This window comes from Nonomuraea sp. NPDC052634, assembly GCF_040678535.1.
Classification (GTDB): Bacteria; Actinomycetota; Actinomycetes; order Streptosporangiales; family Streptosporangiaceae; genus Nonomuraea; species Nonomuraea fastidiosa.
Map to the genome: position 1 here is coordinate 104520 of NZ_JBFATY010000014.1, position 55253 is coordinate 159772.

At 71.1% G+C, this 55253-nt stretch carries 58 protein-coding genes (1 of these 58 only partly in view); 37 read left to right on the forward strand and 21 right to left on the reverse strand.

Annotated features, from left to right (window positions below; genetic code table 11):
* The coding region (locus AB0K67_RS36695; protein ID WP_364069340.1) for a hypothetical protein at positions 1–332 on the reverse strand (332 nt) is incomplete at its 3' end.
* A gap of 102 nt (positions 333–434) precedes the next feature.
* Between AB0K67_RS36695 and AB0K67_RS36700 the strand changes: the two genes are divergently transcribed.
* Both AB0K67_RS36700 and AB0K67_RS36705 read left to right on the forward strand, forming a co-directional pair.
* A complete protein-coding gene (locus AB0K67_RS36700) occupies positions 435–767 on the forward strand; it encodes a metalloregulator ArsR/SmtB family transcription factor (protein ID WP_364069342.1) in 333 nt (110 codons plus the stop codon).
* Positions 768–791: 24 nt separating this feature from the next.
* The gene (locus AB0K67_RS36705; RefSeq protein ID WP_364069344.1) at positions 792–1331 is read left to right on the forward strand and encodes a hypothetical protein; all 540 of its coding nucleotides are present in this window, start codon (positions 792–794) and stop codon (positions 1329–1331) included.
* 7 nt (positions 1332–1338) lie between these two features.
* Here the strand turns inward: AB0K67_RS36705 and AB0K67_RS36710 are convergent, their stop codons facing one another.
* The 5 genes from AB0K67_RS36710 to AB0K67_RS36730 are packed head-to-tail and all read right to left on the reverse strand — an operon-like array spanning position 1339 to position 5615.
* The gene (locus AB0K67_RS36710) at positions 1339–1500 is read right to left on the reverse strand and encodes a hypothetical protein (protein WP_364069346.1); all 162 of its coding nucleotides are present in this window, start codon (positions 1498–1500) and stop codon (positions 1339–1341) included.
* Entirely contained in the window at positions 1497–2201 is a 705-nt protein-coding gene (locus AB0K67_RS36715) for a sulfotransferase (protein ID WP_364069348.1), read from the reverse strand. Before AB0K67_RS36715 ends, AB0K67_RS36710 begins: the two co-directional genes overlap by 4 nt.
* Before the next feature lie 20 nt (positions 2202–2221).
* Entirely contained in the window at positions 2222–3562 is a 1341-nt protein-coding gene (gene rfbH / locus AB0K67_RS36720) for a lipopolysaccharide biosynthesis protein RfbH (protein ID WP_364069350.1), read from the reverse strand.
* A gap of 56 nt (positions 3563–3618) precedes the next feature.
* Complete coding sequence (locus tag AB0K67_RS36725; protein WP_364069352.1) at positions 3619–4566, reverse strand: NAD-dependent epimerase/dehydratase family protein; 948 nt, start codon at positions 4564–4566, stop codon at positions 3619–3621.
* Entirely contained in the window at positions 4551–5615 is a 1065-nt protein-coding gene (locus AB0K67_RS36730) for a methyltransferase (protein ID WP_364069354.1), read from the reverse strand. The genes AB0K67_RS36725 and AB0K67_RS36730 overlap by 16 nt, the downstream gene beginning before the upstream one ends.
* Positions 5616–5807: 192 nt before the next feature.
* On the opposite strand from AB0K67_RS36730, the gene AB0K67_RS36735 reads away from it, so the two are divergent.
* From AB0K67_RS36735 to AB0K67_RS36760, 6 genes are read left to right on the forward strand one after another with little or no spacing between them, the layout of a single operon-like run.
* Positions 5808–6140 carry a TcmI family type II polyketide cyclase gene (locus tag AB0K67_RS36735; protein WP_364069356.1) on the forward strand — a complete coding sequence of 111 codons (333 nt, stop codon included), beginning with the start codon at positions 5808–5810 and terminating at the stop codon, positions 6138–6140.
* 10 nt (positions 6141–6150) lie between these two features.
* Positions 6151–6402, forward strand: a complete 252-nt coding sequence (locus AB0K67_RS36740; RefSeq protein WP_364069358.1) for a phosphopantetheine-binding protein — start codon at positions 6151–6153, stop codon at positions 6400–6402.
* 5 nt (positions 6403–6407) lie between these two features.
* On the forward strand, positions 6408–6866 hold the full coding sequence (locus AB0K67_RS36745; RefSeq protein WP_364069360.1) for an SRPBCC family protein: 459 nt from the start codon (positions 6408–6410) through the stop codon (positions 6864–6866).
* Positions 6863–7609 carry an SDR family NAD(P)-dependent oxidoreductase gene (locus AB0K67_RS36750; RefSeq protein WP_364069362.1) on the forward strand — a complete coding sequence of 249 codons (747 nt, stop codon included), beginning with the start codon at positions 6863–6865 and terminating at the stop codon, positions 7607–7609. The genes AB0K67_RS36745 and AB0K67_RS36750 overlap by 4 nt, the downstream gene beginning before the upstream one ends.
* Position 7610: 1 nt before the next feature.
* Complete coding sequence (locus tag AB0K67_RS36755) at positions 7611–7919, forward strand: antibiotic biosynthesis monooxygenase family protein (RefSeq protein WP_364069364.1); 309 nt, start codon at positions 7611–7613, stop codon at positions 7917–7919.
* 14 nt (positions 7920–7933) lie between these two features.
* Complete coding sequence (locus AB0K67_RS36760) at positions 7934–8350, forward strand: SchA/CurD-like domain-containing protein (RefSeq protein WP_364069366.1); 417 nt, start codon at positions 7934–7936, stop codon at positions 8348–8350.
* 69 nt (positions 8351–8419) lie between these two features.
* On the opposite strand, the gene AB0K67_RS36765 is transcribed toward AB0K67_RS36760, so the two are convergent.
* The 4 genes from AB0K67_RS36765 to AB0K67_RS36780 are packed head-to-tail and all read right to left on the reverse strand — an operon-like array spanning position 8420 to position 12254.
* Entirely contained in the window at positions 8420–9142 is a 723-nt protein-coding gene (locus AB0K67_RS36765; protein WP_364069368.1) for an ABC transporter permease, read from the reverse strand.
* 1 nt (position 9143) lies between these two features.
* Positions 9144–10034 (reverse strand): ABC transporter ATP-binding protein, encoded by an 891-nt coding sequence (locus tag AB0K67_RS36770; protein ID WP_364069370.1) that lies wholly within the window; start codon positions 10032–10034, stop codon positions 9144–9146.
* A gap of 46 nt (positions 10035–10080) precedes the next feature.
* Complete coding sequence (locus AB0K67_RS36775; RefSeq protein WP_364069372.1) at positions 10081–11259, reverse strand: macrolide family glycosyltransferase; 1179 nt, start codon at positions 11257–11259, stop codon at positions 10081–10083.
* Positions 11184–12254, reverse strand: a complete 1071-nt coding sequence (locus tag AB0K67_RS36780) for a Gfo/Idh/MocA family oxidoreductase (RefSeq protein ID WP_364069374.1) — start codon at positions 12252–12254, stop codon at positions 11184–11186. Before AB0K67_RS36780 ends, AB0K67_RS36775 begins: the two co-directional genes overlap by 76 nt.
* Positions 12255–12380: 126 nt before the next feature.
* On the opposite strand from AB0K67_RS36780, the gene AB0K67_RS36785 reads away from it, so the two are divergent.
* Positions 12381–13751, forward strand: a complete 1371-nt coding sequence (locus tag AB0K67_RS36785) for an NDP-hexose 2,3-dehydratase family protein (protein WP_364069376.1) — start codon at positions 12381–12383, stop codon at positions 13749–13751.
* A 19-nt stretch (positions 13752–13770) separates the two neighbouring features.
* Positions 13771–14586, forward strand: a complete 816-nt coding sequence (locus tag AB0K67_RS36790; protein ID WP_364069378.1) for an NAD-dependent epimerase/dehydratase family protein — start codon at positions 13771–13773, stop codon at positions 14584–14586.
* Here the strand turns inward: AB0K67_RS36790 and AB0K67_RS36795 are convergent.
* Positions 14530–15624 (reverse strand): nucleotide disphospho-sugar-binding domain-containing protein, encoded by a 1095-nt coding sequence (locus AB0K67_RS36795; RefSeq protein ID WP_364069380.1) that lies wholly within the window; start codon positions 15622–15624, stop codon positions 14530–14532. The two genes, AB0K67_RS36790 and AB0K67_RS36795, sit on opposite strands and share 57 nt — an antisense overlap.
* Before the next feature lie 261 nt (positions 15625–15885).
* On the opposite strand from AB0K67_RS36795, the gene AB0K67_RS36800 reads away from it, so the two are divergent.
* The 3 genes from AB0K67_RS36800 (at position 15886) to AB0K67_RS36810 (ending at position 20712) form a co-directional block, all read left to right on the forward strand.
* On the forward strand, positions 15886–17682 hold the full coding sequence (locus AB0K67_RS36800; RefSeq protein WP_364069382.1) for a BTAD domain-containing putative transcriptional regulator: 1797 nt from the start codon (positions 15886–15888) through the stop codon (positions 17680–17682).
* Between the two features lie 186 nt (positions 17683–17868).
* Entirely contained in the window at positions 17869–18717 is an 849-nt protein-coding gene (locus tag AB0K67_RS36805; protein WP_364069384.1) for a hypothetical protein, read from the forward strand.
* Between the two features lie 171 nt (positions 18718–18888).
* Positions 18889–20712 carry a BTAD domain-containing putative transcriptional regulator gene (locus AB0K67_RS36810; protein WP_364069386.1) on the forward strand — a complete coding sequence of 608 codons (1824 nt, stop codon included), beginning with the start codon at positions 18889–18891 and terminating at the stop codon, positions 20710–20712.
* 6 nt (positions 20713–20718) lie between these two features.
* Here the strand turns inward: AB0K67_RS36810 and AB0K67_RS36815 are convergent, their stop codons facing one another.
* Positions 20719–21870, reverse strand: a complete 1152-nt coding sequence (locus tag AB0K67_RS36815) for a cytochrome P450 (RefSeq protein ID WP_364069388.1) — start codon at positions 21868–21870, stop codon at positions 20719–20721.
* Between the two features lie 174 nt (positions 21871–22044).
* On the opposite strand from AB0K67_RS36815, the gene rfbB reads away from it, so the two are divergent.
* The 6 genes from rfbB to accD are packed head-to-tail and all read left to right on the forward strand — an operon-like array spanning position 22045 to position 28015.
* Positions 22045–23052 (forward strand): dTDP-glucose 4,6-dehydratase, encoded by a 1008-nt coding sequence (gene rfbB / locus AB0K67_RS36820; RefSeq protein WP_364069390.1) that lies wholly within the window; start codon positions 22045–22047, stop codon positions 23050–23052.
* Positions 23049–23459, forward strand: coding sequence for a cupin domain-containing protein (locus AB0K67_RS36825; protein ID WP_364069392.1), 411 nt, complete (start codon positions 23049–23051; stop codon positions 23457–23459). The genes rfbB and AB0K67_RS36825 overlap by 4 nt, the downstream gene beginning before the upstream one ends.
* Positions 23456–24727 carry a beta-ketoacyl-[acyl-carrier-protein] synthase family protein gene (locus tag AB0K67_RS36830; protein WP_364069393.1) on the forward strand — a complete coding sequence of 424 codons (1272 nt, stop codon included), beginning with the start codon at positions 23456–23458 and terminating at the stop codon, positions 24725–24727. Before AB0K67_RS36825 ends, AB0K67_RS36830 begins: the two co-directional genes overlap by 4 nt.
* Positions 24724–25977: a ketosynthase chain-length factor gene (locus tag AB0K67_RS36835; RefSeq protein WP_364069395.1), complete on the forward strand. Its 1254-nt coding sequence runs from the start codon at positions 24724–24726 to the stop codon at positions 25975–25977. Before AB0K67_RS36830 ends, AB0K67_RS36835 begins: the two co-directional genes overlap by 4 nt.
* Positions 25974–26309 (forward strand): antibiotic biosynthesis monooxygenase family protein, encoded by a 336-nt coding sequence (locus tag AB0K67_RS36840; RefSeq protein ID WP_364069397.1) that lies wholly within the window; start codon positions 25974–25976, stop codon positions 26307–26309. The genes AB0K67_RS36835 and AB0K67_RS36840 overlap by 4 nt, the downstream gene beginning before the upstream one ends.
* Positions 26306–28015, forward strand: a complete 1710-nt coding sequence (gene accD / locus AB0K67_RS36845) for an acetyl-CoA carboxylase, carboxyltransferase subunit beta (protein WP_364069399.1) — start codon at positions 26306–26308, stop codon at positions 28013–28015. Before AB0K67_RS36840 ends, accD begins: the two co-directional genes overlap by 4 nt.
* Before the next feature lie 60 nt (positions 28016–28075).
* Here the strand turns inward: accD and AB0K67_RS36850 are convergent, their stop codons facing one another.
* From AB0K67_RS36850 to AB0K67_RS36870, 5 genes are all read right to left on the reverse strand, one after another.
* Positions 28076–28531, reverse strand: a complete 456-nt coding sequence (locus tag AB0K67_RS36850) for a DUF1772 domain-containing protein (RefSeq protein WP_364069401.1) — start codon at positions 28529–28531, stop codon at positions 28076–28078.
* Positions 28525–29913, reverse strand: a complete 1389-nt coding sequence (locus tag AB0K67_RS36855) for an acetyl-CoA carboxylase biotin carboxylase subunit (RefSeq protein ID WP_364069403.1) — start codon at positions 29911–29913, stop codon at positions 28525–28527. Before AB0K67_RS36855 ends, AB0K67_RS36850 begins: the two co-directional genes overlap by 7 nt.
* Before the next feature lie 147 nt (positions 29914–30060).
* Positions 30061–31131 (reverse strand): glucose-1-phosphate thymidylyltransferase, encoded by a 1071-nt coding sequence (locus AB0K67_RS36860; protein WP_364069405.1) that lies wholly within the window; start codon positions 31129–31131, stop codon positions 30061–30063.
* Positions 31128–32624: a peptide MFS transporter gene (locus AB0K67_RS36865; RefSeq protein WP_364069407.1), complete on the reverse strand. Its 1497-nt coding sequence runs from the start codon at positions 32622–32624 to the stop codon at positions 31128–31130. Before AB0K67_RS36865 ends, AB0K67_RS36860 begins: the two co-directional genes overlap by 4 nt.
* Entirely contained in the window at positions 32621–34195 is a 1575-nt protein-coding gene (locus AB0K67_RS36870; RefSeq protein ID WP_364069409.1) for an FAD-dependent monooxygenase, read from the reverse strand. The genes AB0K67_RS36865 and AB0K67_RS36870 overlap by 4 nt, the downstream gene beginning before the upstream one ends.
* 86 nt (positions 34196–34281) lie before the next feature.
* On the opposite strand from AB0K67_RS36870, the gene AB0K67_RS36875 reads away from it, so the two are divergent.
* The 8 genes from AB0K67_RS36875 (at position 34282) to AB0K67_RS36910 (ending at position 42874) form a co-directional block, all read left to right on the forward strand.
* On the forward strand, positions 34282–35889 hold the full coding sequence (locus AB0K67_RS36875) for an FAD-dependent monooxygenase (RefSeq protein WP_364069411.1): 1608 nt from the start codon (positions 34282–34284) through the stop codon (positions 35887–35889).
* Positions 35886–36350 (forward strand): hypothetical protein, encoded by a 465-nt coding sequence (locus AB0K67_RS36880; RefSeq protein ID WP_364069413.1) that lies wholly within the window; start codon positions 35886–35888, stop codon positions 36348–36350. The genes AB0K67_RS36875 and AB0K67_RS36880 overlap by 4 nt, the downstream gene beginning before the upstream one ends.
* A gap of 67 nt (positions 36351–36417) precedes the next feature.
* On the forward strand, positions 36418–37929 hold the full coding sequence (locus AB0K67_RS36885) for a sialidase family protein (protein ID WP_364069415.1): 1512 nt from the start codon (positions 36418–36420) through the stop codon (positions 37927–37929).
* 11 nt (positions 37930–37940) lie between these two features.
* Positions 37941–38684 (forward strand): class I SAM-dependent methyltransferase, encoded by a 744-nt coding sequence (locus AB0K67_RS36890; protein WP_364069417.1) that lies wholly within the window; start codon positions 37941–37943, stop codon positions 38682–38684.
* Positions 38685–38689: 5 nt separating this feature from the next.
* Entirely contained in the window at positions 38690–39391 is a 702-nt protein-coding gene (locus AB0K67_RS36895; protein ID WP_364069419.1) for an N-acyl homoserine lactonase family protein, read from the forward strand.
* Positions 39392–39422: 31 nt separating this feature from the next.
* Positions 39423–40460, forward strand: coding sequence for an NAD-dependent epimerase/dehydratase family protein (locus AB0K67_RS36900; RefSeq protein ID WP_364069421.1), 1038 nt, complete (start codon positions 39423–39425; stop codon positions 40458–40460).
* Between the two features lie 48 nt (positions 40461–40508).
* Positions 40509–41678, forward strand: a complete 1170-nt coding sequence (locus AB0K67_RS36905) for a nucleotide disphospho-sugar-binding domain-containing protein (protein WP_364069423.1) — start codon at positions 40509–40511, stop codon at positions 41676–41678.
* Between the two features lie 5 nt (positions 41679–41683).
* Positions 41684–42874: a nucleotide disphospho-sugar-binding domain-containing protein gene (locus AB0K67_RS36910; protein ID WP_364069425.1), complete on the forward strand. Its 1191-nt coding sequence runs from the start codon at positions 41684–41686 to the stop codon at positions 42872–42874.
* 102 nt (positions 42875–42976) lie between these two features.
* On the opposite strand, the gene AB0K67_RS36915 is transcribed toward AB0K67_RS36910, so the two are convergent.
* Positions 42977–43780 carry an SDR family NAD(P)-dependent oxidoreductase gene (locus AB0K67_RS36915; RefSeq protein WP_364069427.1) on the reverse strand — a complete coding sequence of 268 codons (804 nt, stop codon included), beginning with the start codon at positions 43778–43780 and terminating at the stop codon, positions 42977–42979.
* A gap of 140 nt (positions 43781–43920) precedes the next feature.
* Here AB0K67_RS36915 and AB0K67_RS36920 point away from each other — a divergent pair, with 140 nt between their 5' ends.
* The 3 genes from AB0K67_RS36920 to AB0K67_RS36930 are packed head-to-tail and all read left to right on the forward strand — an operon-like array spanning position 43921 to position 45607.
* A complete protein-coding gene (locus tag AB0K67_RS36920; RefSeq protein ID WP_364069429.1) occupies positions 43921–44373 on the forward strand; it encodes a DUF1772 domain-containing protein in 453 nt (150 codons plus the stop codon).
* Entirely contained in the window at positions 44370–44711 is a 342-nt protein-coding gene (locus tag AB0K67_RS36925) for an antibiotic biosynthesis monooxygenase family protein (RefSeq protein WP_364069431.1), read from the forward strand. Before AB0K67_RS36920 ends, AB0K67_RS36925 begins: the two co-directional genes overlap by 4 nt.
* Positions 44693–45607: a hypothetical protein gene (locus AB0K67_RS36930; protein ID WP_364069433.1), complete on the forward strand. Its 915-nt coding sequence runs from the start codon at positions 44693–44695 to the stop codon at positions 45605–45607. The genes AB0K67_RS36925 and AB0K67_RS36930 overlap by 19 nt, the downstream gene beginning before the upstream one ends.
* Positions 45608–45693: 86 nt before the next feature.
* Here AB0K67_RS36930 and AB0K67_RS36935 read toward each other — a convergent pair whose 3' ends face one another.
* Positions 45694–46827 (reverse strand): nucleotide disphospho-sugar-binding domain-containing protein, encoded by a 1134-nt coding sequence (locus tag AB0K67_RS36935; RefSeq protein ID WP_364069498.1) that lies wholly within the window; start codon positions 46825–46827, stop codon positions 45694–45696.
* Positions 46827–48392 (reverse strand): FAD-dependent monooxygenase, encoded by a 1566-nt coding sequence (locus AB0K67_RS36940; protein ID WP_364069435.1) that lies wholly within the window; start codon positions 48390–48392, stop codon positions 46827–46829. Before AB0K67_RS36940 ends, AB0K67_RS36935 begins: the two co-directional genes overlap by 1 nt.
* A gap of 172 nt (positions 48393–48564) precedes the next feature.
* On the opposite strand from AB0K67_RS36940, the gene AB0K67_RS36945 reads away from it, so the two are divergent.
* Genes AB0K67_RS36945 through AB0K67_RS36975 form a run of 7 tightly spaced genes read left to right on the forward strand, consistent with a single transcriptional unit; the run spans position 48565 to position 54782 of the window.
* Positions 48565–49068, forward strand: coding sequence for a biotin/lipoyl-containing protein (locus AB0K67_RS36945; RefSeq protein WP_364069437.1), 504 nt, complete (start codon positions 48565–48567; stop codon positions 49066–49068).
* 21 nt (positions 49069–49089) lie between these two features.
* On the forward strand, positions 49090–50277 hold the full coding sequence (locus tag AB0K67_RS36950; RefSeq protein WP_364069439.1) for a nucleotide disphospho-sugar-binding domain-containing protein: 1188 nt from the start codon (positions 49090–49092) through the stop codon (positions 50275–50277).
* On the forward strand, positions 50274–51101 hold the full coding sequence (locus AB0K67_RS36955) for a methyltransferase domain-containing protein (RefSeq protein WP_364069441.1): 828 nt from the start codon (positions 50274–50276) through the stop codon (positions 51099–51101). Before AB0K67_RS36950 ends, AB0K67_RS36955 begins: the two co-directional genes overlap by 4 nt.
* Positions 51098–51868: a class I SAM-dependent methyltransferase gene (locus AB0K67_RS36960; RefSeq protein WP_364069443.1), complete on the forward strand. Its 771-nt coding sequence runs from the start codon at positions 51098–51100 to the stop codon at positions 51866–51868. Before AB0K67_RS36955 ends, AB0K67_RS36960 begins: the two co-directional genes overlap by 4 nt.
* A 14-nt stretch (positions 51869–51882) precedes the next feature.
* Complete coding sequence (locus AB0K67_RS36965) at positions 51883–53064, forward strand: nucleotide disphospho-sugar-binding domain-containing protein (RefSeq protein ID WP_364069445.1); 1182 nt, start codon at positions 51883–51885, stop codon at positions 53062–53064.
* Between the two features lie 39 nt (positions 53065–53103).
* Positions 53104–54177: a sensor histidine kinase gene (locus AB0K67_RS36970; protein WP_364069447.1), complete on the forward strand. Its 1074-nt coding sequence runs from the start codon at positions 53104–53106 to the stop codon at positions 54175–54177.
* Positions 54174–54782, forward strand: coding sequence for a response regulator transcription factor (locus AB0K67_RS36975; protein WP_364069449.1), 609 nt, complete (start codon positions 54174–54176; stop codon positions 54780–54782). Before AB0K67_RS36970 ends, AB0K67_RS36975 begins: the two co-directional genes overlap by 4 nt.
* Positions 54783–54906: 124 nt before the next feature.
* On the opposite strand, the gene AB0K67_RS36980 is transcribed toward AB0K67_RS36975, so the two are convergent.
* On the reverse strand, positions 54907–55253 hold the 3' portion of the coding sequence (locus AB0K67_RS36980) for a hypothetical protein (RefSeq protein WP_364069451.1). It continues 100 nt past the right edge of the window; only the last 347 of its 447 coding nucleotides appear in the window; its start codon lies beyond the right edge, outside the window; its stop codon occupies positions 54907–54909.

The window sequence follows — 55253 nt, forward strand, 5'->3', positions numbered from 1 at the left end:
TACTCGACGATCGCGCCGCCGGGATGGCGGACCGTCAGGTTGCGGCCGGTGGGGACGTCGTTGGGGCCGTCGAGCGTCTCGCCGCCTTCCTTCGCGACGATCGCGAAGACGTCGTCGATGCTGTCGACGATGGCGGTGGCCTGCACATCACGGTACGGAGCCAGCGCCTGCGGGGCGCCCGCGACCAGGAGGCAACCACCGATGCTCGCCAGCTCGACATCTCCGTACGTGAAGCGCAGGTCCGGCTGCGTGCCGGTCAGGGCCGTGAAGGTGGGCAGTGCGGTGTCCAGATCGTCAACGTAGATGCGGGCGTAGGTAGCGCGTACCGCCATCGGTGCACCTCTTGATCATTTCGATTTTCCCGAATTGACGAAGCGAACCCTACACTGGGGCCGTTCCGAAGCGTCAAACTCGTCGCCGAGCAGGAGAGCCGGATGCGATCGCAACCTCAGCCGAAGACGGCGGACCTGGATCTGGCCGCCGTGCTCCACGCGCTCGGGGATCCGGTCCGCCTCGAGCTGGTACGCCTGATGGCGGCCGGCGGCGAGGTGCCGTGCAGCCCGCCGCACATGGACGTGCCGCGCTCCACGCTCTCCAACCACTGGCGCATCCTGCGGGAAGCGGGCCTGACGTCCACCCGCGCGGAGGGCAAGGCCCGCTTCATGAGCTTGCGCCGTGACGATCTGGAGGAGCGCTTCCCGGGCGTGCTGACCTCGATCCTCGCCTCGACCACCCCGCCGCCGGTAGACGACCGGAACGGTGCTTGAGACAGCGTTGAGGAGCGCACCCGTATGACCACCGCCGTACAGCAGCTGATCGAGGCGGCGCGTCCCGCGCCACCGGCGGAACCGTTCGACTGGGGGCGGGTCGAGCGCCGCCTCGGGGCGTCCGTGCCGCAGGACTACCGCGAGCTGCTCGACGCAGGGGGCGGCGGGCTCTGGCTCGGCTGCCTGCGACTCCACGTACCCGAGCCCGGCCCCGGTCTCAGGCACGTCGATCTCGAACGGTCACGCCTGGAGTCCGAACAGCTTCAGGATCTGTTCGAGGACGAGGTCGTGGCACCGCCCGACGATCTCGACCCGGACGCCGGGCTGCTGCCCTGGGCCTCCACGGGCGCAGGGGTCACGCTCTACTGGCAGGTCTCACGCGCGGCGGCCTCCGGTGCGTACCCGATCCGGATCTCGGACCGGAACGGCGACGTCTGGGAGAGGTACGACCTGCGCACCACCGACCTGCTCCTGAGAATCGTCAAGGGTGAGGTGCGCGGCGAGCTGCTCAACGAGTCGTGGCTGGAGTACGACACGCTCTTCAAGCCCTACGCCGACCAGTAGCGCTCGCTTACCTCTTGGGCTTCGTGGGGGTCAGGTTCTCGTAGTACGCCTTCATCGCGGGGTAGTACTCGTCGAACTCCGGCTTGGCGGAGCCGTCGCGGGAGGCCGCCGGCAGGTCAAGGTAGTACTCCCAGCCGGGACGGCGCCGCCTGGTCGATCGGCCGGTCACCGGTAGGCGGGTAGCTGCCTGATCCGCTCCTGAGCGGGGCGGTAGCTGTGCCGGATCCCGAGGACCCGGCCGATCGCCGCGGCCGAGTAGTCGGCGCCGAGGAAGGCGAACAACTCGCGCAGGCGGGGCGAAGCCTGGGAGGTGTCCCGGTAATCGATCATGAAGCAGTTGGGTTTGGCCGCCGCGTAGGCCCGGAAGTTCTCCTCAGCCCTGGCGAGCCGGAGCCGGGCCGTGCCGGGGTCGAGATCGCGCCACCAGGCACTGGCCATGACATCCCGGTGCTCCCTGGTGTTGAAGATGAGTGCAGGGTTCGGGAAGAGCCGTTCGAGGAAGCCCAGGTACCGGAAGAGGGTGGCGCGGTCGAACTCGTCGTACCGGATCTCCTTGAAGCCGTAACAGCAGACGGAGCCGGGAGCGGAGCCGGCCAGCAGCAGCCGTTCGACCAGGGACCTCGACGCCGAGAAGAAGGTGCCCTCGTCGAAGTCGCAGCCCCACCACGGGTCCCTCACCGTGCGGTTGTACGGCGCCTGCCGCTTGCACGTCAGCACGCTCTGATACGCCTGGAACAACCCGTAACACAGGTTGTCGTTCTCCCCGCGGATGAGGCACCCGTCGATGGTGTTGAGTATGCCCTGCAGAAGAGTGGAGCCGCTGCGGCCGTAGGTGACGACGAGAATCGAATCGAACTTCAACCGGTTCATGGCCCGTGGATCGCAAGTCCTCAGGATCGGAGCGCGACCGTCGCGGGAGCGCGCAGGTGCTCCTGGACGAACTCATGCAGCGACTCGATCATGTAATCCGCCATCTGCTGCGTGATGCCGGGATACACCCCGAGCCAGAAGGTCTGCGTGGTGATGATGTCGCTGTTGGTCAGCTCGCCGGAGACCCGGAACTTCTGGTCGGCGTAGGCCGGATGCCTGGTGAGGTTGCCGCCGAAGAGCTGCCGGGTGCCGATCCTGCGCGCCTCCAGGAAGTTCAGCAGGTCTCTGCGCTGCAGGCCGGACTCGGGCCGGAGGGTGAGCAGGAAACCGAACCAGCTCGGGTCGCTGTCGGGCGTCGGCACCGGCAGCATCATGAACTCGTCCAGGTCCGCCAGCCCCTCACGCAGGTAGCGCCAGTTGCGCCGGCGCGCCTCGCCGAAGGCGGGCAGCTTGGCGAGCTGGGTGAGCCCCAGGGCGGCCTGCAGGTCCGTGCTCTTCAGGTTGTAACCGACGTGAGAGAACGTGTACTTGTGGTCGTAGCCGAGCGGCAGGGTGCCGAGCTGATAGTCGAACCTCTTGAGGCAGCGGTTGTCCTCGCCCGGCTCGCACCAGCAGTCGCGTCCCCAGTCCCGGAACGACTCGACGATGCGTGCCAGCTTCGGGTTGCTGACCGCGACGCAGCCTCCCTCGCCCATGGTGATGTGGTGCGCGGGATAGAAGCTGGCCGTGGACAGCTCGCCGAAGGAGCCCGTCGGGCGGCCCCGGTACAAGGAGCCGACGGCGTCGCAGTTGTCCTCGATCAACCACATGTCGTGCTTCCTGGCGAGCTCGGCAACCTCCGCCACCTGGAACGGGTTGCCCAAGGTGTGTGCGAGGATGATCGCCCGCGTACGAGGACCGATGGCCGCTTCTATGCGATCCGGCGTGGCGTTGTAGGTTTCCAGATCCACGTCGACGAAGACCGGGACCAGCCCGTTCTGCAGGATCGGATTGACCGTCGTCGGGAAGCCCGTGGCGGCCGTGATGACCTCGTCACCGGGCCGCAGCCGCCGCTCGCCCAGCTGCGGGGAGGTGAGCGCGCTGATCGCGAGCAGGTTGGCCGACGAGCCGGAGTTCGTCAGGTGCGCCCTGCCGCAACCGACCACCTTGGCGAAGGCGCTCTCGAACTTGCGCGCCGTCCTGCCCGCCGCGATGCGCAGGTTCATCGCGGCCTCCACCAGCGCCATCCGGTCGTCCTCGTCCAGGACGGCGCCGGACGGCAGGATGGGCGTCCTCCCGGGAACGAACGGCGGGTCACCAGAGGAGTCCCTGTAGTGCCGGCGGATCTGGTCGAGGAAGGAAGCCTCGGTGTCCTGGATCATTGCGCTGCGCCTCCTGTGATTGCCGGGCGCCGTGGGAGCGCCGTCAACATTTGCCCTTATCGCCTTGAGAACAGCTGGGAGCGGCCTCGTGAGAACTCCGCCTGTGCGGCCCACCACGCCTCCTCCAGCCCCGTACGAAGCGGCGTCCGCGGCCGCCACCCCAGCGTCCTGGCCGCCCGGCGCACGTCGAGACAGCAGGCCGGCCGGTCGAACGAGCGCGGCTCGCACTGCTCGGTCATCGGGGTGAAGCCGATGACCTCCGTCAGCACGGACAGCAGGCGCCGCAGCGTCACCGGCACGCCGGAACCGATGTTGAGCACCGGAGGCAGCTCGCCGTCCGGGGAGCAGGCCACCAGGTGCACCCGGATCATCGCCTCCACCGTGTCGTCGACGTAGACGTAGTCCCTGCTGGTCTCCGGGTCGCCGAGAATGCGCAGCGGACGCCCTTCCGCGATGGCCTCCAGCCAGTGCGGGATCACGCCGAGCCCGTTCCAGCTCCGCTGGCGGGGGCCGTAGACGTTGGACAGGCGCAGCACGACCGGCCTGATCGTCTCGTGCCTGGCCAGAAGCTCCTCTTCCAGGCGGAGCTTGGCGACGCCGTAACGGCTGGTGGGCCTGACCGGCGAGTCCTCGGAATACGGAGCCGGATGGTCCGGGTCGTAGGCGGTGCCGCCCGAGCTGGTCAGGACGACCACGGGCCGCCGGCCGGTCGCCCCGACCTCGTCGAGCAGCGACAGGAACGCGGCGCGATCGGCCTCGACCAGGTCGGGATGCCGCTCCGCCACCGCCGGGGTGATGCTCGTCGCCAGGTAGAAGACGGTGTGCGCGCTGAGCAGGCCCTCGGTCGCGCGGCCGCCGCGCAGGTAGGGAGAGTGCCGTCCGAAGGAGAACGTGGGGATCGCCGCGGCACGGAGGCCCGGCACCAGCCGCGATCCGATGAAACCGGTCGCGCCGATGACCGCGACGGGGGCGCTCAGCGCCGGACCGTTCAGCAGGGTCGCCATGCCAGAACCGTCCAAGCGCCGGGGCGCGGATCGTTGTCGAGCTCGAAGCCGGACTCCCCGAGCAGCCGCCGCCACTGCTGCAGGTCCCGCACCCGGCCGCCGAACTTGAGCAGCATGTCGAGGTCCATGAAAGCGCCGTTGTCCCACTGATTCGGGGGGCCGATGAGCTGCTCGAAGACGAACAGGCGGGCCGTGGCGTCCTCGCCGATCGCCTCGCGCACGTTTCGCAGGATCACGCTCGCGCGCTCGTCGTCCCAGTTGTGCAGGACGCTCTTGAGCACGTAGGCGTCGCAGCCGGAGGGGACGCCGCTGAAGAAGTCGCCGGCCGAGAAGGTGATCCGCCGGGCGTCCTCCACTCCGGCCAGGGCCCGGCGGGCCTGCTCGATGACGTCCGGCCGGTCGACCAGCACGCCCTTGGCTCCGGGATTGCGCTTCAGCACCTCGATGAGGAACCTGCCCAGGCCGCCGCCCAGGTCCGCCACGCACCGGAAGCGGCTCAGGTCGCAGGAGTCCAGCAGGGCATGGCCGGTGGTCAGCGACAGCCGCCGCATCGCCCGGTTCATCAGCGCGCCGGCGGCGGGATCGGTCTTGCCGTACTCGTAGAACGACGCGCCGAACACCTGGGGAAAGGCGGGCCCGCCGCCCGAACGCACCACGTTGACCAGCTCGCCATAGGGGCGCCAGGTCATCTCGTGGCCCGCGTACAGCACCGCGTCGCGCAAGCTGTCCTGCGCGTCCTCGCGCAGCGGCTCCGACAGCGGCGTGAGAGCCCACTCGCCGCCGTCGAGCCGCTCGAACAGGCCCACCGCGGCGGCGGCGCGCAGCAGCCGGCCGAGCGGGTCGGGAGCGCAACCGGCGACCTCGGCCAGCCGGGAGGTCGACAGCGGGCCCTGCGCGAGGTGGTCGGCGATCCCGAGCGCGGTGACGGCGTACAGGACGTGTGATATGCGCAGACCGTTGGTCATCGTCAGCAGCCTGGCCTGCGGCGGAAGACTGGCCGCCCCGGGCGGGCCGACGACGCCCACCGGCGCGGATAGCCGCTTTCCCATGGTCTGAACCTCCTGACGCGGAATCAAGACGGCGCGAAGCCTCTCCCAGCAACTCCTACGCCGCTCCGCTCGAGAGCCGCTGAACGCGCCAGCCGATCGGGGCGCGGCCCGTATCAGCGGGTTTCGAGCTGCGCACGAGCCGTTTTCGCTGTCCTGACCCTGACCTGCCGCCCCAAACCGCGAAGGAGCACGATGCATCGAACGCTGATCGTCGCCCGGATGGACCCAGCGCGCGCCGACGACGTCGCCGCGATCTTCGCCGACTCGGACGCCACCGATCTTCCGCACATGATCGGTGTCTCGGCCCGGAGCCTGTTCACCTTCCACGACCTGTACTTCCACTTGGTCGAGGCGGATCAGGACATCGCCGGCAACCTCTACAAAGCGCGCAGCCATCCCCTCTACCAGGACATCAACCAGCGGCTCGCCAAGCACATCTCGCCCTACGACCCCGGATGGAGCGAGCCGAAAGACGCGATGGCGCGCCCGTTCTACCGCTGGACCGCAGAGAGCCGGAACGTTTAGGAGGCGGAAAATGCGCGAGTTCACCATGGACGACCTGCGCACCCTGCTGCGCAGGTGCGCGGGACAGGACGATGCCGCGGATCTCGAAGGCGACCTGACCGGCAAGACCTTCGAGGAGCTGGGCTACGACTCGCTGGTCATCCTCGAACTGTCGGTACGGCTCAGCGACGAGTACGGGGTACGCGTCGACGACGACGAGACGGAGAAGCTGCGGGGACCCGCCGACGTCATCGAACTGGTCAACACCCGGCTGGGGGTGTGACGGGCATGGCAGGGCACACCGAGAACGCCATCGTGATCGCCGCGCCCATGGAGCTGGTCTGGGACATGACCAACGACGTCAGCTCGTGGCCATCGCTGTTCAGCGAGTACGAGAGCGCGGAGATCCTGTCCGAGGACGGCCCCACCGTACGGTTCCGGCTGACCATGCACCCCGACGAGAACGGCAAGAAGTGGAGCTGGGTGTCGGAGCGCACCCCCGATCCGCGGACGCGCACGGTGCGGGCCAGGCGCGTCGAGCCCGGCCCCTTCGAGTACATGAACATCTTTTGGTCCTATCGCGAGGTGCCCGGCGGGATCGAGATGAGGTGGGAGCAGCACTTCCACCTGCGCCCCGACGCGCCGGTCGACGACAGCACGATGACCCGGCGCATCAACGCCAACTCCGCCGTGCAGCTCAAGCGGATCAAGGACCTGGTCGAGCGGGCCGCGGAGGAGAGCGCATGACCGGGCTGAGGGGTGCGAACGCGCTGGTGACCGGCGGCACCCGGGGCATAGGCCGCAGCGTGGTGCTGCACCTGGCACGGGCGGGCGCCAACGTCATCACCTGCTACCGCTCCGACGACGAGGCGGCGGGCCGCCTGGAGGGCGAGCTCAAGGAGACCGAAGGCACGCACCACGTGCTCAAGGCCGACGTCGCGGATCCGGCCCAGGTGACCAGGCTGGTCGCCGAGTGCCGGTCCAGGTACGGCTCCCTGCGTACGGTGGTCCACAACGCCGGCGTCATCAGCCACGTGCCCTTCGCCGCACTCGACGGCGAGGAATGGCACCGCGTCCTGGACACCAACCTGTCCTCGGCCTACTACCTGACGCGAGAGGTGCTCCCGCTGCTCTCCGAGGGCTCGTCCGTCATCTACATCGGATCGAAGGCGTCCCTGGTCGGCATCCCGCTCCGCGCGCACTACACCGCGGCCAAGGCGGGACTGATGGGCCTGGCCCGTTCCCTGTCCAAGGAACTGGGCGGGAAAGGCATCAGGGTGAACGTGGTCGCCCCCGGCATCATCGACACGGTGGAGCCGGGCGACGCCGCCGACGCCGCGCTCGACCAGCGGCTGGAGGAGTACCGCAAGCGCAGCCCGCTCGGCCGGCTCGGCCGTCCCGAGGACGTCGCCCACGTGGTGGCCTTCCTGGCCGGCGACGGTGCAGCCTACATCACCGGCGAGACCGTGAACGTCGACGGAGGTCTGTGACGTGGCCGGCGGGCCGCGCGTGCGGGTCATCGTCAGGCACTCGGCGGCGCCTGACGAGAAGGAGCTGGAGGAGACCTACCGCCGGGTGAGCGCCGAGCTGGCCGGGACTCCCGGCCTGCTCGGCAACGAGTTGTGGCGTTCGGCGACGGAACCGGTCACGTATACGATCATGAGCGAGTGGCGGGACATCGCCGCCTTCCACGCCTGGGCCGGCGACCCCGAGCGGCACCGGGTCACCGAGCCGCTGCGCCGCTTCCGTACGGCCGCCGACCGCAACGCCGAGATCTATGAAGTCACAGCGGAGCACTAGGCAGGGGAGAGGCCATGCCGTACGCGGCGATCACGTATCGGGTCAAAGCCGGTTACGAACGGGAGATCGGCGAGATCTTCGCACGCTTCAAGCGCCCGGACTCGCCGATACTGCGTGACGAGGAGGGACGGCCCGCCGGGCTGCTGCTGGGCACCGGGCTGTTCGTCAAGGACGACGTGGCCGTCCGCGTCATCCACTACGAGGGCGAGCTGGCGGACGTCGCCCGCCACATGTCCGACCAGGAGGGGATACGGGAGACAGAACGGGCGCTGCAGCCCTACCTCGCCACCCCGCGCGACACCTCCACGCCCGCGGGCTTCATCGAGCACTTCCACAGCGCCGCCATGCACGTCGTCCAGCAGTTCAGCCTGCCGGAGAAGGTGGCGGAGATGCTGCGCTCCGAGGTGGAGGCCGGGCGCGTGCCCCGGTGATGTCCCTGAAACCGTTTGAGCCCCGGGCCTGCCCGACAGGCCCGGGGCTCACGTTTCATCGCGCTCAGGTCATCGCGTCGCCCTGCGGTAGCGCCAGACCGCGAACGCCGCGAAGGCGAGGGTCCAGGCCAGCAGCGCGCCGAGGCCGCCCGGCGTGGGCGGCTCGCCGGCCACCACCCGCCAGCCGAGGTCGCCGGCGAAGTAGGCGGGTGACAGCTCCGCGAACGTCCTGACGGCCTCGGGGAACAGCTCGACCGGGTACCAGAGGCCGCCCAGGATGGCCAGCGCGAAGTACAGGCCCACGGTGAGCCCCTGCGCTGATTCCGGCTTCGTCACGTAGCCGATGCCCACGCCGAGGGCCGCGAACGGCAGCGAGCTCACCCAGAGCAGGCCGATGATGGCCAGCCACTGGACGGCCGGCAGCCGTACCCCGCCCAGCAACAGGCCCGAGCTCAGGACCAGCGCCACGGCCACCGGCACCGCCGCGGTGCCGGCGATCAGCTTGCTGACCAGGTAGGCCCGTGGCGTCAGCGGAGTGACGGCGAGCTGGCGGGTCCACCCGCGCTGCCGCTCCAGCGCGATCCTGCTGGAGCTGAACAGCGCCATGCCCATCGCGCCGTAGGTGGCCATGGACACCATGTAGAACGCCCTGGCCTCGCCGGGGTTGTCGCCTCCCACGTTGAGGACGTGAACGAACATCACGTACATCACGACGGGGAAAAGGATCAGGTAGATCAGGAAGCTGGGCGTCCGGACGAGGCGGATCAGCTCCAGGCGGACGAAGGCCGGCATGTCAGTTCTCCTCGTGCGTGAGCGTGACGAAGGCGTCTTCGAGGTCCACGCCGCCGACGTCGATGTCGTGCGCGTCCGGGTAGGCCGCCATGAGCGCGAAGAGCGTGGCGTCGGAGTCGGTCGTACGCAGCGTCACCCGCTCGCCGCGGAGCTCGGCCGACGTCACGCCCGGCAGGCCGCTCAGCTTGCCGTCGTCCGGGTCCGTCAGCGTGCACTCCACGAGCCTGAACGGCACCATGGAGCGGATCGTCGCGACGCTGCCGTCGGCCACGACCCGCCCGTTGGCCAGCAGCACGATCCGGTCCGCGTAGGCCTCGGCCTCGGCCAGATAGTGGGTGGCGAAGAGCACCGTGCCGCCCATCTCCGCCAGCGAGGCGACCTCCCGCCAGAAGTCCCTGCGGCTCTCGACGTCCAGGCCGACCGTCGGCTCGTCCAGGACGTACAGGTCCGGCGAGCCGGCGATGGCGAGCGCGAAGCGCACCCGCTGCTTCTGGCCTCCCGACAGCTTGCCGAGCCGGCGGCCCCTCAACGAGGTCAGCCCCGTGTCCGACAGGAGCTTGCCGACCTCCCTGCCCTGCGGGTAGAGCGCGACCACGGCGGAGATCAGCTCCCCGACGGTGACCTCCTCCACCAGGTCGGCCTCCTGAAGCATGGCTCCGACGCGGCCTTGAGCCACCGCCTGTTTCGGCGGGCCGCCTAAGACCTCCAGCGTGCCGGAGTCCGGGCTCAGCAGCCCCAGCACCATGTTGAGCAGCGTCGACTTGCCGGCCCCGTTGGGGCCGAGTATCGCCACCATCTGGCCGCGGGGAATCTCCAGGTCCAAGCCATCGACGGCGGTGACCTGCCCGTACGATTTTCTCAGTTCCTTGACGGATATGACGGTGTCTGTCATGGCGTCCACACTCGTCCTCAGGCTTCGCGATGTGTAGTGCGGAATGTCACGACCTGTCACCGGCCACTGCGGCCAGCGCGTCCGCGGCGGCCCGGTAGCCGCCGTCGACCTCCAGGGCGCGACGCATGCCGCTGACGGCACGCCGGATCGACGCGCTCCGCGCCACGTGATCGACCGCCTCGCGCAGCGCTTCAGGCGTCGTTCCCGAGGCGTCGAGCCGGGTGCCGAGGCCGAGCGCCGCCACCTGGTCGGCCGTCACCGCGTGCTCCGGGGTGAGAGGGAGCACCACCATCGGCACCTCCGCCGCGATGGACTCCACGGCGCTGTTGACCCCGCCGTGGGTGACGAAGGCATCGGCGGCCCGCAGCACGTCCAGTTGCGGAACCGAGGGCGCGGCGATGACGTTGCCCGGCAGGGTGAGCGCCGGCGTGTAGTCGCCGAGCGACAACACGACTTGCCAGACGTCGTCGGCGAACGCCTTGCACACGGTGTCCACCAGCTCAGGCGACAGGCTCATCACGGTGCCGAAGGAGATGTAGACGACGCGCCGGCCGGGAGCGATGCGTTCGAGTAACCGGCGGTCGGCCGGCGCGGCGAGGTCGATGCTGGAGCCGACGAAGACGAAGGGGGCGCCGAAGGTCTCCCCGGCGGGGTGGAACGCCCTCGGCATGATCACCAGGACCAGCTCCTCGTCCCGCGCGAACAGCTCGTGCGGCCGTGCTGTGAGCCCGAAGGTTCGGTTCAGGCGGTCGAGCGGAGGAACGATCTCGGCGAAGGCCGGGGCCAGCCGCTCGCGGATCGGGGCGTAGCGTGGGCTGTTCATGAGGGAGAAGTGCTCGTTGCTCACGTACGTCGGCACGAACTGCGCCGCGGGCCCGGGCATGATCTTGCTGAGCAGCCGGCCCCAGACGCAGGTCTGGTCGTAGAGGATGACGTCCGGCCTGGTGTCACCGAGCCGGTCGATCACCTCGGGGAGCACGCTCTCGGCGGCCTTGGCCAGCCAGACGGGGAACATCGCGAACCGGGTGAGCGGGTCGGCGTACCGCTCGGGCGGCGCGACCCGGATCGGGTGCAGGCCGGCCCCTGTCTCGCGTACCTGCCGGCCATAGCTCTCCGGAAGGTGATAGAGCACCTCGTGCCCGCGGCGGGTCAGCTCGCGGGCGACGGCGAGGGTCGGGTTGACGTGGCCGGGCATGGGGCTGGGCAGGAAGGAGAAGGTTGCCATGGGCGATCCTCCGAGGTCGCAGGGCTGATGACTCGGGCCGTGGCCGCTACCGCGCTGAGCAGGCGGGCCTGCCGTACGATGTCGGCGGCGTGCTCGCGATGGGCCTGGGGCCGCTGAGCGTCCTCGACGAACCGCCGCACCATGTTGGCGAACTGATCGTCGGCGGCGAGGACGCGCTCTTCCCGGTAATCCTGGCGTTCGAGCCTGAGGACCGGGCGTGCGGACGGCGGGGGAGTGAACGCCCACTCGAGCGTGAGCCTGCCGGTGCTTCCCCAGACGCTGTAGGCGCACCGGTACATGTGGGTGAACCCGAACGAGCAGTGCGCCGTCACGCCGCGCGCGTCGTACAGCAGCGCACCGCCGCCCAGATCCACCCCGCCGTCCCCGTCCCGCACGAGCAGGCCGCCGGCGACGACCGGGTCGGGGCCGAGAAAGAGCTGCGCCGCCCGCACCGTGTAGGTGCCGCACTCCAGCAGGGCGCCGCCCCCGAGCTCGGGCTGGTAGCGCAGGGCGGAGCCCGGCCCCGGAGGGATGGCGAAGTCGGCGGTGATCTGCCGCGGGGTGCCGATCGCTCCTTCCAGGACGAGCCGGCGCGCCGTGGCGTGCTGGGAGTGGTGCAGGAAGGTGAAGTTCTCCATCAGCAGCAGCCCGCGCCCTTCCGCGAGACCGGTGAGCCGCTCGGCCGTGGCGACGTCGGCGGTGAAGGACTTCTCGACCAGCACGTGCTTGCCGGCCAGCAGCGCCGCCTCCGCCCATCGCGCGTGCAGCGCGTTCGGCAGCGGGATGTAGACGGCGGCGATGTCGGACCGCTCGAGCAGCCGCTCGTAGCCCTGCACGGCCCGGCAGCCGAACCGGTCGGCGAAGCGTCGCGCCTTGTCCCGGCTCCTGCTCGCGACGGCGACCAGCCGCGCGCCCCCGGCCCGCATGGCCGGGATCGTGCGGCGCCAGGCGATGTCGGCGCATCCCAGCACGCCCATGCCCAGACCATCCACCACGCTCTCCTTCGTCGGGGTTGACCAGGGTGCCCGCGGCCGCTCGAGCAGAGTTCGCGCGCGGCTGGTCACGGCCGTCGTCAGCCCGTCTCAAGCACACTTCGAGCCGCGTCTCCGACAGTCGGGGCCATGGCAGACACGCTCGCGGAGCCCCATCTGGGCCTGGCTTCCTGGCTCGCGGAACGCCGGCGCTCCCACGTCTTCGAGGTCGCACGCATACCCCTGTCGGACCTGGTCGGATGGGGCTTCGACGCCCTGACCGGCAACCTGGTGCACGACAGCGGCAAGTTCTTCGCGGTCGAGGGCGTGCACGTGCGTTCCGACTATGGTCCGGTCCCCGAATGGTGGCAGCCGATCATCCGGCAACCGGAGTTCGGGATCCTGGGCATCCTCGTCAAACGGGTCCACGGAGCCGTCTACTGCCTGCTGCAGGCGAAGCCGGAGCCGGGAAACGTCAACGTGCTGCAGCTGTCGCCGACCGTGCAGGCCACGCGCAGCAACTACACCAGGGTCCACCGCGGCGACGGGACGCGCTACCTGGACTACTTCGTGCGGCCGCAGCGCGGGCGGGTCCTCATCGACGTGCTGCAGTCCGAGCAGGGCGTCTGGTTCTACCGCAAGCGGAACCGCAACATGATCGTCGAGGTTGGTGAGGACGTCGAGGCGCAGGAGGACTTCCTGTGGCTGCCCCTGGAGGAGGTCTGGCGCCTGCTGAAGCTGGACAACCTGGTCAACATGGACGCCCGTTCGGTGCTGTCCTGCCTGCCGCTGGCCCTGCCGGACTGGCTGGGGGACGGAGAGGGCGCCTGTGACGGCTTCGCCAGGACCGTGCGGGACTCCTTCATCGGCGACGGGCCTTCATGCGTGCCCACGGAGCGGCTGCTCAACTGGTTCACCGAGGTCAAGGCGGGCTACCACACTTCCGTACGCCCCATACCGCTGGCCGAGGTGAAGGGCTGGCACCGCACCGAATACGAGATCTCCCACGAGGAAGGCAAGTTCTTCAGCGTGCTCGCGGTCGACGTACGCGCCAGCGGCCGGGAGGTCTCCCACTGGACGCAGCCCCTCATCGCCCCGCGCGGAGAGGGCGTGGCCGCGTTCGTGGCCAAGCGGGTCGGCGGAGTGCTGCACGTGCTGGCGCAGGCACGCGTCGAGCCGGGCTTCGTCGACGTGGTCGAGCTGGCGCCCACGGTGCTGTGCAATCCCGCCAACTACCGCGACATGCCGCGCACGGACTGGCCGCCGTTCCTGGACTACGTGCTGGCGGCAGGGCCCGAGCGGATCCGCTACTCCGCCCTGCTCTCGGAGGAGGGCGGGCGCTTCCACTGCGCCCAGACCCGCTACCTCCTGGTCGAGGCCGGCGACGACGAGGAGCTCGACCTCCCGCCCAACTTCCAGTGGATGACCCTGCGGCAGCTCACGAGCCTGCTCCGGCACAGCCACTACCTCAACGTCCAGGCGCGGAGCCTGCTCGCCTGCCTGAACTCCGTCCTGGTCTGAACGACGGGGAGGAAACGACATGGAGATCGTGGGCCGCGGCTTCATCGCCCGTAACCTGCAGTCCATCGCGCACCGCCACCCCGACGTCGTGGCCTTCGCGGCGGGGGTGCCGAACTCGACGGTCAAGGACGACGACGAGTTCGGCCGCGAGGCCGCGCTGCTGTACGAGGTGGTGCGGCGCTGCCTGCGGCAGGGACGGCGCCTGGTGTTCTTCTCGACGGCGTCGGTGGCCATGTACGGCGGCGAGGGCAGCGCGGGCACCGAGGACGGCCCGATCTTTCCCGGCGGCGCCTACGGCCGGCACAACCTCGCCCTGGAGACGGCGCTGGCCAGATCCGGCGTGGACTACCTCGTGCTGCGGGTCAGCAACCTGATCGGCCCGCACCAGCGGGACAACGGCCTGCTCCCCGTGCTCGTCGGCGGCATCAGGGCAGGCACGGTGACGGTGTACCGCGGCGCCACCCGCGACCTCATCGACATCGCGGACATGACGCGCATTCTCGACGGTCTGCTGGATCTGCGGCTCTCGAGGGAGGTCGTCAACGTCGCCACCGGGCACGCCGTGCCGGTGGAGCGCATCGTCGCGCACATCGAGTCGCGGCTCGGCATGGTGGCGGACCGGCGGGTGGTCGACGGACCGGTGCCGCACGCCGCGGCCAGTGTGTCGATAGCCAAGCTGCGCGGATTCATGCCCGAGGTCGACCGGCTCGGGTTCGGGCCGCGCTATTACGCCCGGGTCCTGGACAAGTACCTTCCCTTGTACTCGGCTCCCCTGTACTCAGGGCCCGAGCCGCTCCAGCACGCCGACCACCTCAGCGGGCGTCGGCCGGCCTAGCATCTCCTCGCGCACCCGCCGCGCCGCCTGGGCGTAGGACGGCTCCGACAGCAGCCGCGACAGCTCCGCCCGCAGCCGGGGGACATCGGCCTCCGCCGGGTCGAGCCGGAGCCCGACCCCCGACTGCGCGATGCGCTCGGCGTGGAAGGCGTGGTCGGGAAGCTGCCCCAGCACGAGCTGGGGAACGCCCATGCGCAGGCTGGTCAGCACCGTGCCGCCGCCGCCCTGGTGCACGATGACCGAACAGGCCGGCAGCAGCATGTGCAGGGGCACCGACACGGCCACGCGCACGCCCGATGGCAGCTCCGGAAGCTGATCCTGCGTGGTGGCGACGATCACCTCCGCGCCTTCGGCGAGGGCGGCCTCCACCACCGCCCGCGCGGGGAAGCCGATCCGGCCGGCGAAGCGCGCCACCGTCCTGCCCCACGTCACGCAGACGCGCGGCGCCGGAGGGAGGGTCGTCGTCCAGCGGGGCTGGACGCCGGGGCCGTTGTAGGGCACGTACTGGATCGGCTGCCGCTCGACCGGAGCGGGCACCTGCACGCTGGGCGGGCAGGGGTCGAGCGTGAGGGTGCCGAGATCGGCCAGCTCGCGCAGCCCGAACCGGGACAGCAGGGCTTCGAACGAGCTCAGCTCCGCCAGCAGCGACGCCTGGGTGACGTCGCCGTTCGTGGTCATGTCCGCGCCCCACAGATGGCGTACGGACGGCACCCCGAGCACGGCGGCGGCCAGCGGTCCAGCGAAGGCCAGCGGATCGTGGACGACCAGGTCCGGGCGCCACGTACGGGCGTGCTCCACCAGATCGCCGGCCATCGCGGCGGCCACGCCGACGAAGGTGTCCAGCGCGTTCAGTATGCGGGCGCGCGGGGCGTGGCCGTCGCCGTCCCGCCGATCCCGCGTCCCGCGTACGACCTCGACGTCCTGGCCCGTGCCGAGCGCGGGCAGGCCGGCACCGGCCACGGCGTCGACGCACGACGGCGGCACCGCCACGCGCACCTCGTGGCCGGCGGCCCGCAATGCCCAGCCGACCGGGACCATGGGAAGGAAGTGTGTCGGCCAGACCGACGTCATGAGTACCCGCATACCCGCATCGTGCTGACCCGCCCTAGAGAAGCGTTGGGGTCCGGCTGGAGCCCTCGACGGCGACGGTGAGGTCGCCTCGATCAAGCCTCGAGAAACGGCACGCAGCCTCGAGGCGCGGCAGAAGCGATGGAGGGTGGTGACATTTCGCACTACTGGCATTCAGGTACTTGCGTGAGGGTAAAGGTCAGTCTGGTTAGATCCTGGTGAGGATAGACCATGTACTTCCGTGTCTTGGGCCCGCTGTCGGTCACCGATGGAACCAACGACGTCACTCCTCAGACCCCCAAGCTGCAGGCACTCCTCGCCCTTCTCCTGTTCCGCAGGGACACTGTCGTCCATGTGAGGGAGCTCATCGACGAGCTGTGGGGCGAACGGCCACCGGACAGCGCGGCCTCCACCCTGCACACCTACGTCTACAAGCTCCGGCGCACCGTGCTGGGGCGCGACGATCTCCTGCTGACCAGGCCGAACGGGTACGAACTCATCATCCCCTCCGCCAGCCTCGACCTGTCCCGCTTCGACCGGCTCATCGATGAGGGCAAGACGAGCCTCGCCGCCGGTGACGCGCGCTCGGCGGTCGAAGCCCTGGACGCGGCATTGACGATGTGGCGCGGCGACATGCTGGCGGGGGTGCCCATGGGAAGGTCGCTCACGGCACAGCTCACACGCTTGAAGGAGCGCAGGCTCGACGCTCTGGAGAGCAGGGTGGACGCACGCCTCAGGCTCGGCTGCCCTCAGCAGGTGATCGGCGAGCTGAGATCGCTCCTCGCCGAGAACCCGCTGAATGAGAGCCTCACCGCCAAGCTCATGAAGGCGCTGCGCCAGGCGGGCAGGACCGCGGAGGCGGTCGAGGTGTACTCCAGGCTGCGCGGCCGGCTGCTCGACGATTTCGGGCTCGAACCCTCGCGTACGCTGCGCAGCGCCTACCGCGAGATGCTGCGCGAGACCAAGCGCCCGGCGGCCACGGCACCGGGCACGCCGGGGGAGCCCGCCGCCCTTCCGCTGCCGCCCGACCCGCCGGACTTCGTGGGCAGGTCCACCGTCGCCGACAGGATCGAACAACTGCTGGCCTCGCGGAGCAGGAGCACACCCGCGACGCCCATCGTGTGGATCACCGGCCCGCCCGGCAGCGGCAAGACCATGCTGTCGATACGGATGGCGCACCGGCTGCGCCGCTCCTTCCTCGGCGGGGTGCACTTCCTGTCGCTGCGCGGATCGGAGGCGTGCCCGGCCGATCCCGTCGAGGTGTTCCGGCACCTGCTGCCCGCCCTCGGCCTGCCGCGCGCCGACATGCCCCAGCACCTGGCCGACTGCGGCAACGCATACCGCACGCTCATGGCGGACCAGGGCTGCCTGGTCGTCATCGACGACGCCGACTGCGCCGCCCGCGCGCGGGAGTTCATCCCCGGATGCACCAAGAGCGCGGTGATCGTCACCAGCCGCAGACCTATGCCCGCCCTGGCCGGCGCGCACGTGGTGGAGCTTGGACCGTTCGACCCGAGAGAAGGGATCAGGCTGCTGAGCCTGATGGTCGGGCGGCACCGGGTGGAGAACGCCCCCGGTGACGCCGCGCGCATCGTCCGGCTCTGCGAGCATCTCCCGCTGGCGATCAAGGGCGCCGCTGCCGCGCTGCGATCCGCGCCGATGTCGCTCGCCGAGTACGCCGACCACCTCGCAAGGTCGCGCCGCCGGCTGTCCGAGCTGAGCTCCAGGGACGTGGACGTGCGCATCGGCTACGACGCGGGCTACCGGCGGCTCGGCCGGCCGGAGCGCGACGTCCTCGAGCGCATGAGCAGCGAGCACCGCACCGGTTTCACCGCCCAGCAGGTGTCGCGCCTGCTCGGGTGGAGCGTCGCCGCGACCGAGGCGGTCATGATCCGGCTGCTGGAGCACCGCTTCGTCAGGGTGAGCGGCCGCGACCCGAGCGGCGAACTGCATTACGCCTTCGCGCCGCTGACCCGCGCGTACGTGCGGGAGCGCGCACTGGAGGAAAGCGGTCACGCGATGAGGTGAATAAATAGGCCCGGCCGGTTGCCTCGCCGAAAAAGAATTCATTCATCCGGCCGGTCCATTGTTAGGCGACCCGCTCCCGCTATATGTCCATGCCGACTCCGGCGTCCCCTGGGAGAAATAACAAAGATGATCTGCCTTCCCATCGGTCGAGTCACTCGCCGTCGGCGTTCGGCTGGGAGCTCTCTCATGGAGGAGGCGGAAATGTGCGAGGACAGCGGCAACGTCCACTGGCTGGGCGGTCCCGGCTCTTTGCAGCCGGCCACGGTCGGGGCGGAAATGGCGGCGATCAGCAGCCTGCACGGAGAATTCGTGGTTCCCGCGGGATTCTGCCTTCCCATGACTTTCTGCCCGCGCTGGGACGACACCGCCGGGCTGGAGGCGGTGCTGCGCGCGGCCGTCTCCCGCTTCCCGCGCGGGGACGCCGGCTCCGCTCCGAGCCTGCGGGTCCGCGCCTCCGTCGGGCTCGATCAGCGAGCACCGCGGATGCGCCTGCCGCGGGCGCCGTCCTTCCACAACGTGGGCGAGGACGCACTGGTGGAGGCCGTCATGGAGAGCGCCGCGCCGTTCCTGTCCGCCCGGCGGCGCGGGCAGGTGGAGCCGGGCTGCGTGCCGTCGCGGGTGGTGGTGGTCGTGCAGCGCTTCGAACGGCCGCGCGCCTGGATCTCCGCCTCGTTCGATCCCGAGGCCGCCGGCCGGGTCGTCGTCCTGCGCGCCGGCTGGGGGCTGCGCGAGGACGACGATGTCGCTGACCTGCTGGTGATCGACGGCGCCACACGCGCGGTCGTCGGCGGGCAGGTGGCGGACAAGCGGCGGATGACGATCGACGCGGAAGGGGGAGGCGTCCGGGAGACGGAGGTCCAGGCAGAGTTGCGTGAGACGCCCTGCCTGGACGGCCGGACGGCGCGCGAGATCGCGAGCAGGACCCTGGAACTGGTAAGCGTGCTGCCGACGCCGGTCCGTCTGGAACTGGAACTGACCAAGGGCCGGCTGCACCTGCTCGGCGTTCCCTCTCTTAACGCGGCAACCGAAAGCTGAAACATACCTGTGAATCTCAGGTCCATATCGGGTGCTATTGACAGTGGTCGGACTTCATATGAAGCTGATTCTAATAATGCGCAGTGGCGTCCAGGCGGTCATGTGGAGCAGAGCGATTGTGATCAAGAGAGTCGCAATTGGGCGAACTCGCATATAGGAAGGAATCTCGTCATGGAATTCAAGATCCTGGGGAGTCTTGAGGTCCTCAGCAACGGGCGCGATATTGCGCCGTCCGCGCCTAAATTACGCAGGGTGCTCAGCCTCCTGCTGCTGCACCCCAATCAGATCGTGCGGACGGCGGCGCTCATTGATGAGCTGTGGGGGGACGAGCCCGTCCGCAGCGCCATGACGACGATGCAGACCTACATCTACCTCCTCCGCAAGATCTTCGACGCCGAGCACCCCTCCGCGGGCAACATCCTCGTCACCAAGCCCGCCGGCTACATCGTGGTGACGCCGGAGGAGACCATCGACCTGTTCAGGTTCGAGGCTCTCGCCGAGGAAGGCCGTTCCGCGCTGGCCGCCGGCGAGCCGGAGGCGGCCAGCGCCAGGCTGGGCGAGGCCCTGTCCCTGTGGCGCGGTCCCGCTCTGGCGGACGTACAGACGGGGCGGCTCCTCGACGCGCACGTCACCCGGCTGGGCGAGGCCCGGCTGCGCGCCGTCGAGCTGCGCATCGAGGCGGACCTGTGCTGCGGCCGGCACCGAGAGCTGATCAGCGAGCTGAAAGGGCTCACCACATCCCACGCCTACCACGAGGGCTTCTACAAGCAGCTCATGCTCGCCCTCTACCGCTCCGGCCGTCAATGCGAGGCCCTCGACCTCTACCAGAGCGTCCGGCAGTGCTTCGTCAAGGACCTCGGCGTCGAGCCCTCCGCCGAACTGCGGCGCCTGCAGCGCGACATCCTCGACGCGGCCCCAAGGCTCGACCTGAATGCCCAGGTACGCGCCCACGACCGCCGCTCGGTCAGGCCACCGGCTCAGCTCCCTCCCGACATCGCCGACTTCACGGCCAGATCCGAAGAGGTCTCCATGGCCGAGGCCGCGCTGAAGGAGGAGACCGGGGACGGCAGACCCCCTATCGTGACGTTCATCGGCATGCCCGGCGCGGGCAAGACGGCCTGCGCGCTGCGGACGGCACACCGGGTGCGCACCCGGTTCCCCGACGGCCAGCTGTATGCCAACCTCCGTTCCTCCACCGGAGACGGCGCCTCGATCGACAGGGTGCTGTACGGATTCCTGCGCGCCATCGGGGTGAGCAGGGACAAGGTCCCTGCTACCAGGGAAGAGCGGGCCGCGCTGTTTCGCGCACGTACAGCCCAGCGTCGGCTTCTCATCCTGCTCGACGATGTGGCCTCGGCCGAGCAGGTGACCGCGCTGCTGCCCGGCGGCCGGCACTGCGGCATGCTGGTGACGGGCCGCACCCCGCTGGCTGGTCTGCGGGACATGTGCGAGATCAAGGTCACCGTGATGAGCGCCGAGGACGGCATCGAGCTCCTCGCCCAGATCGTGGGCCGCGCCCGGGTCGAGCGCGAGCGCCGGGCGGCCGAGCTCATCGTCCGCTCCTGTGACAACCTTCCCCTGGCCATACGCGCGGCCGGAGCACGGTTGGCGATCATCCCCGAACTGTCACTCGGCCGCTTCCACGGGCAGCTCGCCGACGAGCAGCAGCGCCTGGACCGGCTCGACTCCACCGACTTCGCGCTCCGCACCGAATACGAGGCCTCCTATCAGCGCCTCTCCGAGACCGACCGGGCCGCCGCGCGGTGGCTCAGCCTGTTCGTCGGCGAGAGCTTCAGCGCGAACGCGGTCTCGGCCCTGCTGGGGCGCAACCCGGCCTCGACGCGGGTGCTGCTGAGCCAGCTCGTCTCGCACCATTTCGTCCGGCCGGTCGGCACCGACGCGGCCGGTGAGGCCCACTACTCCTTCTTCGGGCTGCCGCGCGCCCTGCTGAGCACGTACGCGATGGGCGCGATCCTGGAGAGCCTGCGCGCCTGACGCGGGTCACCACGTGACGGGCAGGTGCTCAGGACCGCGCAGCAGCCCGGTCGTCCGCCACGTCACCTGATCATCCGGCAGCGCCGGCCGCAGCCCCGGCATGTGGCGCAGCAGCGCCGCCAGCGCGGCACGCAGCTCCGCCCGCGCGAGATGCGCGCCCAGACAACGGTGCGGACCGTGCCCGAATGCGAGATGCGGGTTCGGGGTGCGGGCAAGGTCCAGCCGGTCAGGATCGGTGAACGCCCGCGGGTCCCGGTTGGCCGCGACCGTCGAAGGCAGCACGGCCTCGCCCTCCTCGATGCGCTGCCCGCCCAGCGAGGTGGCGCGCACGGCGACCCGCATGGTCCCGCCGCTCACCGCGATGGGCACGTACCGCAGCAGCTCTTCGACCGCCGTGTCCATCAGGCCGGGCTCGCGCCGCAACGCCGCGAGCTGCCCGGGATCGGCCAGTAACGCCTGCACCGAGCCGGCGATCATGCAGGCGGGCGGCTGCAGACCGGCTACCAGGAGCGTGGAACCCAGCGCGACCAGCTCCGCGTCGTCCAGGACACCGGTCAACTCGCCGAGCAGGTCCTCGCCCGGCTCCTTTCGCTTGGCCGTCACCAGTCCCGCCAGGTATCCGAGCAGCGCGTCGTCGTCCGTCCCGTCGAGATGTGCCGTGACCCAGTCGTGAAAGCGCGCGTGGTCGCAGACCGGCACCCCCAGCAGCCGGCAGATGGCGAGGAACGGCAGGGGGCGGGCCAGCGAGGCGACCACGTCGGCCGGCGGGCCCGCGGCGACCATGTCACGGACCAGGCCGTCGGCCGCCTCATCGAGCCACGACCGCAGCCGCGCCACCGTGCCGCCGCTGAAGGCCCCGGTGACGAGCCTGCGCAGCCGCGTGTGCTCGGGAGGGTCCATCGCCGCCAGCGAAGGGGACTGCGGGCGCGAGCGCAGCCGGGGACCGGCGCCGGAGACGGCGGCGGCGCGACTGAAGGCCGGATCGGCGAGGAAGCGGCGGTTCTCCTCGTGCCGCGTGACCAGCCAGGCGAGCGCCCCGGACGGCAGGGACACGCGTGCCACCGGCGCCGCGTCCCGCAGCGCCGCGAGGTCGGGGGCGGGCCGAGGCCCCGGCGGTCCGGTGAAGGGATAGGAGGGGACGCGATCGTCCTTGCGCATGAGGACCACCTCGATAGGGAAGCGTTCGCGGTCTCCGATTGTGCGCGGCGCCGATCGAAGATCGCTGGAAGGCGGGGGCGCCCGCGAGTTCAGCCGTTTTCGACAGCGTCTTGAGGCAGGTAGGAGAGCCTTCCGGGGTACGGCAGCCGGCCGTGGGCGAGAAAGGAGCGAACGTTGCGACTGTTCGTGACCGGTGGCGCGGGATTCATCGGCTCGCACTACGTGAACGCGATACTCGACGCTCGCTACCCCGGCGCGCAGGAGATCCGGCTCACCGTGCTGGACCGGCTTTCCTACGCCGGGAACCTGGACAATCTGACCTTCGACCCGTTCCGGATGACCTTCGTCTGCGGCGACGTCTGCGACGAGGACCTGCTGATGGAGCTGCTGCCGGGACATGACGCCGTGGTGCACTTCGCCGCGGAGTCGCACGTGGACCGGTCGATCGCCGGAGGCGTGCCCTTCGTCAGGACCAACGTGCTCGGCACACAGGTCCTGCTCGAATGCGCACGGCGCAGCGGCGTGTCCAGGTTCGTCCACGTCTCCACGGACGAGGTCTACGGATCCATCGAGACCGGCTCATGGACGGAGAGCTGGCCACTGCGGCCGAACTCGCCCTACGCGGCCTCCAAAGCCGCCGCCGACCTGCTGGTGCGGTCCTACCATCGCACCCACGGGATGGACGTCGGCATCACGCGCTGCTCCAACAACTACGGCTCGCATCAGTATCCCGAGAAGCTCATCCCGCTCTTCATCACCAACCTGCTGGACGGCGAGGACGTCCCGCTCTACGGCGACGGCATGAACGTCAGGGAGTGGCTGCACGTCTCCGACCACTGCCGAGCGGTGCACCAGGTGCTCATGCGAGGCGCGCCGGGCGAGGTCTACAACGTCGGCGGCGGCACGGAGCTGAGCAACAGGGATCTCGCGCGCCTCCTGCTCGATGCCGTCGGCGCGGACTGGGAGCGGGTCCGGTGGGTGCCCGACAGGAAGGGTCACGACCGGCGCTATTCCCTCGACGCCTCGAAGATCCGCGCCGAGCTCGGGTTCGAGCCCGAGGTGCCCTTCCAGCAAGGGCTGGCCGAGACGGTGCGCTGGTACCAGGACAACCGGTGGTGGTGGGAGCCGCTCAAGAAGAGGGCAGAGCTCGCGGTCACGTCGAGGAGGACAGTCAGCCCATGAAACAGCCCAAGAAGATCTCCGTCGCCGAGGTGACGCCCAACCTGCGCAGAGGCGGTGACATCAGGGTCCTGCTCAGCCCGAAAACGGTGGGAGCCACCTCCGGTTTCTCCGGCTTCCTCACCTTGACCGCCGGCGAGTACGTCTCGGAGCACTACCACCCCTACTCCGAGGAGTTCCTGTACGTGGTGACGGGCTCGCCGGTCATGCTGCTCGACGGCGAGCCGGTGGAGCTGAACCCGGGTGACGCGTTACTGGTGCCCATCGGCGTGCGGCACCGCCTGGAGAACCGGGGCTCGGAGACCGTCGAGGTCGTCTTCCACCTCGGGCCCCTGGCGCCCCGCCCCGAACTGGGACACGTGGACACCGAGCCCCTGCCCGCCGCCCACGCCGGCGGAGGGAGCCGGTGAGCGGGCGCAGAGTGGTCCTGACCGGCATCGGGGTGGTGGCACCCGGTGGGGTGGGGACCAAGGCGTTCTGGGAGGAGATGACGGACGGGCGCACCGCGACCCGTACCATCAGCCTGTTCGACGCCGGCGGGTTCCGCTCGCGGATGGCGGCGGAGGTCGACTTCGACCAGGCGGCCGAAGGGCTGAGCCCCCAGGAGCGGCGGCGGATGGACCGGGCGGCGCAGTTCGCCGTGGTGTCCGCGCGCATGGCCCTGGCCGACAGCGGCTTGGCCGCCGGCGAGGTGGACCCCACCCGCGTGGGCGTGAGCATCGGCAGCGCGGTGGGCTGCACGATGTCGCTGGAGCAGGAGTACGTCGTGCTGAGCGACGCCGGCCGGCACTGGCTGGTGGATCCGGCCTACGCGATACCCCATCTGTACGAGCACATGGTGCCCAGCACCATCGCCGTCGAGGTGGCATGGGCGTGTGGCGCCGAGGCGCCGGTCTCCCTGATCTCGACCGGCTGCACCTCCGGGCTGGACTCGGTCGGGCACGCCTACAGGCTGATCCAGGAAGGGGCCGCCGACGTCGTGATCACCGGCGCCGCGGACGCGCCGATCTCGCCCATCACCGTCGCCTGCTTCGACGCGATCAAGGCCACGTCGGCGAACAATGAGGACCCCGAGCACGCGTCGCGGCCCTTCGACCGCGACCGCGACGGGTTCGTGCTCGGCGAGGGCGCCGCGGTGTTCGTGGCCGAGGAACTGGAGCACGCCAGGCGCAGGGGCGCACACGTGTACGCCGAGATCGCCGGCTTCGCCTCCCGCAGCAACGCCTATCACATGACCGGGCTCAAGCCCGACGGCAGGGAGATGGCCGAGGCCATCAGGGTGGCGCTGGAGGAGGCCCGCCTCGATCCCCGCGACATCGACTACGTCAACGCGCACGGATCGGGGACCAAGCAGAACGACAGGCACGAGACCGCCGCCTTCAAGCGCGCCCTCGGATTGCACGCCTACGAGGTGCCGGTCAGCTCGATCAAATCGATGGTCGGGCATTCGCTGGGCGCCATCGGCTCCATCGAGCTGGCGGCCTGCGCCCTGGCGATCGAGCACGACGTGGTGCCCCCGACGGCCAACCTGCACACGCCCGACCCGGAGTGCGACCTCGACTACGTCCCGGTGACCGCGCGCGATCACCGCACGGACGCGGTGCTCTCCGTGGGATCGGGATTCGGCGGCTTCCAGACCGCCGTGGTGCTGGTCGGCCCGGAGAGGCGGCCGGCATGAGCCCCGTGGAGTGCCCCGTGGAGGCGGCGATCACGGGGATCGGCGTGGTCGCACCCAACGGCCTCACCATCGACGACTACTGGAACTCCGTGCTGGCGGGAAAGAGCGGGCTGCGGCACATCACCCGGTTCGACGCCACGCCGTACGCCTGCCGCGTCGCCGGGGAGGTGCCCGGCTTCGTCGAGACCGACCACATGCCCGGCCGCCTGGTGCCGCAGACCGACCGCTGGACCCATCTGGGACTCGCGGCGGCTGCGATGGCCCTGGACGACGCCGGGGTGGACCCCGCCGCGCTGCCCGAGTACGACATGGCCGTCGTCACCGCGAGCTCGTCGGGCGGCACCGAGTTCGGCCAGCGCGAGATCGAGGCGCTGTGGCGGCGCGGACCGCGCAGCGTCGGCGCTTACCAGTCCATCGCCTGGTTCTACGCCGCCACCACCGGCCAGACCTCCATCCGGTACGGCATGCGCGGCCCCTGCGGGGTGCTGGCCACCGAGCAGGCGGGGGGCCTCGACGCCCTGGCCCAGGCCCGGCGGCTGCTGCGCGGCGGCAGCCGGATGGTGATGACCGGCGGCGCCGACGCCTCTCTGTGCCCCTACGGGCTCGTCGCCCAGACCGCCAATGGACTGCTGAGCGGCTCCGACGACCCCGGCAACGCCTACCAGCCGTTCGGCAGGACCGCCCGCGGCTACGTTCCCGGGGAAGGCGGCGCCATGTTCGTCATGGAAGACGCCGACGCCGCGACCGGCGCACCGTACGGCGTGCTGGCCGGCTACATGGCGACGTTCGACCCGCCGCCCGGCGTGGACCGTCCGCCCGGCCTGGAGCGGGCGGTGCGCGGCGCACTCGGCGACGCGGGCTGCGACCCCGGCGACATCGACGTGGTGTTCGCCGACTCCGCCGGCGTGGCCAGGCTGGACCGGCTGGAGGCGGACGCCATCACGGCCGTCTTCGGACCCCGCGGCGTCCCGGTCACCGCGCCCAAGACCATGACCGGCCGCCTGTACGCCGGCGGCGCGGCGCTCGACGTCGCCACCGCGCTGCTGGCGATCCGCGACGGCGTCATCCCGCCGACGGCAGGCGCGTACGACCTGGCCGACGGCATCGACATCGACCTCGTACGAGGTGGGCCCCGCCCGGCAGCCGTCCGGACGGCTCTGGTCATCGCCAGAGGCTACGGCGGCTTCAACGCCGCCCTTGTGCTGCGCGGCCGGCCCGCGGGCGCCACCACCACGGAAGGACGAGTATGAGCGAGCCCAAGGAACGCTTCCGCGTGCTCCTGCGCATGCGTATACGCCCCGGCATGGAGAGCGACTTCGAGAAGACCTGGCTGCGCGTCGGCGATGCGGTCACCGCCGACCCGGCGAACCGGGGCCAGTGGCTCATGGCCAGCCAGGACGAGCCGGGCGTCTACTACATCGTCAGCGACTGGACGGACGAGGCGGGATTCCGCACGTTCGAGCGGAGCGCCGAGCACGTCGAACACCGCAAGCGGCTGCATCCCTACCGGATCGACGGCTCCATGGTGACCTCCCGCATCGTGTACCACCTGGAGCCCGCCCACGCGGGGGAGGACACGTGACGGCCGCCCGCGGGCAAGCCGTCGCGGACTGGACGAGATGCCGGGGATGCGGAGTGCTGCTGTATCGGCGGCGTTTCGTCCGCGACCTGCTGGTCTGCAGGGAGTGCGGGCACCACGCGCCGCTCACCGCGATGGAACGGATCGACCTGCTCATGGACCCCGGCTCGGTCACCCCGCTGCCGTTCCAGGCCGGGGTGTTCGACCCGCTGGAGTTCACCGACGCGCTGCCGTACGCGGCGCGCTTGAGCGAGGCCAGGGCCCGCACCGGGCTGGACGAGGCCGTCGTCTGCGTCCGCGGCACGATCGAGGGCCACCCGCTGGTGGCGGCGGTCATGGATTTCGGCTTCATGGGCGGCAGCCTGGGCTCGGCCGCGGGAGAGCTGGTGACGCTCACCGCCGAGGTCGCCCTGGCCGAGCGGGTCCCGCTGCTGCTGGTGACCGCATCGGGCGGTGCGCGCATGCAGGAAGGCGTGCTGTCGCTGATGCAGATGGCCAAGACCAGCCAGGCGCTCGCCGCGCTCGACGAGGCGGGGGTGGTCACGATCTCGCTGCTCACCGACCCCACGTACGGCGGCGTCGCGGCGTCGTTCGCGAGCCTGACGGATGTCATCCTGGCCGAGCCCGGATCCCGCATGGGCTTCGCCGGGCCCAGGGTCATCAGGCAGACCATCGGGCAGGAGCTGCCGCCCGGCTTCCAGACGGCGGAGTTCCTGCTCGGCCATGGACTCATCGACGACATCCAGCCGCGCCGCGCGCTGCGCGGCACGCTGAGCAGGCTGCTCAGCGTGGCGGCGGGCGCCGGGCCCGGGCACGCCCCGGCCGAGGACGCACCGCGCATCCAGGACCCGGGCCGGCTGCCGGAGCACGACGTCTGGCGCGCGGTCAAACTCGCCAGGCACCCGGCCAGACCGACCACCCTGGACCTGCTGTACGGCATGCTGGACTGGTTCGTCGAGCTGCACGGTGACCGCCAGTCCGGAGACTGCCCGGCCGTCGTGGGCGGGCTCGGCAGCCTGGACGGCGCGCCGGTCATGGTGATCGGCCACCAGAAGGGCCACGGCGACAAGGAGCTCGCCGCGCGCAACTTCGGCATGTCGCTGCCCGCGGGCTCCCGCAAGGCCGCCAGGCTCATGCGGCTGGCGGCGAAGTGGAACTTGCCGGTGATCACGTTCATCGACACTCCCGGGGCGCACCCGGGCGTCGAGGCGGAGCAGGGAGGCCAGGCGCTGGCGATCGCAGAGAATCTGCGGCTCATGTCCAGCCTGCCGGTCCCCGTGGTGTCGGTCGTCACCGGGGAGGGCGGCAGCGGCGGCGCGCTCGCGCTGGGCGTCGCCAACCGCGTCTACGCGCTGGCCAACGCCATCTACTCCGTGATCAGCCCCGAGGGCTGCGCCGCCATCCTGTGGAAGGACTCCGCCGCGGCCCCGCAAGCGGCCAAGGCGCTCCGGATCGGCTCCAGAGACCTGCTGCGCCACGGCGTAGTGGACGCCGTCGTGCCGGAGCCGGGGGAGGGCGCGCACACCGACCCCGCAGCCATGGCGGAGACCCTCCGCGCGGTCGTGATCGAGGCGCTGCGCGAACTGTCGGGGCTGGACGGCGCGGGCCTGGTCAAGGACCGCCGGCGCCGCTTCCGCGGCTTCGGAGCCGAATCCTGCCGGACGGAGCTCGTGCCGTCGGCGGTCGGCGGGCCGTACGCCGCATGGTGAGGCCATCGGGGTGCGCGCGGCGGGAACGCCGCCCGCACCCCGATGGCCTGTACGGGTGCCTCACACGACGGCGGCCAGCGCGGTGACCGCGAAAGCCGCCGCGGCCAGCGCCGTCCGCAGGCGGTGCCACCTGCTCCACGCGGGCCTCGGATCCTGCCACCCCGGCGGCAGCCCCGCGGCCGGGTCCAGAGCCTTGACCTTCCGGTTGATCGGCACGTTCAGCAGATGGGACACCATCGAGGAGGCGAACAGCAGCGCCGCCGCGCACCCGAACGACAACCTCGCCACCGCGCCGTCGGCGAGGAACGACAGCAGCACGTCCACGCCCGTCGTGCCGAGCACGATGATCGGCATCAACGGATCCCAGTTGCGTCCCAGCAGCTGGTGCGCCTCCACATACCGGTCGGGCGTCATGTCCCGCAGCGCGGGGACCACGCTGACGGCGACGCCGAACAGCACGCCGGTGGTGGTGCCGCTGCCGAGCAGCGCCACCACGGTCAAGGGTTCGATCAGCAAGGGGCCTCCTCACCCGGATAGGACTCGAGCATCCGGCCGACCAGCGACGTGGTGTGCGCGGCCGCCGCGAAGCCCGGGTCGGCCAATACCTCCAGCAGAAAAGGCGCCGTCGTGCGCATCGCCGGCCCCACGGCGCGGACCTCGGTGAGCGCGCGCTTCATACGCTCGATGGCCTGCCCGCGGTCCGGCGCCCACACGATGACCTTGGCGAGCAGCGAGTCGTAGTCGGCGGCCACCGTCATCCCCGGAGCGCCGTAGGAATCGATCCGGGTGAACGGTCCTCCCGGCATGACGAACTCCTCGATCCGTCCCGGCGCCGGGCGGAAGCCGTCATAGGGATCCTCGGCGTTGATCCGGCACTCGATGGACGTCCCCCGGATCGCGACCTCGTCCTGCCGCAACGACAGCGGCAGCCCCGCCGCCACCCTGATCTGCTCGCGCACGAGGTCGACGCCCGTCACCATCTCGGTCACGGGGTGCTCGACCTGCAGCCGGCAGTTGATCTCCATGAAGTGGAAGGCGCCGTCGTCCTCCACGATGAACTCGAACGTGCCCGCACCCTCGTACCCGACCGCGTGCGCGCCCCGCACAGCCAGCTCCGCCATGCGCTCGCGGGACTCCTCCGGCAGGCGCGGCGCAGGCGTCTCCTCGATCAGCTTCTGGTTCTTCCGCTGCACCGTGCAGTCCCTGGTACCCAAGTGCACGGCGTCGCCGGACCGATCGCGCACCACCTGAACCTCGACGTGCCGGGCACGCTCGACGAACTTCTCGACGTAGACCCGCGAATCGCCGAAAGCGACGTGGGCGTGCGCCCTGGCCTCGCTGTAGGCGCGAAGCAGCGCCTGGGGACGCCTGACCACCCGCATTCCGCGACCGCCGCCGCCGGCCGCCGCCTTGATGATCACGGGATATCCGATCCGGTCGGCCAGGGCCTTGGCCTCCGTCGCGGTGTCGGCGGTGCCCTCACCGCCGGGAAGGACCGGCAGCCCCGCCTCCGCCATGATCCGCCGGGCCGCCGCCTTGTCGCCTAGCCGGGCCATCACGTCAGGCGGCGGCCCGATGAAGACGATGCCGTGGGCCGCGCAGATCTCGGCGAAGTCCGGATCCTCCGACAGGAAACCGTAGCCGGGGTGAATGGCCTCGGCGCCGGCCTGCAGCGCCGCCTCGATGAGGGCCGGGATGTTGAGATAGCTGGCCTTGGCCGGCGACGGGCCGATGTGCACCGCCTCGTCCGCGAACCGGGTCAGCGGGCCGTCACGGTCGGCGGAGGAGTGCACGGCGATGGTGCGGATCCCCATTTCGCGGCACGTACGGGCGATCCTGAGCCCGATCTCGCCGCGGTTGGCGATCAGAATCGTCTTGAAGGTGTCCTCGCCGCTCACCGTGATCGCTCCTCCCGGTCTGGTACCGGCGGAACGGCCCACCAGACGGCCCCCGCGCCGCGCAACCCCGTCACGAGACGGCCGAGCAGGGCGAGGAGGCCGGGAAACGGGCGGGTACGACTGGTCGCCATGAAGCCGGTGCCTCCTTCAGTGCTGGCAGATCTGCAGCCGGCTGTGATCGCCTATGACCACCTGATTGGTCCCGCAGGCGGGCGACGGCGGCGTGATCACGCTGTCGCGGCCGATCAGCGAGCCGTGCAGGTTCCTGACGCCGTCCACCGTCACGCGCTCCATGAGGATCGAGTAGCCGATCGAGGCGTCCTCGACGCGGCAGTCGGAGCCGATGGAGGTGTACGGGCCCACGAGGCTTCTCGTCACCGTGCTGCCCGCTCCCACGATCAGCGGGCCGACCAGCCGGGAGGCATGCACCACCGCGCCCTCCTCGACCAGCACGCGGCCGACGGTCTCCGACTGGTCGTCCACCTTGCCCAGCACGGCCGGCTCGAGGTCTTCCAGGAACACCCGGTTGCACTCCAGGACGTCCTCCACCCTGCCGGTGTCCTTCCAGTAGCCGCGCAACCGGTGGGACAGGACGGTGTGGCCGGAGTCGAGCAGCCACTGGACGGCATCGGTGATCTCCAGCTCGCCGCGCGCGCTGGGCGCGATGGACCTGACGGCGGTGTGGATCGCGGGCCCGAACAGGTAGAGGCCGACCACCGCCAGATCGCTGCGCGGCTCGCTCGGCTTCTCCACCAGCGCGGTGATCCGGCCACGGGCGTCCACCTCGGCGACACCGTACTGCCGCGGGTCGGGCACCTGCGACAGCAGGATCTGCGCGTCGGCCCCGCTGTCGCGGAAGGCGTCCACGAAGCCGGACAGCGGCTCACGGATGATGTTGTCACCGAGGTACATCAGGAAGCTCTCATCGCCGAGGAAGTCCTTGGCGATCATGACGCAGTGCGCCAGGCCGAGCGGGACGGCCTGGGGGATGAAGGTGATGTCGAGCCCTTGGGCGGAGCCGTCGCCGATGGCGTTCCTGATCTCGTCGCCGCGGGTCCCGACGATGATGCCGACCTTGGTGATCCCCGCCTGCCTGACCGCGTCCAGCACGTGCCGGAGCACCGGCCGGTTGGCCACGGGGACGAGCTGCTTGGCCATGGTGTGGCTGAACGGCCGCAGCCTGGTGCCGGAACCTCCGGCGAGGATGAGAGCCTTCATGGCCTGCTACCTTCCACGAGTGCGTGAGGCACCGCCGGCTCGGCGGCGGCGTAACCGAACGTGCGGGTGATCCGGCCGCCGAAGGCGGCGAGCACGCCCGCGACGGCCAGCGCGATCAGACCCGACCCGGCGTAGTAGACGGGTGCGGGCAAGACCTCGGACAGCCGCGCCGCCTGGCTGCCCAGCCCCATGCCCATGGCGCTGAACAACCACCACAGACCGATCAGCTGGCCCCGGTAGGCGGGCGGTGCGGCGTCGGATGCCGTGCTGATCCCCACCGGTCCGATGGCGAGCTCCCCGCAGGCGTGCAGGAAGAAGACCGACAGCAGCCACAGCGGCGAGACCGCGCCCTGACCGGCGGCAGCGGCGGCTGCCGCCATCAGCACGAAGCTGGCTCCGGTGCAGAACATGCCGAGCACGAACTTGCCGCGGACACCGAAGCGGGTGCCCATGTGCAGCCACACCAGCGCGAACACGGGGGCGACCACGAGCACGAACAGCGGGGTCGCCGACTGCAGCCAGCTCGCGGGGAAGACGAAGCCGAAGAGCGAACGGTCGGTGTGGCGCTCGGCGAAGATGTTCAGCAGCGAGCCCGACTGGCCGACCAGCATCCAGAACAGCGCCGCCGGCAGGAAGAGCCAGAGGATGGCGCCCAGCCGCCGCCGGTCGCCCCGGTCGAAGTCCGGACTGCGATACAGCCGCGCGAAGGCCACCGGGGCCGCGAGCACGATCACCAACCCGAGCGGGATGATCACGTGCTCGGGCGTGAACGCGCCCGCCGCCACATCCGCGGTCAGCAGCACCGCCACCGGGATCAGGACGAGAGCGGCCGCCCTGAACGCCCGCCGCCGCTCGTCGAAGGTGGCCGGCCGCACGGGCTCGGCGCCGATCTCGCCGAAGTACCGGCGGCCCCTGGCGAACCGAACGACGCCGAAGGCCATCCCCACGGCGGCCGCGCCGAAGCCGAGATGCCAATCGATCGTCTCGCCGAGGAAGCCCGTGACCAGCGGCGCGGCGAGGGCGCTGACCTGGATGCTCATGTAGAAGACGGAGATGGCCGCCTCGCGCTGGACGGCCTGGTCCTTGCGGTAGAAGCGGCTCAGCAGCGAGGTCAGATTCGGCTTGAGCAGCCCCGTGCCCGCCGCGATCAGCACCAGCCCCGCAGCGGTGAGCGCCGTCGTGGGCAGGGCCATGACCAGGTGCCCGGCCGTGATGACCACGCCGCCCCACAAGATGGCGCGCCGCTCGCCGAGCAGCCTGTCGCCCACCCAGCCGCCCGGCAGGGCGAGCACGAACATGCCGCCGAAGTAGACGCCGAACAGCGCCGCAGCCGTCGCCATGGGCAGCCCGAGGCCGCCCCGCTCCGGCGGGGCGACGGCGTACAGCACGAGGATCGCCTGCATCCCGTAGAAGCTGAAGCGCTCCCACATGTCGGTCATGAAGAGCGTGGTGAACCAGCCGCGACGGCCGAGGAGCGTGCGCAGCGTCATCATCGGGCTCCTTGCACGGCGGCCGGGACGCGGACGAACAGCCGTGCCAGAGCGTCGCCGAGCTCGCGCTCAGGCATCGCCGGCAGGCTACCGGCGCACCAGGCGACGAAGCCGTCGGGCCTGACCAGCACGGCGCCGGACGGGCCGACGCCATGGCGCTCGCACCAGGCGTCCACGGGCGCGGTGGCCGCAGTGATGACATGGACGTCGAGACGCACGCCGAGCCGGTCGGCGGCCTCGGCCGCGGCGGCCCGCCATGGCTCACCGGCCGGGCCGGTGACCAGGACGGGGTGACGGCCGTACAGGTCGAGCGTGGAGCGCGTGACGCCGTCGAGGACGAGGGGAACGTGCGGGGCGCGGGCCCCCGCCAGGCCGGAGCCGGCGGGATACCGGTAGCCGAAGATCAGCTCTTCGTCGCCGCGGATCGCCGGATCGGGCTCCGACGGCCGCTCGTCCATCAGGCGGGGGCGATCGCGGTGCCGCAGGACGGCCTGCTCGACCGTCAGCTCCGCCACAGGACGCCGCTCCAGGTCGTAGGTGTCCAGCAGCCCCGCGCCGGCCTCGCCGCGGAGCACCGCGGCGAGCTTCCACGCCAGGTTGTGCGCGTCCTGCACGCCGGTGTTGGCGCCGAAGGCCCCCGTGGGAGGCATGACGTGCGCCGCGTCGCCCACCAGGAAGACGGGTCCGGCGCCGAACCTGTCGGCGACCTGCGCGGCCGGCCGCCACGGGAGCACGGAGGTGATGCGCACGTCGAGGCCGGGCACACCGGCCGCGGTGCGCACCAGCTCGATGCAACGCTCCGGCGTGAAGGCGCTCTCGTCCTCCTGGCCGGTGGCGACGTGCAGCATCCACTTGTCCCGGTTGTTGACGGGAAGGAGCGCGCACCGGGCGGGCCCGCCCGTCACGTAGCAGAGGATGAACCGCCGCGCGCCGAGCTGCTCGCTCAGATCGGCCTCGAAGGCGATGTTCACGAAGCTCCCGAGCGTCCCCTCGCCGTGGACACCGATGCCGAGCATGGAACGGATCCCGCTGCCAGGGCCGTCGGCGGCGGCCAGATAACGAGCCTCGATCCGGTACTCCCGCCCCGAGGCGGCCTCGCGCACGGTGGCCGTGACCCCGGCGGGACCCGTCTCCAGGCCTACCAGCTCCGTGCCCAGGCGGATGTCGGCGCCCAGGGCGGTCGCGCGCTCATGCAGCATCGGCTCCAGCTCGTGCTGGTGGCACATGCACCATCCGGTGGGGCTGAGCTCGCCCAGGTCGGTGACGTGGTCCATGAAGTACTGGCGCAGCGCGCCGAGCTCCCGCCCGGCCAGGCTCTCGACCGCGATGACGCCCTTGTTGCGAGCCAGCACGCGGCCGGACTCGGACGACCGTATCCGCTCCTCCAGGCCCAGCCCGCGCAGCAGCTCCATGGTGCGCGGGTTCAGTCCGCGGGCTCGCGGATGCGGGCTGAGCGTCGTCTGGCGCTCGACCAGCGTCGTACGCACACCGTGCCACGACAGGAAGGCGGCCAGCGACAGGCCCGCCATCCCGCCGCCCACGATGAGGACGGGTGTTGAGTTCTCGGCGACCATGCGGCCGATGCTGTCCCGGCGAGCTTGAGGACCGCTCAAGGGCCGCTCCACCGTTTCTGGACGGGCTTCGCCTAGCGTCGCCCGGCATGACGAACGACAAGCCGCCGACGATCGTCGTCGGAGCCGGTCCCGTGGGCCTGACCATGGCGCTGGCCCTGACCAGGCAGGGGGCGGACTGCCGCGTGGTGGACCGGGAGCCGGAGAGGAACATCGGCACCGGATGCCACGTGCTGTGGCCGCGGACCCTCGAGTCGCTGGAGGCCGCCGGCCTGCCCGTGACCGATCTCGTGGCCAAGGGCGTGATCCTGGAACGCAAGACGTTCCACCTGGGGCGGGAGTCCTTCTCCCACGGCCTGGCCGACCCGTACAGCCTGTGGCCGCTGCCGCTGTCGGTGCCGCAGCGGATCCTTGAGCAGGCGCTGACCGAGGCCTTGGCGGCGCGGGGCGTGACCGTTGAGCGCGGCGCCGAGGTGACCGGCGCGTCACCCGGCGACCGGGAAGTGCGACTCACGGTACGCCGCGAAGACCGTCAGGAGGAGATCCCGGCCGCTTACGCCGTGTTCGCCACGGGAGGCGCGCAGGGGCCGGCCGGCTCGCAGGCCCGCCGGCGTGCCACGCCGCTGCCACCCGCCGCCGTGGCCCACGTGGACGTACGGCTGCCCGCGAGGCCGGGCTTCGACGACGCCACCGAGCACATCTTCCTCGGCGCCGGCGCCAGCGTCGGTCTCGTACCGCTGCCCGGCGGGCGGCACCGGTTGTTCGTCTCGATCGCCGGTGCGTCCCCTGTCACGGCGCCTCCGCCGACCTGGCGGGATCTGAGCGACCGGGTACGGGACCTGGCGGGCCTGCACGACGGCGTCGAAGACCTCGGCGCGGGCTGGTGGTTCATTCCCCGCCACTGCATCGCCGAGCGGTTCGGCTCCGGGCGCTGCTTCCTCCTGGGCGAGGCCGCCTCGGCGGTGCCCATGCCGGTCCACGGCCTGAACATCGGCATCCAGGACGCCGCCAACCTGGCCTGGAAGCTCGCGAGCGTGCTGCGCGGGGAGTCGGGGCCCTGGCTGCTCGACACCTACTCCGCCGAGCGGCGCGCCGTGGCCGAGAAGGCGGCCGAGTCCGCCGCGCGCATCCTCGCCTACGGCACGGCGGCCGATCCCGGAGCCACGCACCGTGAGCGGATACGCCGGAGCCGCCACGACGTCAAAACCGAACAACCGATCAGGTACGCGGCGGGAGCGCTGCATCGCGACGCGATCGGCGGCGAGGGCGTCACGGCCGGCGAGCACCTGGCCGAATGCCCCGTCACCACGGCTGCGGGGACCCCCACGACCCTGCTCCGCAGCATGTCCACGGGTCAAGCCTGGACGTTGCTGATCGTGACGGGCCCGCGGCCGTCCCGGACGCTCGCGGCCGGCGTCGCCGCCGCCCGCTCGATCGCTGCGGGGGAGCGCGGCGTACGCGTGCGCGTGGTCCACGGCCACGACGGCGCCGCGCCCGGCCCTGACGACCTGCTCGACCCCGACGGCACGGCTCACCGGACGCTGGGGGCCGCCGAGCCCTCCGTCTACCTCGTACGCCCCGACGGATTCATCGGCTATCGCGGCTCACTCGAGGACCTGAACGGCCTTCGCGCATACACTCAAGCCGTGATCAGTTCTCGCTCAGCCGTACCGGCCCCGGCAGGGGAGCCCTTATGAGCCCGCGTGCACGCGGACCGTGGCCGGGCGCCGCGGTCGCGTTCAAGATCTGGCCGTGGAAGGCCGCGACGGTGACCGGCCTCCTGGTAGGAGGCGCCTGGTTCGCGCTGGCGGCGTCCGGCGGTGACATCAAGGCCATCACCATCGCCAGCCCCGCCTCACTCGGCCTGGTGGCCTTCTTCCTCATCGGCGCCATGACCGCCCTGGCCGCCAAGCCCGGCATGGCGGGCAGCGTGCCGGGAACGGCCGACGAGCAGGCGTGGGCGCGGCGGCACCCCTGGGCCTTCGCGCTGTGGCCGGCGCTCGGCACCGCGGTGACGGTGTTCATCGTCCGGCGGACGCTCGCGCTGTGGAATCTCGAGGAGAGCGTGCTGAGCACCGCGTTCGACGGGCTCGGGCGCGGTGCCGCCGTGCTCGTCTGCGCGGCCCTGTTCGGCATGGCGGTGGCCCGCCGGTCCTAGCGGGTGAGGGCGGCCGTGAGGAGCGGCCTTCGAGCACACTTCAAGTAACCGCACCCAGGCTGCTGGTGTGCGTAACAACCGAACCGCCATCGCCGGCCTCCTGACGCTGAGCCTGGCGCTGGCCGTCCCCCACGTTCCCGCCCAGGCCGCCTCCGCAGACCAGCCCGCACGTCTGTCCGGAGCCGACCCCTTCGCGGATTGCACCGCCGACGACACGCCAGGAGAGACCTACACCCCCGGCACCGAGTCGGAACCGACCATCGCGGTCCATCCGAAGAACCCGCGCGTCATGGCGGTCGCCTGGCGGCAGGACCTGTGGGCCACGGGCAGCTCACGGGGCATCGTCGTCGCCTCCACCAAGAACGGCGGCGCCACCTGGTCGACGAGGGTCCTGCCCGGGGTCTCCGCGTGTTCCGGCGGCGAGGGCAGGGTCACCAATCCCTGGATCCACTTCGCCGCCGACGGCACCCTGCACGCCAGCGTGACCGTCTTCGGCGGCGACCGCACCATCATCGCCGCCGGCAGATCAGCCGACGGGGGGCTCACCTGGAGCGCCCCCATCGAGCTCGCCGGCGACCCGATGCCGCGCTTCTTCGCCGACAAGCAGACCATCACCAGCGATCCGCGCGCCCCGCGCCGGCTGTACATGGTGTGGAACCGGCGCGACCGGGAGCAGGACGTCCACGACCTGATGTTCGCCCAGAGCGGCGACGGCGGCAGGACCTGGTCGCCGGCCAGATCCATCTACCGGCCGGCGACTCAGGGAGCGGGCACCATCGGCAGCCAGCTCGCGGTGCTTCCCGACGGCGGGCTCGCCGTGGTGTTCGTGGAGAACGACCACCCGATCGGCGGCGCCCCCTGGCCGCCCGACATCCCCGAACAGGTCCGGGCCATACGCTCCGACGATCGCGGGGCGACCTGGTCGGACCCGGTGACCATCGCCGGCTACACCGCCGCCCAGCCGCTGCTCCCCGACACCCCCTGGGTTCCCCTGATCGCCCCGGGCACCGTGGCGGACATCGCCGTGGACCAGCGCAGCGGCGGCCTGTACGCGGTATGGGCCGACGCCACCCTGTCGACCAGCCTCAGCGCCATCGCCCTGTCGTACTCCGCCGACGGCGGCCGCACCTGGAGCGCCCCCAGGAAGATCAACCTCACGCCCGACTCGCCCGCCTTCGGCGCCGGGCAGGCGTTCCTCCCGCAAGTGGAGGTGGCCGGCGACGGCACCGTGGGCGTCAGCTACCACGACTTCCGCGGCAACGCCGCCGACCCTGAGGCCACGACGGACATCTGGCTGGCCACCTGCAAGGGCAAGCGGTGCTCCGCTCCGGGGGCCGCCTGGCGGGAACGCCATCTCGCCGGTCCGTTCGACATCAACCGCGCGCCCCACTGGTTCGGCGGACCGTACGTCGGCTCGTACATCCCGCTCGCCCACACGCGCTCGGGCTTCACCCTCGCGCCCGTCATGACGAGCGCCGACGCCGGCGACGCCACCGACGTCTACTTCGTGTCATCGAGTCTCGAACGGGTCACGAGCGCCGCTGCCGAGACTTCCCCTGCCGACATCACCACCCGATGAGATGAGGTGTCATGCTCGCGAAGATGCTGACCCGGTCAGGCCACCGGCTCCTCGGCGACCAGCCGCCAGACGGCAGAAAGTACTGGGCGGCCCGCTTCTGGGATCGCGACCTGGCCGAGCGGGATCCGGTACTCGGCGACCACTACCGCGCGCAGAAGGCCGACCTGGCGGCGGTCATCGAGAAATACGCCGCGCACACCAGCCGCGTGATCGAGTTCGCCTGCGGCACCGGTGAGTTCACCGGCATGGCCGCCGGACTGACCGCCGCGGAGGAGATCGTCGCGCTCGACATCTCCGAGCAGGGCCTGCAAAGGACCGCCGCCCGGGTCAAGCACCCCGGGCTGCGCCTGGTGCACGGCGACTTCTGGGGCGAGCACGACCTGGGCACGGCGGAGACGGTGATGTGCGTCGACGCCATCCACCACCTGGGCGACCCCGGACAGGTCATGACCCGGATGAAGTCGTTCGTCCGCCCCGGCGGCACCTTCATCGGCAACCTGTGGACGCTGGACAACTTCCACGAGTTCCAGCGGCAGCGCTATGGCGCGCTGCTGCACCTCGGACGCTCCGCGCTGTTCCTGGGCGGCGCGCTGGCGATCAAGGTGTCCGGCGGCCGGGTGCGCAGCGCCTCCTACCGCACGAGGCTCCTGCCGGCCCGCGAGATCCCGCCGCTGCTGGACAGCGTCTTCGACGAGGTGCTGCACCTCCGTGAGGACCGCTACTTCGTCAGCTTCGCCTGCCGCGTCGCCGGATGACGGGCGTGCGCCTCTACCTTCTGCCGGTCGCCGAGGTCGCCGCCACGGGCGCGCCGGTCCCCGTCTACCTGATCAGGACGGACGACGGTGCGGACATCCTGGTCGACACCGGCCCGCCCCGCCAGTGGGCCGGCGAGGACGGCCGGCCGACCAGGGCCGAGCCCGGCCAGGACGTGGTGAGCGTCCTGCGCCTGCTGGGACTGCGGCCCCACGACATCGACTACGTCATCTGCACGCACTTCGACCCCGACCACGCGGGCAATCACGACGTGTTCGACTGCGCCGAGTTCCTGGTGCAGCGCGACCACGACGAAGCGGCCCGCGCGGGGGACGTGCCCAGGCTGCGGCTGTGCCGGCCGAGCTGGGACAGTCCGGGCCTGCGCTACCGGCTGCTCGACGGCGACACGGAGGTCGTGCCCGGCGTCACGGTCGTGGAGTCGAGCGGCCACGTCACAGGGCACCAGTCGGTGCTGGTACGGCTGCCCGGCTCCGGGCCGGTGCTGCTGGCCGCCGACGCGATCCCCGAACAGGCCGCCGGCGCCGCGGCCACCAGGCCCATCTACCCCTTCGATCTGGACGAGCGGGCGACCCGCGACTCCACGGCCAAGCTGATGAAGCTGGCCGAGGCCGAGCGGGCCCAGGTGATCTTCGGCCATGACGCCCGCCAGTGGCGCGCCCTGGAGATCTGGCCCCGCTACCTGGGCTAGCCGCCCTCCCCCGACATGAGGAAGGTCATCCATGCGCGTTCTGCTGACGGGCGGAGCCGGGTTCATCGGCACCCACGTCCTCGCGGCCCTGCACGCCGACGGGCACGACGTACGGGTGGTGGACGGGCTGCTGCCCAACGTCCACCGCGTGCCTCCGCCGAGGCCCGCCTGCGACGAGTTCATCCACGGTGATCTGCGCGACCCCGAGGTGGCGGCGGCCGCCCTGCGCGATGTGGACGTGGTCTGCCATCAGGCCGCGCTGGTCGGGCGGGGCAAGGAGATCCTCGAGGCGCCCGAGTACGCGGGGTGCAACGATCTGGCGACCGCGGTCCTGCTGGCCGCCATGGCGCGGGCGGGCGTACGCAGGCTCGTCCACGCCAGCTCCGTGGTCGTCTACGGGGAGAACCGCTACCGCTGCCCGCGTGACGGCACGGTCACGCCGGGGCCGCGCAGCGTCGCCGACCTCGACGCCGGCCGCTTCGAGCCCCCGTGTCCCCGCTGCGGCGGGACCATCGAGCTCATCCCCTCCGACGAGGACACGGCGCCCGACCCGCGCAACGTCTACGCCGCCACCAAGCTGGCCCAAGAGCATCTCGTCTCGGCCTGGGCCAGAGAGGTGGGCGGGATCGCGGTGTCCCTGCGCTACCACAACGTCTACGGCCCGGGGATGCCACTGGAGTCGGCGTACTCCGGCGTGGCCTCGACGTTCAGGTCGGCGATCGAGAAGGGACAGGCGCCGCGCGTCTTCGAGGACGGCGGGCCGCGGCGCGACTTCGTGCACGTCGAGGACGTGGCGGCGGCCAACCTGGCCGCGCTCCATCACGACAGGCGGGGCATGCGGGTCTACAACGTCGCCACCGGCGAGCCGCGCCCCATCATCGACCTGGCCGCCGCGCTGAGCGCCGCCGCGGGGACTCCCGCCCCCGTCATCACGGGCGAGTACCGGCTCGGCGATGCCCGGCACATCGTGGCGACGCCCGAGCGGATCAAGCGTGAGCTCGGCTGGAGCCCGCGAACCGATTTCGAGACCGGCGTGAAAGCGTTCGCCGCCCAGCCCATGCGCGGGTGAGGAACCGATCGCCGGGAGAACCCACGATTGGTGGCAAACCCGATGCGCGTGTTGTTCGTAACCGTTCCCTGGCCCACGCACTTCCACGCCATGGTCCCCCTGGCCTGGGCCTTCCGCGCGGCCGGCCACGAGGTGCGGGTCGCCAGCGGGCCGGCGCTGGGCCCGGCCATCGCCGAGGCCGGGCTGCCCGCCGTGATCCTCGGCTCCGACTTCGCGTTCGTGCCGCTCTTCCGCGCGGAGGCGGAGACGCTGTACGAGGTGGACTGGAGCGCGATCTCGCAGGAGGAGGTCGCCGAGCGGACCATGAGGATGCTGGACATCTTCGCCCGCATCTCCGACGTGATGCTCGACGACCTGGTGGCCTTCGCCACGTCGTGGCGGCCCGACCTCATCGTCTACGAGCCGACCATGGTCGCCGCGCCCATCGCGGCGACGGTGCTCGGAGTGCCGAAGATCAGGCACCTGTGGGGGCCGGACATCACCTACAGCGCCGACGCGCTTCAAGGCAAGGTCATCGGCGGAATGCTCGCGCGGTACGGCCTGACCGACCTGAAGACGCTGGGGGATCTGACCGTCGATCCCGGCCCGCTCGGCATGCAGGTCAGCGTGTCCTACGACCGCCAGCCGATGCGATACGTCCCCTACAACGGCCCCGGTGAGATGCCCCGCTGGCTGACCGAGCCGCCGCGCACCCGGCGCGTGCTCGTGACCTGGGGCACCTCGATGGTCTATCTCGGCGGCGCGAAGGTCTTCCTGCTGCCGCACGCCGTGGCCGCCGTGGCCGAGCTGGGCGTGGAGGTGATCGCTGCGATCACGCACGACCAGCGCGAACTGCTCGGCGAGCTCCCCGAAGGGGTACGGGTGGCCGAGCAGGTCCCGCTGCACATGCTCCTGCCCGGCTGCGACGCCGTCGTGCAGCATGGCGGCAGCGGCACCACCCTGACCGCGACGGCGTGCGGCGTGCCCCAGCTCATCGTCGGCCAATCGCCCGACCAGGTGATCCTGGCCTCCCAGGTGGCGCAGGCCGGATCGGGGCTGATGCTGATCCCGCGCGGCGCGGGACCTCGGGAACTGAAGGGCGAGATCCGGGACATGACCAGGAGGCTGCTGGAAGAGGAGTCCTTCGCCGCCACCGCGGACACGTTGCGCCGGGACCTCGAGTCACAGCCCACACCCGGCCAGGTCGTCTCGATCCTCGAAACTCTCGCGAAGGGATGATGGGCATGCGCGTTCTGTTCGCCACCTGGGCGTGGTCCACGCACTTCTACCCCATGGTGCCGCTGGCCTGGGCCTGCCGGGCCGAAGGTCACGACGTGCGGGTGGCCAGCCAGCCGGAGCTCGCCGCGACCATCCGCGCGACCGGGCTGCCCGCGGTGAGCGTCGGCCGCGACGTCGACGCGGCCGGCCTGTACCGGACCAAGGTCCACCCGATGATGGACTACGGCGCCGACGACGGGCTGACCGCCGGGGAACGCGCCGCCCGCGACAGGGAGCGGCACCTCACCGCGCTGGCGCTGTACGTCGAGATCATGGAGGCGATGGCCGCCGACCTGCTGGAGTTCGCGCGGGCATGGCGGCCCGATGCCGTGGTCTACGACCCGATGACCTGGGCGGCGCCGCTGGCCGCGCAGGAGCTGGGCGTGCCCGCCGTACGCAACCTGTTCGGCCCGGACATCGGCTACTGGTTCCGCCCCGAGGGCGAGGGGGTGCTCGACCCTCTCATGGCGGCGCTCGGCACCCGCGAGCCGAACACGGTCGGCGACCTCACCGTGGATCCGTGCCCGCCCGCCCTGCAGAACGACGCGCCGTTGAACCGCTGCCGCTTCAGGTACGTGCCCTTCAGCGGGCTGAGCGAGGTACCGCCGCGCATGCACGAACAGCCGTCGCGCCCGCGCATCTGCCTCACCTGGGGAACCTCCACCGACCGGCTCACCGGCCGGGAATCGTTCCTGCCCGGGGACGTGACGGGGGCGGTCGCCTCGGTCGGCGCGGAGGCGGACGCGGAGGTCGTCCTCGCGATCACGGCGCGGCAGCGCAGCCTGCTGCCCGAGCTGCCGGACACGGTGCGGGTGATCGAATCCGTGCCCCTCGACGCGCTGCTGCCGACCTGCGACCTCGTCGTGCACCAAGGCGGGGGAGGGACGACGCTCACCGCGGCGAAGTACGGGGTGGCCCAGCTCCACCTGCCCCAGCTTCCGGACCAGATGATCAACTCCCGCCACCTCGCGGCCACGGGAGCCGGCATGCTCCTCCGCTCGGACGAGGCGTCGCCCGACGCGGTGCGCGACTGCGTCCGCCGGCTCTTCGACAAGGGCTCGTCCTATCGCGACGCCGCCGCCGCGCTCGCCGCGGACGTGGCCGCGCAGCCACCGCTGTCCACCGTGGTCGACGAGATCGTCCGCTTGGCCGCCTGACCGCCTGCCCGCTGTGCACGCCCGCGTCCCCGGGCGGCCGCCGCGTCGCCCGCTCGCGACGCGCCGGGGACGACCCAGCGGCGGCCGCCTGGTGAACCCGGCTCAGGACTTCCGCGCGGCGGGCTGCTCCGCCGCCAGCGCGGCCGCGGCCCGCCGTCCCCAGCTCCGGTAGCGCATGCGCCGCGCCCACCCGGGCGCCATGCGCGCGACCGAAGCCCGGATCCGGTAGTCCAGGCCCGGCACGCACAGCGCCTTGCCCTGCGCCAAGGCCCTGAGGCCGGCGCGCACCACCTGGGCGGGTTCCATGACCCGCCCGAACCGGCGCGAGCCCTTCCCCATCCCCGAGCCCACGGCACCGGGACACAGCGCGGTCACGGCGACGCCGAGCCATTTGACCTCGCCGTGCACGCTCTGACTGAAGGAGATCAGGAACGCCTTCCCCGCGGCGTACGTCGCCCCGCCGGGCGCGGGCTCGAAGGCGCTCGCCGAGGACACGTTGAGCACGCCGCCGCGCCGCCTGCGCACCATGCCCGCCACCGCGGCCCTGGTCAGCCGCATGGTGGCGGTCACGTTCACGGCGATGACCTGCTCCTCGTCCGCCGCCCGCTGGTGGGCCAGGGGAGCGACGCCGTCGAACCTGCCCGCGTTGTTGACCAGCAGGTCGATGGGGCGCTCGGACAGCAGCTCCTCGACCGTGCGCAGGCCGTGGTCGTCCGCGAGGTCCGCCGCGACCACCTCCACGCGTACACCATGGGCGGCGCGGAGCGTGCCGGCGAGCGCGGCCAGCCGCTCCTCCCGCCTCGTGACGAGTATCAGATCGCAGCCTCGGGCGGCGAGCTCGTGGCTGAACGCCTGACCAAGATTCCCGGAAGCCCCGGTGACGAGCGCGGCACGAAATTCACGCATACCGCGGAACCTATCAATGTCCGACACCGAAGTCGACGTCACGGAAAACAATTCGCAGCGTCTTTCGAGCGGTCCTCGAGTTGTGGCTGTCAAATTAAGTCGAGTGCGTTTTCCGGAATGGCGGTGAAACCGTGTTGAGCGTGATTTTGCCCATCTCGCTGCTGGCCGGCGGTCTGGCCGCCGGCGCGCTGTGCCTCTCGGCTCTGGGCGGTGCGCCGATGCTCGTCGCGCTCCCCGTCCACCAGTACGTGAACGTCCACAAGTTCCTGGTCACGCGCTTCGACCCCTTCATGCCCATCTGCCTGCTCGTCGCGCTGCTCGCCGACGCCACCATCGCCGTGCTGGCACCCGGTGACCTCGTGCGCGCCCTGGCGGTGACCGGAGCGCTGCTGTACGCGGGGGTCATCACCGTGTCGCTGACCAAGAACGTCCCCATCAACCGGTGGATCGCCGCCCTGGACCCCGCGGACCTGCCGGCGGACTGGCACAGCGTGGACCCGCGGGCCAGATGGCGCTCCTGGAACATGGTGCGCACCTGCCTGGCCGTCACGGCGCTGGTCGCCGGCGTCTCCATGGTGGGCGTGCTGCTGTGAACGCCGCAGCGCCCGGCGTGCGCGTCCTGGTCTACCACCGCACACCCGAGAGCGGGGAGCTCGCCGAGGCCTACCGGCGGGCGGCGGAACTGCTCGCCGGCACCGACGGGCTGCTCCGCCACGAGCTGCTGCGTTCGCCCGGCGACCGCGAACTCCACGTGCTGGTCATGGACTGGGCCGACCGCGACGCCTTCACCGGCTGGGAACGGGCCCTGCGGCACGCCCATCACCCCTCGCCGCTGCGCCGCTACCAGGACCGCTCGCGCCCCGGCGGCCACTACGAGATTCACCTGCTCGTCTCGCGAGATGGGAGCACCCCATGCGAATCAAGCCCCTGAGCGCCGTGCTCGCGGCGCTCGTGCTGTTCCTCGTCCCCATCGCGGGAGGCGCACCCGCCGCCGCGCAAGGGCGGCCACTGCCGCCGGTCCTGGACGTCCACATCACCCCGGAGGGCTTCACCGTGCCCGGCCCGAACCCCCGGGCCGGCGGCCCGCTGACGTTCCGGGTGACCGCGGAGGGCGCGCCAGGATACTGGTGGACGATCTACAAACTGCGCAACGGCGCCACGCTCCAGCAATTCGTCGAATGGATGGCGCAGAGCGCCTCACCGGATCCGGCCATCGCGCTTCCCGCGGTGCGCGCGCTGTATGAGAACGTCGATTACTCGGGCGGCGCGAAAATTCATCCCGGCGACACCGTGGAACTCACCCAGAATATGACGCCCGGCATTTACTATTTCGGCTCCCAAGCCGTGTGGGGAGCGCAGCGGGCGGCGGCCGCACCGGCGGCGGCCCCCTCGCCGTTCGGCTGGCTCGAGGTGACGGGCGAGGTCGCGCCCGCCCGGATGCCCAAGATCGACGGCGTGGTGTCCATGAAACGCCTCCACGACAGGAACATCATGCTCGCGCCCGTGTCCGCGCCCGCGAACGGCCGCCTGCTCGTACGCAACGACACCGACCAGCCGCAGGAGGCGGTGTTCCTCGAACTCGCGCCCGGGGCCACCGACCGGGACATCCAGGAATACTTCGACGCCGAGCTCGAAGGGCGTCCTCTGCCGCCGCGCCCGTTCTACGACTCCGTCGGCGGCATGCTCGCGCTCTCCCCGGGCAAGGAGCTCGTGCTGAAGCCCGGCCTGCCGCCCGGCAGGTACGGCATCTTCTCCTGGCTGCGCGAACCGGAGACGGGCATCGACTCCGCCGCGCTCGGCATGCACAGGGTGATCACCTTGCGCTGAGGCCGGCGCCGCCGAACCCCGCGCCGGCTCAGCGCCCGGCCGGCTCCCGCAGCGCGTCCACGACGCCACCGAACCCCGCGCCGGCCTCAGCACCCGGCCAGCTCCCGCAGCGCGTCCACAAGCGCCGCGGGAGCCGGCTGTGCCTGCGCCTCCCGGCGCAGCAGCTCCGCCGCCTCCGCGTGGCGCGCGCAGCCGAGCAGCTCCGCCGTCTCCTTCCGCACGCGTTCCGCGGTGAGCGCGTCGAAGGGGATGACCCGTCCGGCGCCGGCGGCGGCCACCTGGCCGGCGCACAGCGGCTGATCGCCGATCGAGGGGATGAGGAGCTGCGGTATCCCGCTGTTGACGGCGGCCAGCGCGGTGCCGGGGCCGCCCTGGTGCACGATGGCGTCGCAGACCGGCAGCAGGAGGCTGAGCGGCATCGACCGGACGATTCGCACGTTGGCCGGCACCGCGCCGAGCAGGGAGCTCTGCTCGGCCGACACGGCCGCCACCACGGTCACCGGCAGGTCGCGCAGGCCGTCGAGCACGGTCATCAGCGGCCGCAGGTGCCCCGCGGATCTGGCGAACGTCGTGCCCCAGGTGACGCAGACCCGCGGGCGCCCGCCGGCGGGCCAGTCCGGGACGATCTCGCGTCCGTTGTAGGAGACGGGGCGGATCGTCCGCGTGCGCAACGGGCGCTCGATCTGCAGGCTCGGCGGGAACGGATCGACGGTGAGCGTCCCGTGCGGGTCGACGCCGCCCAGCCCGAAACGGGCCCACAGCGCCGACAGCGGCTCCCGTTCCCGCTCATGCCGCCAATAGGTGAAGTCGACGCCGAAGATATGCCGGACGGCCGGGATGCCGAGCAGTTCGGCGGCGATGAGGCCCGCGTACGCGCGCGGCTCGTACACGACCAGGTCGCAGCCCCAGTCCCGGGCGAAGTCCACGACCTCGCCGCTGATCTCGGCGGCCACGCCGGTGAACATCCGCAGCGCGCGCAGCGTCCTGTCCCGCTCGTGATCCTCCTGGCGGGAACGGTCCCCCGGGGCCACGGCGGCTCCCCGCCAGTAGCCGCTCACGTCGATGTCGTCGCCGGTCACGACGGGGTGCAGGCCGGCGGCGGTGACGTCGGGCACCAGCGACGGCTGGCAGGCCAGGCGCACCTCGTGCCCTGCCGCCTGCAACGCCCACGCGAGCGGCACCAGCGGCCGGAAGTGCGAGGCCGCCGCCCACGATGTCATCAAGACCCGCATGTTCCCCCCTCGCTCCGGTGGAGAAGGCGGTCCAGCACCTCGGCGAGACCGCCGTCAGGAGAGGCGGGCGCGCTTTCCGCCCGCCAGGCGACGAATCCGTCGGGACGTACGAGCACGGCGCCGTCGCCCGATACGCCGTACCGCTCGAAGAAGCACTCAAGCGGCGCCTCCATCCGGTGCACCCGCACGTCCACCCCGCTCACCTGTACGGCCCCGGCCCAGCGATCGGACGCTGTCAGCAGGACGAAGCCGTGCCCGAACAGATCGATGGCCGACAGGCGGCGTCCCCCCCGCTCCAGCGGCAGGTGGGGAGCGCGGGTGCCCACCTGGGCACGCAGCTCCCCCGGAGGCCAGGCACGCGGCCCGTCCGAGGGCGGGCCGTACCGATAGCCGAACACGACCGCGTCGTAGTCGACAGGGGCGCCCTCGCCGAGCCCCGGCACCGCCCGGCCGGTCCGCTGCCGCATCTGCGACATCGCCTGCTCCAGCGTGAGCCGCGCGACCGGCGCCCGCTCCGCCTCGTACGCGTCGAGCAGCGCGGGACCGGCCTGGCCGGCGAGCACGGCGGCCAGACGCCAGGCGAGGTTGTGCACGTCCTGGATGCCCACGCTGGCGCCCAGCGCCCCCGTGGGCGGGACGACGTGCGCGCTGTCCCCCGCCAGGAAGACGCGCCCCTGCCGGTAGCGGGTGGCCACCTGGGCGCCGATCTCCCAGATCAGCGTCTTGGTCCCGTCCGGCAACTGATCGATGATCTCCACCTCCAGCCGCGGATCGCCGACGCCGGCCCGCACCGCGGCGACGCATCGCTCCTCGGTGAACTCATCGCCAGGCCGGTGCGGGATGCTCATGACCCAGGAGCCCTTTCCGTCGTGCGGCAGCAGCACGGTGCCGGTTTCGGGCAGGTCGAGGTGCGCGATGCCGACGCGGCGACCGCGCAGCGCGCCGTCCAGGTCGGCCTTGAAGAGGAAGGTGACGGTCTCGCCCAGGCGGCCGGCCCCTTCCATGGGGATGCCGAGCGCGTCCCTGATCGGGCTGCGGGCGCCGTCGGCGGCGATCATGTAGCGGGCCCGCACATCGAACGCGCCGCCCGGCCCGTCGATCGTCGCGGTGACCCACCCGGCCTCCTGCCGGAACGCGCGCAGCGCGGCGCCGTAGACGATGCGTGCGCCGAGCGCCCGGGCGCGATCGGCGACGATGGCCTCCAGCCGATCCTGGTCGATCGGCGCCCATGAGCACGGGCTCACCTCGGCATATCCCCGCCGGACCATGACGGTCTCGTGCGCGGCCGGTTCCGCCAGCGTACGCGATCTGATCAGCAGCGCGCCGGGCACGTCGTCGCTCGATCGGGCCGCGCGGATCGCCGGCTCCAGCCCGAGCCCGCGATACAGCTCGACAGAACGCGGGTTGATCGCCCTGGCGCGCGGATGGGCGAGCGGACCGGCATGGCGCTCCACCAGAAGGCAGTCCACGCCGTGCGAGCCGAGAAAGGCGGCCGCCGACAGCCCGGTCAGGCCGGCGCCCACGATCAGGACCGAGGTCGTTGCCTGCTTCATGTTCTCCTCGCGGGTCGGCTGACAGCTGACGCGCCGACTGTGCGCCACGCCGATCCAGACCGGCTCGAAAGGCAGTGGGCCACACCGCGCACCAGCGGATGTCGAGCACGGCACGAGCCCGCCCTGACAGCGTCGCCACGACGATGACGGCCGGTCATCACGGAGGACGACCATGCCGGATCAGACACCGGTTCAGACGCCGGATCACCCCGCGCCGCCCCGTACGCCGGATCGCCACGATCCGGCCGGCTCGGCGGATGCGGCTCAGGCGCTGGTGCACCACATGGCCTGGCTGCTTGCCGGTGTGCGCGGAGCGATCAGGCGGGTACGGCTGCAAGTCGCCGACGCCAGCCTGGAGCTGGAATGGCAGGAGCGCCTCGCGGACGCCGAAGCGGCGATCGAGACCGACGAACAGCGCTCCGACCTGTACTACCTGCGGGCGCCCATGATCGGCACCTTCTACGTGGCGCCAGAGCCTGGCGCCGAGCCCTTCGTGCAGGCCGGCGACGAGGTCCGCAAGGGGCAGCAAGTAGCGATCATCGAGGCGATGAAGATCATGAACGAGGTCCAGGCGGACCGTCCGGGACGCATCGTGGAGATCCTCGTGGCCAACGGCACCCGAGTCGAGTTCGACCAGCCCCTGTTCGCCCTGGCCGTCGCAGATTCCGATTCCTGAGTCCACAAGGGGGTTCCCGGCATGCGCGTGCTGTTCACCACATGGGCTTGGCCCTCGCACTTCTACCCGATGGTGTCCATCGCCTGGGCGCTGCGCACCGCGGGTCACGATGTGCGCATCGCCAGCCAACCGGCGCTGATGGACACCATCATGCGCGCCGGCTTGCCCGCCGTGGTCACCGGCGCGGACTTCGACATCGTCGGCTACCACCGCCGCGAGCTCGCCTCGCTGCGAGTCGAGCAGCAGAACCCGCCGGGCCCGGCCGACTGGGACGCCGCCAAGCGCCGGCGCGTGCAGAAGTCCTTCGCCCAATTCGCCGAGATCGCCAGGCTGATGGCCGGCGACCTGCTGACGTTCGCCCAGACCTGGCGCCCGGACCTGATCGTGCACGACCCCCTCACCTACGCGGGCCCGCTCGTGGCCCGGCTCCTGGGGGTGCCTTCCGCCCGGAACCTGTTCGGACCGGACTTCACCTACGACACCCGGCACCTCGAAGCGGAGGCCATGGCGCCCCTCCTGGCCGAGTACGGTGTCAGCGACCTGGACACCGTGGGGCGGCTGACGATAGACCCCTGCCCGCCCGGGTTGCAGTACCCCGCGGACATCCCCCGCCGGCTCGTCCGCTACGTCCCCTACAACGGCCTGTCCCGCATCCCTGACTGGCTCCTGGAAAAGCCGGACAAGCGCCGCATCTGCGTCATCTGGGGAACGACCACCACCAAGTTCAGCCAGGAGCACGCGATGCGCCTGCCCTTCGTGGTGGACGCCGTCGCGTCGATGGGCACCGAGGTCGTCCTGGCGGTGACCCCGGACCAGCTCGAGCTGTTCGACTCGATGCCCGACGGCGTGCGGGTGGCCGACTCCGTCCCGCTCGACGTCCTCCTGCCCACCTGTGACGCCATAGTCCATCAGGGCGGCGCGGGCACCACGCTCAACTCGGCGCTGCACGGCGTGCCGCAGCTCATGGTGGTGCAGACGCCCGACCAGGTGGTCAACGCCATCCCGGTCGAGCGCAGCGGCGCCGGCACGTACCTGGTTCCCAAGGAGACCAGCAGGGACTCGGTGCTCGCGCACGCGGCCAAGGTGCTGGACGACCCGTCCTGCCGCGAGGCCGCACACCTGCTGCGCGCCCAGATGCTGGAGCAGCCCCCGCCCTCCGGCATCGTGGCCGACCTGGAGCGGTTCGCGCGCGAGGGGACGGCATCATGATCGGCAGAAGCCCGCTGCCGCCGGAGTACGCCGAGTGGAACGCCCGCTGGGGAGCGCCCTACGGCCGGCCGGCCGCGCAGGAGTGGGAGGTGGCCGACAGGCTGCGACGCCTGGACGAGATCGACCCCGACGCCTTCGGCCCCTTCGCCTTCCAGCTCACCAGCGACACCCGGGTCTTCGAGTACCCCTGGGCCTACCACGCCCTGCGGCCCGAGCCTGGCATGCGGGTGCTCGACATCGGCGCCGGGCTCAGCGGCCTGCAGTTCGTGCTGGCCATGCAGGGCTGCTCGGTGACCAACGTCGACCCCTCGGCCAAGAACGGGGAATGGGGCGCGCTGTCGGCTGCGATGTGGGGCCTGACGCCGGAGAACCACCGGCGGATCGGCGACGCCTTCGGCGTCGAGGTGCGGCTCATCCCCGAGACGGTGCAGGACGCCGGGTTGCCTCCCGAGTCCTTCGACCGCGTGCTGTGCCTGTCGGTGCTGGAGCACCTCGACCAGGCGGAGGCCAGGGCCGTGCTCGAAAGCGCCGCCGCCCTGCTGGCACCCGGCGGGCTCGTGCTGCTCACCGTGGACCTCTTCTTCGACGTACGGCCGTTCGGCGTGCTGCCCGCCAACAGCTACGGCTCCAACCTCGACATCTACGCATGCGTCCGTGATCTGGGGCTGGAACTGGTGCAAGGTGAGCCGCGCGAGCTGCTCGGCTTCCCCCAATACGACGTCTCTCACGTGGTGAGCCTGGTGCCCGACCTGCTGATCTCACCGCGCTATCCGTGCGCGTCACAAGCGCTCGTGCTGACCAAACCCGAGGGAGGCAGCCGATGATCGGCAGGAGCCCGCTACCTCAGGAATACCTGGAGTGGAACAGAACCTGGGGCGCCCCCTACGGCCGGGGTCGCTCGGCGCTGGTCTCGCTGCGAGAGCGGCTGCGCGCGCCGGACGCCGAAGCCTACGGGCCGTTCGCCTTCCAGCCCGAGCGCGGCCTGAAGACGTTCCAGTACCCGTGGGCCTACTTCACCGCCGCCCCTCGGCCCGGCATGCGCGCCATGCTCAGCGGGGCCGGGCTGGGCGGGCTGCAGTTCGTCCTCGCCATGGAGGGCCTCGATGTGGTCAACGTCGATCCCACCGTCACCGGCCCGGCCGTCGAGGCGCACGCGCGGCTCAACGAGGCGTTCGGCACGGACGTCCGGCTGATCAACGACCTGCGCGAGACGGGCGAGCTGCCGGAGGGCTCCTTCGAGCGGGTCTTCCTGCTGTCCGCCCTCGACCACCTCGACCGCGACACGGGGCGCGCCGTGCTGTCGTACGCCGCCGGCCTGCTCGCACCGGGCGGGCTCTGCCTGCTGACCTCCGACCTCCTGCTGCACCTGCGCCCCTTCGGGGTGCTCGACGGCGGCGAGGCCGAGCGCAACATCGATCTGTACGAGCTGACCAAGGACGTCGGGCTGGAGATGTCGCACGGCGATCCCAGGGAGCTGAACGGTTTCCCCGAGTACGACCCCGCGCACGTCGTACAGGCGCTGCCCGAGCTCTACGTCGGCCCGTACTACCCCAGCGTGTCCCAGAACCTCGTGCTCCACAGGCCCGGCTGAACAGGGGGTGCGCCGTGCGCGTGATCTTCGCGGTGTGGTCGTGGAGCTCCCACTACTACCCCTTGGTCCCGCTCGCCTGGGCGATGCGGGCCGCGGGACACGAGGTGGTGATCGCCGGCCAACCGGCTCTCATGCCTGAGATCGCACGCTCGGGCCACCTCGGCGTCGCCTGCGGCGATGACGTGGACCTGGGAGCGCGCTTCCTGTCCGATGTGTCCACCCGGCTCGGACCGCCCGGCCCCGCATGGAAAACGATGGCGGAGAACGACCGCGAAGCCGTCGAACGGCGCGCCTACGGGCTCTTCGTGGACGTGGCCCGGTCGATGACCGACGATCTCCTCCGCTTCGCCGGCCGCAGGCGGCCCGACCTGATCGTCTATGACCCGCTCACCTTCGCCGGCCCGCTGGTGGCGGCCCGCCTGGGCGTCCCCGCGGTGCGGTTCCTCTTCGGCCCGGTCACCTCGCCGCCGGCCTGGGAGCGCGAAGCGCTGCGGCCGCTCAGCGAACACCTGGGACTTCCCGAGATGGGCAGCCGCGGCGACTGGACGATCGACAGCTGCCCGCCGTCGATGCAGACCCCCGAGGAGGCGGGGCATCAGCCCGTCCGTTACGTGCCGTACAACGGCCCAGGACTCGAACCCGCCTGGGTGCACCAGCCGCGGGCCCGGCCGAGAGTGCTCGTATCCTGGGGCACCTCGACCGTGCGGCTCATGGGGGAGCACGCCTTCGGGCTGCCCACCGTGGTCGCGGCGGCGGCGCGGCTGGATGTGGACGTCGTGGTGGCGGTCGCGCCGCGTGAGCGGTCCCTGCTGCCCGACCTGCCGCCGGGAGCCATCGTGGCCGAGTCGGTGCCGTTCCACCTCCTGATGACGGCCTGCGACGCGGTCCTGCACCAGGGAGGAGCGGGAACGATGCTGACGGCCGCCGGACTCGGCCTTCCCCAGATCCTGTTCCCGCTCATCACCGACCAGCTCGTGAACGCCAGAAGCCTGGCCGCCACCGGCGCCGGCTCCTTTCTGATCCGCAGAGGCGAGGGAGAAGGGGAGTTCCGCGACCTGATCGCCGACAGGCTCCGCTCCGTGCTGGAGAACGGCGAATGGCGCGCGGCGGCGGACCGGCTTCGTGCGGAGATCGCCCGCCAGCCCGACCCCGGTACGGTGGTGAGCCTCCTGGAGAGGCGCCTTTGTGACATTTGACAGGTGTCCTCGCGCGCGGACCCGGGAGACAATGCGGACATGTCTGGCCGACTATGGACCGGCGTCTTCGCGCTGATCGTTCTGTGGCCTCTGCCCGGCTGGCTGGCGGGCGACCCGGAACCTTGGCTGGTCGCCCTCATAGCCCTCGGACTCGCCACTTTCGTGGGGCTCTACCTCAAGGTCATGTGGACGGCGCTCGACCGGCCGCACGAGAACCGTGAGCCGGTCGCGCTCGTCCTGCTGTGGCTGGTCGCCGCCGCCCTCACCCCGCCGCTGGGCCCGTTCTGGCTCTTCGCCTCCATGTTCCTCGTGATCACCGCGCTGGTCTCCAGCCTGTCGACCCGAGCGGTGTTCATCTGGGTCGGCCTGACGATCGCCGGCATCGTCCTGGGCATCGCCACCCAGGCGTCGCTGTCAGAGTTCTGGTGGATCCCCGCCCTGGCACTGCTGTTCGCGCTGGCCATGCACAACCACCTGCAGCTGCGCCGCGCCAATCAGATCCTGGCCAGGGCACGCGCCAGGGCCGAACGCCTGGCCATCGACAACGAGCGCCTGCGCTTCGCCAGGGACCTGCACGACATCCTCGGTCACAGCCTCTCGGTGATGACGCTGAAGAGCCAGCTCGCCGGCCGGCTCGTCGACACCGACCCCGACCGGGCCAGAGCCGAGATGACCGACGTGGAGGAGCTGTCGAGAAAGGCCCTGTCCGAGGTTCGGCTCGCGGTGTCCGAATACCGCGGCTTATGCCTGTCGGAAGAGGTCGACAACGCCCGCCGCGCACTGCACGCCGCCGGCATGCGCTTCGAGGTGACCGGACGGACCGTCCCGCAGGAAGCGTCGTCCGTCTTCGCCTGGGTGGTACGCGAAGGCACCACCAACATCGTCCGGCACAGCCGCGCCGCCCACTGCCGCCTCCACTACGGGGTCGACAGGGACCAGGCGTTCCTGGAACTGAGCGACGACGGCTGCGGGCCCGGCAAGAGCACCGAAGGCCGAGGGCTGCGCGGCCTGGCGGAGCGACTCCAGGCGGCGGGCGGCACCTTGTACCACTCGCCTGCACCGGACGGAGGATTCGTCCTGCGGGCCGTCCTGCCAGTGGAGGGATCTGCGTGATACGTGTGCTGCTGGCGGACGACCAGCACCTCGTCAGGGAGGCGATGGCCGCGCTGCTGAACTTCGAAAGCGACATCGAAGTGGTCGGCCAGGCCGACCGCGGCGACGCCGTACTCGCCGAGGTGGCCCGGTGCGCCCCGGACGTCATCCTGCTCGACATCGAGATGCCCGGGGAGGACGGGCTGATGGTGGCCAGGAAACTCCAGGAGACGGCGGGCTCGAAGGTACGCGTCATCATCCTCACCACCTTCGGGCGGCCCGGGTACCTCGCCCGCGCGCTGGAGGCGGGGGTGTCCGGCTTCGTCGTGAAGGACATCCGGGCCAAGGAACTCGCCGCCGCCATCCGGCGCGTGCACGCCGGCCACCGTGTCATCGACCGGCAACTCGCGCTGGCCAGCGCCTCCAAAGGCGCCAACCCGCTCACCAGCCGCGAGGCCGATGTGCTCCGCAGCGCGGCGGGTGGCGCCACGGCCGTCGAGATCGCGGAGATGCTCAACCTGTCGGAGGGGACGGTACGCAACTACATCTCCTCGGCCCTCAGCAAGACGGGAGCGCGCAACCGCGCCGAGGCAGTCAAGATCGCTGACACCAACGGCTGGCTTTAGGACCTTTCTCCAGGGGGATGTTCCGGAGGATGACCGGCTGTGCAGCTCGCCACCGTACGAGCGGCCCACGAGGTTCAGCCGATCAGGGCGCCTTCCAGCCATGGAGATCGAACAGCCGGAACGTTCACCAGCCCACGTACGCGGACACGCTGACGAGCGCTTCAGGCTTGACGCCCTGCCGTTCGACGGTCTGTTTCACCTCGGGTCGCCCGTATTCCGGGGTGTCGCGGAGCGAGGACACGGCCAGGTTGGCGCCTTTCCACTTGGGCGACTGCAGCCACACATTGTCCGGCGAGTCGTCCAACGAGGTGACCCAGCCCCGGCCGTGCAGGAACGCGACCGCCTTCTTGAGCGATGCCTCCTGGGTCTCGCCCCCGGCATCGACCAGGAAAATGTCGGTCACGATTGTCTCGGTCCCGGACAATCCCGTGTAGCGGTCTTTCCAGACGATTGTGCCGATTTTCCCGACTT

Coding starts and splice junctions, on each gene's coding strand:
- AB0K67_RS36810 (WP_364069386.1), top strand. CDS start 18,889: ATGGAATTCAAGATCCTGGGGAGTCTTGAGGTCCTCAGCAACGGGCGC.
- AB0K67_RS36725 (WP_364069352.1), bottom strand. CDS start 4,566: ATGGCGACCCTGCTGAACGGTCCGGCGCTGAGCGCCCCCGTCGCGGTC.
- AB0K67_RS36735 (WP_364069356.1), top strand. CDS start 5,808: ATGCATCGAACGCTGATCGTCGCCCGGATGGACCCAGCGCGCGCCGAC.
- AB0K67_RS36950 (WP_364069439.1), top strand. CDS start 49,090: ATGCGCGTGCTGTTCACCACATGGGCTTGGCCCTCGCACTTCTACCCG.
- AB0K67_RS36835 (WP_364069395.1), top strand. CDS start 24,724: ATGAGCCCCGTGGAGTGCCCCGTGGAGGCGGCGATCACGGGGATCGGC.
- AB0K67_RS36910 (WP_364069425.1), top strand. CDS start 41,684: ATGCGCGTTCTGTTCGCCACCTGGGCGTGGTCCACGCACTTCTACCCC.
- AB0K67_RS36870 (WP_364069409.1), bottom strand. CDS start 34,195: ATGGTCGCCGAGAACTCAACACCCGTCCTCATCGTGGGCGGCGGGATG.
- AB0K67_RS36785 (WP_364069376.1), top strand. CDS start 12,381: ATGGCAGACACGCTCGCGGAGCCCCATCTGGGCCTGGCTTCCTGGCTC.
- AB0K67_RS36970 (WP_364069447.1), top strand. CDS start 53,104: ATGTCTGGCCGACTATGGACCGGCGTCTTCGCGCTGATCGTTCTGTGG.
- rfbH (WP_364069350.1), bottom strand. CDS start 3,562: ATGATCCAGGACACCGAGGCTTCCTTCCTCGACCAGATCCGCCGGCAC.
- AB0K67_RS36750 (WP_364069362.1), top strand. CDS start 6,863: ATGACCGGGCTGAGGGGTGCGAACGCGCTGGTGACCGGCGGCACCCGG.
- AB0K67_RS36760 (WP_364069366.1), top strand. CDS start 7,934: ATGCCGTACGCGGCGATCACGTATCGGGTCAAAGCCGGTTACGAACGG.
- AB0K67_RS36860 (WP_364069405.1), bottom strand. CDS start 31,131: ATGAAGGCTCTCATCCTCGCCGGAGGTTCCGGCACCAGGCTGCGGCCG.
- AB0K67_RS36730 (WP_364069354.1), bottom strand. CDS start 5,615: ATGGGAAAGCGGCTATCCGCGCCGGTGGGCGTCGTCGGCCCGCCCGGG.
- AB0K67_RS36865 (WP_364069407.1), bottom strand. CDS start 32,624: ATGATGACGCTGCGCACGCTCCTCGGCCGTCGCGGCTGGTTCACCACG.
- AB0K67_RS36825 (WP_364069392.1), top strand. CDS start 23,049: ATGAAACAGCCCAAGAAGATCTCCGTCGCCGAGGTGACGCCCAACCTG.
- AB0K67_RS36795 (WP_364069380.1), bottom strand. CDS start 15,624: ATGGTCCCGGTCGGCTGGGCATTGCGGGCCGCCGGCCACGAGGTGCGC.
- AB0K67_RS36700 (WP_364069342.1), top strand. CDS start 435: ATGCGATCGCAACCTCAGCCGAAGACGGCGGACCTGGATCTGGCCGCC.
- AB0K67_RS36705 (WP_364069344.1), top strand. CDS start 792: ATGACCACCGCCGTACAGCAGCTGATCGAGGCGGCGCGTCCCGCGCCA.
- AB0K67_RS36915 (WP_364069427.1), bottom strand. CDS start 43,780: ATGCGTGAATTTCGTGCCGCGCTCGTCACCGGGGCTTCCGGGAATCTT.
- AB0K67_RS36890 (WP_364069417.1), top strand. CDS start 37,941: ATGCTCGCGAAGATGCTGACCCGGTCAGGCCACCGGCTCCTCGGCGAC.
- AB0K67_RS36745 (WP_364069360.1), top strand. CDS start 6,408: ATGGCAGGGCACACCGAGAACGCCATCGTGATCGCCGCGCCCATGGAG.
- AB0K67_RS36935 (WP_364069498.1), bottom strand. CDS start 46,827: ATGACATCGTGGGCGGCGGCCTCGCACTTCCGGCCGCTGGTGCCGCTC.
- AB0K67_RS36775 (WP_364069372.1), bottom strand. CDS start 11,259: ATGGCAACCTTCTCCTTCCTGCCCAGCCCCATGCCCGGCCACGTCAAC.
- AB0K67_RS36790 (WP_364069378.1), top strand. CDS start 13,771: ATGGAGATCGTGGGCCGCGGCTTCATCGCCCGTAACCTGCAGTCCATC.
- AB0K67_RS36930 (WP_364069433.1), top strand. CDS start 44,693: ATGCGAATCAAGCCCCTGAGCGCCGTGCTCGCGGCGCTCGTGCTGTTC.
- AB0K67_RS36800 (WP_364069382.1), top strand. CDS start 15,886: ATGTACTTCCGTGTCTTGGGCCCGCTGTCGGTCACCGATGGAACCAAC.
- AB0K67_RS36940 (WP_364069435.1), bottom strand. CDS start 48,392: ATGAAGCAGGCAACGACCTCGGTCCTGATCGTGGGCGCCGGCCTGACC.
- AB0K67_RS36840 (WP_364069397.1), top strand. CDS start 25,974: ATGAGCGAGCCCAAGGAACGCTTCCGCGTGCTCCTGCGCATGCGTATA.
- AB0K67_RS36715 (WP_364069348.1), bottom strand. CDS start 2,201: ATGAACCGGTTGAAGTTCGATTCGATTCTCGTCGTCACCTACGGCCGC.
- AB0K67_RS36875 (WP_364069411.1), top strand. CDS start 34,282: ATGACGAACGACAAGCCGCCGACGATCGTCGTCGGAGCCGGTCCCGTG.
- AB0K67_RS36960 (WP_364069443.1), top strand. CDS start 51,098: ATGATCGGCAGGAGCCCGCTACCTCAGGAATACCTGGAGTGGAACAGA.
- AB0K67_RS36765 (WP_364069368.1), bottom strand. CDS start 9,142: ATGCCGGCCTTCGTCCGCCTGGAGCTGATCCGCCTCGTCCGGACGCCC.
- AB0K67_RS36770 (WP_364069370.1), bottom strand. CDS start 10,034: ATGACAGACACCGTCATATCCGTCAAGGAACTGAGAAAATCGTACGGG.
- AB0K67_RS36805 (WP_364069384.1), top strand. CDS start 17,869: ATGGAGGAGGCGGAAATGTGCGAGGACAGCGGCAACGTCCACTGGCTG.
- AB0K67_RS36955 (WP_364069441.1), top strand. CDS start 50,274: ATGATCGGCAGAAGCCCGCTGCCGCCGGAGTACGCCGAGTGGAACGCC.
- AB0K67_RS36900 (WP_364069421.1), top strand. CDS start 39,423: ATGCGCGTTCTGCTGACGGGCGGAGCCGGGTTCATCGGCACCCACGTC.
- AB0K67_RS36815 (WP_364069388.1), bottom strand. CDS start 21,870: ATGCGCAAGGACGATCGCGTCCCCTCCTATCCCTTCACCGGACCGCCG.
- AB0K67_RS36740 (WP_364069358.1), top strand. CDS start 6,151: ATGCGCGAGTTCACCATGGACGACCTGCGCACCCTGCTGCGCAGGTGC.
- AB0K67_RS36945 (WP_364069437.1), top strand. CDS start 48,565: ATGCCGGATCAGACACCGGTTCAGACGCCGGATCACCCCGCGCCGCCC.
- AB0K67_RS36880 (WP_364069413.1), top strand. CDS start 35,886: ATGAGCCCGCGTGCACGCGGACCGTGGCCGGGCGCCGCGGTCGCGTTC.